The 57150-nt window shown below is 45.8% G+C and carries 56 protein-coding genes (1 of these 56 only partly in view); 25 read left to right on the top strand and 31 right to left on the bottom strand.

Translation table 11 applies throughout. The annotated features are described in order from the left end of the window. A protein-coding gene (locus tag QUA77_RS11650) for a methyl-accepting chemotaxis protein (protein ID WP_333450230.1) crosses the window boundary here: on the bottom strand, positions 1-1097 show its 5' portion. Its footprint begins 358 nt before the window's first position; only the first 1097 of its 1455 coding nucleotides appear in the window; its start codon is at positions 1095-1097; its stop codon lies beyond the left edge, outside the window. A gap of 436 nt (positions 1098-1533) precedes the next feature. On the opposite strand from QUA77_RS11650, the gene QUA77_RS11645 reads away from it, so the two are divergent. After that, positions 1534-2556, top strand: coding sequence for a cysteine peptidase family C39 domain-containing protein (locus QUA77_RS11645; RefSeq protein WP_333038746.1), 1023 nt, complete (start codon positions 1534-1536; stop codon positions 2554-2556). Positions 2557-2791: 235 nt separating this feature from the next. Here QUA77_RS11645 and QUA77_RS11640 read toward each other — a convergent pair whose 3' ends face one another. Both QUA77_RS11640 and QUA77_RS11635 read right to left on the bottom strand, forming a co-directional pair. Further along, on the bottom strand, positions 2792-3280 hold the full coding sequence (locus QUA77_RS11640; protein WP_333038743.1) for a hypothetical protein: 489 nt from the start codon (positions 3278-3280) through the stop codon (positions 2792-2794). A gap of 170 nt (positions 3281-3450) precedes the next feature. Then, positions 3451-4479 carry an isochorismatase gene (locus tag QUA77_RS11635; RefSeq protein ID WP_333450229.1) on the bottom strand — a complete coding sequence of 343 codons (1029 nt, stop codon included), beginning with the start codon at positions 4477-4479 and terminating at the stop codon, positions 3451-3453. 77 nt (positions 4480-4556) lie between these two features. Between QUA77_RS11635 and QUA77_RS11630 the strand changes: the two genes are divergently transcribed. Both QUA77_RS11630 and QUA77_RS11625 read left to right on the top strand, forming a co-directional pair. Continuing rightward, positions 4557-5288 carry a TVP38/TMEM64 family protein gene (locus tag QUA77_RS11630; protein ID WP_333450228.1) on the top strand — a complete coding sequence of 244 codons (732 nt, stop codon included), beginning with the start codon at positions 4557-4559 and terminating at the stop codon, positions 5286-5288. Between the two features lie 16 nt (positions 5289-5304). After that, entirely contained in the window at positions 5305-6840 is a 1536-nt protein-coding gene (locus QUA77_RS11625; protein WP_333450227.1) for a mercuric reductase, read from the top strand. A gap of 228 nt (positions 6841-7068) precedes the next feature. Here the strand turns inward: QUA77_RS11625 and QUA77_RS11620 are convergent, their stop codons facing one another. Beyond that, a complete protein-coding gene (locus QUA77_RS11620) occupies positions 7069-7917 on the bottom strand; it encodes a phosphatase domain-containing protein (RefSeq protein ID WP_333450226.1) in 849 nt (282 codons plus the stop codon). 209 nt (positions 7918-8126) lie between these two features. Continuing rightward, entirely contained in the window at positions 8127-9212 is a 1086-nt protein-coding gene (locus tag QUA77_RS11615) for a T4 RnlA family RNA ligase (RefSeq protein WP_333450225.1), read from the bottom strand. Positions 9213-9402: 190 nt separating this feature from the next. Here QUA77_RS11615 and QUA77_RS11610 point away from each other — a divergent pair, with 190 nt between their 5' ends. Next, entirely contained in the window at positions 9403-9963 is a 561-nt protein-coding gene (locus tag QUA77_RS11610; RefSeq protein WP_333450224.1) for a hypothetical protein, read from the top strand. A 145-nt stretch (positions 9964-10108) separates the two neighbouring features. After that, the gene (locus QUA77_RS11605; protein WP_333450223.1) at positions 10109-11113 is read left to right on the top strand and encodes a hypothetical protein; all 1005 of its coding nucleotides are present in this window, start codon (positions 10109-10111) and stop codon (positions 11111-11113) included. 189 nt (positions 11114-11302) lie between these two features. On the opposite strand, the gene QUA77_RS11600 is transcribed toward QUA77_RS11605, so the two are convergent. Continuing rightward, the gene (locus QUA77_RS11600) at positions 11303-11446 is read right to left on the bottom strand and encodes a hypothetical protein (RefSeq protein ID WP_333450222.1); all 144 of its coding nucleotides are present in this window, start codon (positions 11444-11446) and stop codon (positions 11303-11305) included. A gap of 240 nt (positions 11447-11686) precedes the next feature. Here QUA77_RS11600 and hemC point away from each other — a divergent pair, with 240 nt between their 5' ends. From hemC to glgA, 4 genes are all read left to right on the top strand, one after another. Further along, positions 11687-12658 (top strand): hydroxymethylbilane synthase, encoded by a 972-nt coding sequence (gene hemC / locus QUA77_RS11595; RefSeq protein WP_333450221.1) that lies wholly within the window; start codon positions 11687-11689, stop codon positions 12656-12658. A 357-nt stretch (positions 12659-13015) separates the two neighbouring features. Next, positions 13016-13843: a trypsin-like peptidase domain-containing protein gene (locus tag QUA77_RS11590; protein ID WP_333038725.1), complete on the top strand. Its 828-nt coding sequence runs from the start codon at positions 13016-13018 to the stop codon at positions 13841-13843. Positions 13844-14051: 208 nt separating this feature from the next. Beyond that, positions 14052-14222: a hypothetical protein gene (locus QUA77_RS11585; protein WP_333038722.1), complete on the top strand. Its 171-nt coding sequence runs from the start codon at positions 14052-14054 to the stop codon at positions 14220-14222. 41 nt (positions 14223-14263) lie between these two features. Next, positions 14264-15691, top strand: coding sequence for a glycogen synthase GlgA (glgA, locus tag QUA77_RS11580; RefSeq protein ID WP_333038719.1), 1428 nt, complete (start codon positions 14264-14266; stop codon positions 15689-15691). Positions 15692-15961: 270 nt separating this feature from the next. On the opposite strand, the gene QUA77_RS11575 is transcribed toward glgA, so the two are convergent. From QUA77_RS11575 to QUA77_RS11565, 3 genes are all read right to left on the bottom strand, one after another. Then, the gene (locus tag QUA77_RS11575) at positions 15962-16390 is read right to left on the bottom strand and encodes a DUF1824 family protein (RefSeq protein WP_333038718.1); all 429 of its coding nucleotides are present in this window, start codon (positions 16388-16390) and stop codon (positions 15962-15964) included. A 218-nt stretch (positions 16391-16608) separates the two neighbouring features. Next, complete coding sequence (gene rnc, locus QUA77_RS11570; protein WP_333038715.1) at positions 16609-17322, bottom strand: ribonuclease III; 714 nt, start codon at positions 17320-17322, stop codon at positions 16609-16611. A 334-nt stretch (positions 17323-17656) separates the two neighbouring features. After that, positions 17657-18418, bottom strand: a complete 762-nt coding sequence (locus QUA77_RS11565; RefSeq protein ID WP_333038713.1) for an NYN domain-containing protein — start codon at positions 18416-18418, stop codon at positions 17657-17659. Between the two features lie 754 nt (positions 18419-19172). Here QUA77_RS11565 and QUA77_RS11560 point away from each other — a divergent pair. After that, the gene (locus QUA77_RS11560) at positions 19173-19316 is read left to right on the top strand and encodes a chlorophyll a/b-binding protein (RefSeq protein WP_015176459.1); all 144 of its coding nucleotides are present in this window, start codon (positions 19173-19175) and stop codon (positions 19314-19316) included. Positions 19317-19506: 190 nt separating this feature from the next. On the opposite strand, the gene QUA77_RS11555 is transcribed toward QUA77_RS11560, so the two are convergent. From QUA77_RS11555 to QUA77_RS11520, 8 genes are all read right to left on the bottom strand, one after another. Next, positions 19507-19719 (bottom strand): hypothetical protein, encoded by a 213-nt coding sequence (locus QUA77_RS11555; protein ID WP_333038710.1) that lies wholly within the window; start codon positions 19717-19719, stop codon positions 19507-19509. Between the two features lie 106 nt (positions 19720-19825). Beyond that, on the bottom strand, positions 19826-20044 hold the full coding sequence (locus QUA77_RS11550) for a hypothetical protein (protein WP_190655558.1): 219 nt from the start codon (positions 20042-20044) through the stop codon (positions 19826-19828). 462 nt (positions 20045-20506) lie between these two features. Further along, a complete protein-coding gene (locus QUA77_RS11545) occupies positions 20507-20899 on the bottom strand; it encodes a response regulator (protein ID WP_190655560.1) in 393 nt (130 codons plus the stop codon). Between the two features lie 182 nt (positions 20900-21081). Further along, positions 21082-21231, bottom strand: a complete 150-nt coding sequence (locus tag QUA77_RS11540) for a hypothetical protein (RefSeq protein ID WP_333038705.1) — start codon at positions 21229-21231, stop codon at positions 21082-21084. A gap of 26 nt (positions 21232-21257) precedes the next feature. Beyond that, positions 21258-23825 (bottom strand): PAS domain S-box protein, encoded by a 2568-nt coding sequence (locus QUA77_RS11535; protein ID WP_333038703.1) that lies wholly within the window; start codon positions 23823-23825, stop codon positions 21258-21260. 354 nt (positions 23826-24179) lie between these two features. Continuing rightward, positions 24180-26426, bottom strand: coding sequence for a glycoside hydrolase (locus QUA77_RS11530; RefSeq protein WP_333450220.1), 2247 nt, complete (start codon positions 26424-26426; stop codon positions 24180-24182). Positions 26427-26584: 158 nt separating this feature from the next. Next, complete coding sequence (locus QUA77_RS11525; protein WP_006632519.1) at positions 26585-26821, bottom strand: NifU family protein; 237 nt, start codon at positions 26819-26821, stop codon at positions 26585-26587. Between the two features lie 279 nt (positions 26822-27100). Next, positions 27101-27751, bottom strand: coding sequence for a DUF3386 domain-containing protein (locus QUA77_RS11520; protein WP_333450219.1), 651 nt, complete (start codon positions 27749-27751; stop codon positions 27101-27103). 320 nt (positions 27752-28071) lie between these two features. Between QUA77_RS11520 and QUA77_RS11515 the strand changes: the two genes are divergently transcribed. Then, on the top strand, positions 28072-29610 hold the full coding sequence (locus tag QUA77_RS11515; protein WP_333450218.1) for a PAS domain S-box protein: 1539 nt from the start codon (positions 28072-28074) through the stop codon (positions 29608-29610). A 306-nt stretch (positions 29611-29916) separates the two neighbouring features. Here QUA77_RS11515 and QUA77_RS11510 read toward each other — a convergent pair whose 3' ends face one another. From QUA77_RS11510 to QUA77_RS11500, 3 genes are all read right to left on the bottom strand, one after another. Further along, positions 29917-30726, bottom strand: a complete 810-nt coding sequence (locus QUA77_RS11510; RefSeq protein WP_333038695.1) for a GAF domain-containing protein — start codon at positions 30724-30726, stop codon at positions 29917-29919. A gap of 746 nt (positions 30727-31472) precedes the next feature. After that, a complete protein-coding gene (locus QUA77_RS11505; protein ID WP_333038692.1) occupies positions 31473-33371 on the bottom strand; it encodes an ATP-binding protein in 1899 nt (632 codons plus the stop codon). Positions 33372-33940: 569 nt separating this feature from the next. Then, a complete protein-coding gene (locus QUA77_RS11500; protein WP_015176471.1) occupies positions 33941-34168 on the bottom strand; it encodes a type II toxin-antitoxin system CcdA family antitoxin in 228 nt (75 codons plus the stop codon). 327 nt (positions 34169-34495) lie between these two features. Here QUA77_RS11500 and lepA point away from each other — a divergent pair, with 327 nt between their 5' ends. Further along, entirely contained in the window at positions 34496-36310 is a 1815-nt protein-coding gene (gene lepA, locus QUA77_RS11495; protein WP_006632512.1) for a translation elongation factor 4, read from the top strand. Positions 36311-36526: 216 nt separating this feature from the next. On the opposite strand, the gene QUA77_RS11490 is transcribed toward lepA, so the two are convergent. Together QUA77_RS11490 and QUA77_RS11485 are read right to left on the bottom strand one after the other, a co-directional pair. After that, positions 36527-36973: a DUF5958 family protein gene (locus QUA77_RS11490; protein ID WP_333450217.1), complete on the bottom strand. Its 447-nt coding sequence runs from the start codon at positions 36971-36973 to the stop codon at positions 36527-36529. After that, positions 36957-37295 (bottom strand): hypothetical protein, encoded by a 339-nt coding sequence (locus QUA77_RS11485; RefSeq protein WP_333450216.1) that lies wholly within the window; start codon positions 37293-37295, stop codon positions 36957-36959. Before QUA77_RS11485 ends, QUA77_RS11490 begins: the two co-directional genes overlap by 17 nt. Positions 37296-37562: 267 nt before the next feature. Between QUA77_RS11485 and QUA77_RS11480 the strand changes: the two genes are divergently transcribed. After that, the gene (locus QUA77_RS11480; RefSeq protein WP_333450215.1) at positions 37563-37688 is read left to right on the top strand and encodes a hypothetical protein; all 126 of its coding nucleotides are present in this window, start codon (positions 37563-37565) and stop codon (positions 37686-37688) included. 113 nt (positions 37689-37801) lie between these two features. On the opposite strand, the gene QUA77_RS11475 is transcribed toward QUA77_RS11480, so the two are convergent. Together QUA77_RS11475 and QUA77_RS11470 are read right to left on the bottom strand one after the other, a co-directional pair. Beyond that, positions 37802-37999, bottom strand: a complete 198-nt coding sequence (locus QUA77_RS11475) for a DNA-binding protein (protein ID WP_333450214.1) — start codon at positions 37997-37999, stop codon at positions 37802-37804. Between the two features lie 132 nt (positions 38000-38131). Next, positions 38132-38425, bottom strand: coding sequence for a hypothetical protein (locus tag QUA77_RS11470; protein ID WP_333450213.1), 294 nt, complete (start codon positions 38423-38425; stop codon positions 38132-38134). Positions 38426-38584: 159 nt separating this feature from the next. Here QUA77_RS11470 and QUA77_RS11465 point away from each other — a divergent pair, with 159 nt between their 5' ends. The 4 genes from QUA77_RS11465 (at position 38585) to QUA77_RS11450 (ending at position 45466) form a co-directional block, all read left to right on the top strand. Next, positions 38585-39571, top strand: a complete 987-nt coding sequence (locus QUA77_RS11465) for an AAA family ATPase (RefSeq protein ID WP_333450212.1) — start codon at positions 38585-38587, stop codon at positions 39569-39571. Between the two features lie 129 nt (positions 39572-39700). Then, a complete protein-coding gene (locus QUA77_RS11460; protein WP_333450211.1) occupies positions 39701-42433 on the top strand; it encodes a helix-turn-helix domain-containing protein in 2733 nt (910 codons plus the stop codon). Positions 42434-43011: 578 nt separating this feature from the next. Further along, on the top strand, positions 43012-43950 hold the full coding sequence (locus QUA77_RS11455; RefSeq protein ID WP_333038674.1) for a UDP-glucuronic acid decarboxylase family protein: 939 nt from the start codon (positions 43012-43014) through the stop codon (positions 43948-43950). Positions 43951-44077: 127 nt separating this feature from the next. Next, positions 44078-45466, top strand: coding sequence for a UDP-glucose/GDP-mannose dehydrogenase family protein (locus QUA77_RS11450; RefSeq protein WP_333038671.1), 1389 nt, complete (start codon positions 44078-44080; stop codon positions 45464-45466). A 105-nt stretch (positions 45467-45571) separates the two neighbouring features. Here QUA77_RS11450 and QUA77_RS11445 read toward each other — a convergent pair whose 3' ends face one another. Next, entirely contained in the window at positions 45572-46042 is a 471-nt protein-coding gene (locus QUA77_RS11445; RefSeq protein WP_333038668.1) for a hypothetical protein, read from the bottom strand. Between the two features lie 166 nt (positions 46043-46208). Here QUA77_RS11445 and QUA77_RS11440 point away from each other — a divergent pair, with 166 nt between their 5' ends. Together QUA77_RS11440 and ppk1 are read left to right on the top strand one after the other, a co-directional pair. Continuing rightward, the gene (locus QUA77_RS11440) at positions 46209-46427 is read left to right on the top strand and encodes a helix-turn-helix domain-containing protein (protein WP_006632503.1); all 219 of its coding nucleotides are present in this window, start codon (positions 46209-46211) and stop codon (positions 46425-46427) included. Positions 46428-46552: 125 nt separating this feature from the next. Beyond that, the gene (gene ppk1, locus QUA77_RS11435; protein WP_333038665.1) at positions 46553-48736 is read left to right on the top strand and encodes a polyphosphate kinase 1; all 2184 of its coding nucleotides are present in this window, start codon (positions 46553-46555) and stop codon (positions 48734-48736) included. A 124-nt stretch (positions 48737-48860) separates the two neighbouring features. Here the strand turns inward: ppk1 and QUA77_RS11430 are convergent, their stop codons facing one another. Together QUA77_RS11430 and QUA77_RS11425 are read right to left on the bottom strand one after the other, a co-directional pair. Continuing rightward, a complete protein-coding gene (locus tag QUA77_RS11430) occupies positions 48861-49031 on the bottom strand; it encodes a hypothetical protein (RefSeq protein WP_333031883.1) in 171 nt (56 codons plus the stop codon). Positions 49032-49233: 202 nt separating this feature from the next. Further along, positions 49234-49494 (bottom strand): hypothetical protein, encoded by a 261-nt coding sequence (locus QUA77_RS11425; protein ID WP_006632500.1) that lies wholly within the window; start codon positions 49492-49494, stop codon positions 49234-49236. 9 nt (positions 49495-49503) lie between these two features. Between QUA77_RS11425 and QUA77_RS11420 the strand changes: the two genes are divergently transcribed. The 5 genes from QUA77_RS11420 to QUA77_RS11400 all read left to right on the top strand — a co-directional run bounded on the left by QUA77_RS11420 (position 49504) and on the right by QUA77_RS11400 (position 51593). Further along, positions 49504-49650, top strand: a complete 147-nt coding sequence (locus QUA77_RS11420) for a hypothetical protein (RefSeq protein ID WP_190657804.1) — start codon at positions 49504-49506, stop codon at positions 49648-49650. 164 nt (positions 49651-49814) lie between these two features. Next, positions 49815-50366, top strand: a complete 552-nt coding sequence (locus tag QUA77_RS11415; RefSeq protein WP_333450210.1) for a DUF2854 domain-containing protein — start codon at positions 49815-49817, stop codon at positions 50364-50366. 415 nt (positions 50367-50781) lie between these two features. Beyond that, positions 50782-51000, top strand: a complete 219-nt coding sequence (locus QUA77_RS11410) for a hypothetical protein (RefSeq protein ID WP_333450209.1) — start codon at positions 50782-50784, stop codon at positions 50998-51000. Further along, positions 50997-51341 (top strand): hypothetical protein, encoded by a 345-nt coding sequence (locus QUA77_RS11405; protein WP_333450208.1) that lies wholly within the window; start codon positions 50997-50999, stop codon positions 51339-51341. Before QUA77_RS11410 ends, QUA77_RS11405 begins: the two co-directional genes overlap by 4 nt. A 33-nt stretch (positions 51342-51374) precedes the next feature. After that, positions 51375-51593, top strand: coding sequence for a hypothetical protein (locus QUA77_RS11400; protein ID WP_333450207.1), 219 nt, complete (start codon positions 51375-51377; stop codon positions 51591-51593). A 5-nt stretch (positions 51594-51598) separates the two neighbouring features. Here QUA77_RS11400 and QUA77_RS11395 read toward each other — a convergent pair whose 3' ends face one another. From QUA77_RS11395 to exaC, 3 genes are all read right to left on the bottom strand, one after another. Further along, on the bottom strand, positions 51599-52435 hold the full coding sequence (locus tag QUA77_RS11395; RefSeq protein ID WP_333450206.1) for an SDR family oxidoreductase: 837 nt from the start codon (positions 52433-52435) through the stop codon (positions 51599-51601). Positions 52436-52592: 157 nt separating this feature from the next. After that, positions 52593-53027, bottom strand: a complete 435-nt coding sequence (locus QUA77_RS11390; RefSeq protein WP_333450205.1) for a DUF779 domain-containing protein — start codon at positions 53025-53027, stop codon at positions 52593-52595. Between the two features lie 92 nt (positions 53028-53119). Beyond that, positions 53120-54640, bottom strand: coding sequence for an acetaldehyde dehydrogenase ExaC (gene exaC / locus QUA77_RS11385; protein WP_333450204.1), 1521 nt, complete (start codon positions 54638-54640; stop codon positions 53120-53122). An 874-nt stretch (positions 54641-55514) separates the two neighbouring features. On the opposite strand from exaC, the gene QUA77_RS11380 reads away from it, so the two are divergent. Continuing rightward, entirely contained in the window at positions 55515-56717 is a 1203-nt protein-coding gene (locus QUA77_RS11380) for a phytochelatin synthase family protein (protein WP_333450203.1), read from the top strand. A gap of 226 nt (positions 56718-56943) precedes the next feature. Here QUA77_RS11380 and QUA77_RS11375 read toward each other — a convergent pair. Next, positions 56944-57150: WD40 repeat domain-containing protein (locus QUA77_RS11375; protein WP_333450202.1), on the bottom strand; the 207-nt coding region annotated here is incomplete at its 5' end.

The following is a 57150-nucleotide window of genomic DNA, read 5'->3' as shown; positions in this document are numbered from 1 at the left end:
TCTGCTAGTTTGCGGATTTCTGTGGCTATGACAGTAAAACCTTTGGCGCTTTCACCCGCCCGGACTGCTTCTACTGAGGCATTCAGTGCCAGCATATTTGTTTGATTTGCTAAATCTGTGACATCAGTAGAGATATTGCCAATCTGATGGGTTTGTTGGCTCAATTGCAGAATTTGTGCCGCGATCGCCCCGACATTTTCTTTCAATATTATCATCGATTCCAGTGTTTGCTCCACTGCTAGGGTTCCCTTTTCAGTGATCTTTAAAGCTTGCCGTGCAGATTCCGCACCCGCTTGGGCTTGCTGGGCTGATTGTTGGGAAGCCGCGCCCAACTCATCCATTGTGATTGTAGTTTGATTTACAGAGCTCGATTGCTGTGCGGCTGTGCGTTCCTGTTGTTCAACTGTGGCCGCAATCTCTGTGGAAGAACTAACAATCATATTGACTGACTGATTCATTGTCTTTGCAATGCCTGAAGCAATCCACAGAGCGATCGCAATTGCCGTAAGTGCAGCTAAAGCAGTGCTTAAAATCACCACTGTACTCAGGAACTGCAAAGCTTGAATCTGTTTATTTTCTTGAGCTAATAAATTACTTTCCTCGGTTCTTTGAAACTCCTTAGCTATAGCATCAACCTGACGAAGCTTTGGTACAATTTGGCTCTTCCATAAGTTAAGTCCATCCTCTTGCTTACCTTGCTCAACCAAAGAAAAGGCTTGGTTATAGCCCTTGTCTATCTGATCTTGTAAGACATTCATTTCCTCTAGCCGCTGACGCTGCTGTGGGTTTTGAACCCGCTTGAGTAAATCCTGATAGAATTGGTCAAAGCTGTTTACCGCTTCATTGTATTCAGTTAAGAAATCGCTATTTTTTGCCAAAAAATACCCGCGAGCAGCTTTTTGCATACCTGCAAATCCTAGCTGTTGCTCTTTCAAATCTATAACAACAGCATGAGAATTATTTAGCAGCTTTGCTTTTTCTTCTACTTCTTTAGCATTAAAAAAAACCAAAGTAGCAGCTCCAACTGAAAGCAAAATCGGTATGGAATATCCCCACAGGATACGCTCTCTTAATTTGGTGGCTTTGAAGTTAATCATCTTAATTTGTTCCTGTGTTTTAAAAATAAATTAATTAATCCCCTTCAAAACAATGGGAACTGCCGATCCGAGTCGCCCCGGGTTTCTCAGCTTTAAGTTGGCAAACATGGCAATATCTCCTGTTGGGTTAGGTCGCTGAATTATTTGATTCTCAACCATTGACTCAGACTCATCAAGAAAAACTTGAAAAAACTTAATATCGAGCAAGCTATGCAAATCAAAGTCTTTAGGATTGATGGTTATTTCGCCTGCTTCGATTTTGGATAAATCCTGTTTATTCGATTGTAGCGGGAAATTCAGGAACCAAACCCAAACATCGTCAAATTCTCTCCCCCACTCTTCCTCTCTCCCACTCTTCCTCTCTCCTACTATTGATTGGGGTTCAAGTCGATCGCATAAATGTTACAACCTAGTTAAGCAACAAAATTTTGAGTTCATGGAAATAGTAGTGACGCTGGTGCTGGGTTCGGTGCTGTTTGTTTGGGGAATGCGGTTCGGGCGGGTGTTAGTTCGATCGGGAGTGACGGCTAACGATTTGTTTAAGGGCAGAAATTCGATCGCCCTGCTGTTTTTGGGTTTTTATATTGCCTTGCTGCTACTGGCTCTAAATCTGCCTCAAATGCCAGCTTTGCCGATCGAGTGGCGCTTTCACGGGATGCGAGTTACTTGGACTTTGCTACGAGTAATGCTGATGGGAGTCTGCGGTATTGGGTTTAGTATAAGTTGGTTGACAGCGCGACCCCAAGTAATCGCAGTAATTTTAATTTGCTTGTTGGGATTGGGAGGATTTACAGGCGCTGAAAACTATTTTATGGCGCCAATTTACGCTGATTTAATAGATAATTTGCAGCCAAACGGTGTATTTCGGCAAACATCTAACAGCAGTTGCGCGCCGGCGGCCCTAGCAACAGTGTTAAGGCGTTGGGGAATCGATGCGACGGAATCGAGTGTAGCGCGTTTTGCCGGGACGAGTCGCTTGGGAACTTCGATGCCGCAGTTAATTATAGCAGCAAGAGCTTTAGGCGTAAATGCGATCGAACTGGCGCCGACTTGGGAGCAAATTCAGCAAATTAATCGCCCCGGAGTGCTAGCAGTTTGGCTGTTTGACGGCCCTCGGAAGCTACCGCACGCGGTGGCTTTGCTGGGAATGAATGACAGTATTGCTGCAATTGGAGACCCGGCGCGGGGCAGGATTTTCTATTTAGATAGGGCAACTTTTGCCCAGATTTGGCGGGAGGAATACGTGCCGATTTTTCGTTCTGCGGATATCTGGTTAAGTGACAAACAAGCTATGGACTATTTGAGTAAATTAGGATATAATAGCGGCGATTTAAAAGCAAATATCGAGCGCTTTCAAACCGATAAAAAATTAAAAGTCAGCGGTAAGTTAGACCGGATGACTGAATTAATGTTGAGCGGCAGTTTTTTGCAAGAAGTCCCCAGACTGGATGGGAAATAGTTATGGAAAATCGTCAACCGCAGAGGAACTCTTGACCGACAGGGAAGAGGAATCATGCGGTTTTTTCAAACAATCTTTGAGTCATTCGTTGATAGCGCTCGCAAAAATTTGATCGCCCCAGCAGATGATCGACGCTCGCACCTTGGTAGCGTGGCTGCATGAAATTACCGTAAGCGTAGGCAGTTGCATCTAATTCCTCCTATATTTTTACCGTCGATCGCACCTTGGCTACGCCTCACCGTTTTTGACAATTGGGAACAGTTGAATCGCCCATTTTAGGCTCAGACAGCTTGACTTCCCATCCAGGTAAATTCCACCAATTAACTCGCTGATTCGGCTGAATCCAAAAGTTTAGTTGCGTGATCTTGCCATCCTCAAATCTGAGTGTGGGAAAGGTAGGATAACTGGTATCATCGGTTTCGCGATAAGTGCGTCCAAGGTAATTTAGGCAGGTCGTTAATCCGTCAGTAATTCCCAATTCTTCTACTCCCGTTCCCTTCAATTTGGCATCATCGTAGCTGAAAGAACCGTTGAATGAATTCCCCGCTAAACCGCCTTTGGTAACAGTGATGGTGAAATCGTAGGTTACGGGAACTGCGTAGGCTTGGGTTGCAGTGACAACTGTGCTCAGAATAGTCGTGGCGATGCCCACCGAGAGTTTTGAAATTGCTTGCATACTCGCCTCCCGAAACAAAACAACACTATAAATTTCGCTTTCAGTCATCGGGAAACTCCTTAACTACGCTTCTCTCGCAAGTGATTTATCGGATATGATATCATAAGTAATCAGTTAAATGCGATCGCAGCAGAGTGCCAAACAAACAAAAATTATCGCCTAGGATTGATAATGTATACTTTTTTGGCACTGAAAAACCCAACAGAAAACAAGCGTCTTTAATCGCCCAGAATTAACTGAGTAGATTGAACAATATTCATTCCCGCCGCCGCAAATTTTTGATAAGCTGCATCTGCTTGTTCCGTAAAATCAACAACACCCGGCACCACCACAGGCGAAGTGCAATCTTCCAGCAAATAAACCTTCTTTGCCAAATTCAGATCTCTCGCCAAAATTTCCGTTAACAAATCATCAATTGTCCAAGCAACGCAGTGACTTTTGGCTTGTCCGGCAATAATTACTGCATCAAAATCGAGTAATTTATCAATAAACTTAGCATTCTTTTCCGCAATTGGATTGCCGTCGAATCCATCTAAAACTTCGGGCCGCAAAACCGAATAGTTTTCTGTCAGTGGATTCCCGCCTTTGATTTCAAAAAGTGCTTGGCTGTTGCGGGCTATAGTATGAAAAAATACTGCTTCTTCGACCGCCGAAACCAGCGCGTGTCCGATGCCACCCAGCATCGAGTGATATGGCCAAATTGTCAGGGGATATTTCCCATCGGCGCTGAGTTTTTTGACGTAGTGGCAAACCTGTTTTTCCAGTGCTGAAAAATTCCCTCCGCTGATGCTGTGGGCGATGGCGGGATTGACTTTCCAAATGCCTTTTTGGACATCTTCGAGTGTAATAGAAGTGGCGGCTGGTAGGGGGTGTTCGCCTGCTTCGTCGATCCAAAAGATTGGATGAAAAATTTGCATGGCGGTGTGGGTGTCCATTGTCGGCGCAATGGTTGTAATTGCATTTAAATTGCGGTAAATAAATTCGCACAGCCGCAGGTTGTCATCAACTGCGCCGCTACCGGAACGCCCGCCAACAAATAGTTCAAATTCGGGCAAACAAAAGGTATTTTGGGCATCAATTATCAGCAAACAAATGCGGTTTTTGTCGCTGGATGCTGGCTGAATGCTGTGCTGAGTTGCCCAATTTTTCGCTTGGGCGGCTCGTTCTCGGTAGGGGACTCGCCAGACTTCCCCTAATTTTTTGGGGTCAAAATGTTCGGGAATTGGAAGTTGGGCTTTTGGTGTCATGACAATCGCTTTTAGGCTAGTTTACAGTAATAATTTAAGTTTGGAGTATAATGCTGATAAATCTTTGCGGGTGAATCATGGCAAAAGAACGAATCCAAGATTATGCTAGGGTAAAATTTAAACGCATAGTGTTGTTTTTTTCGGTCGCAATTTTGCTTGCTCTCTTGATTGTAGCAACTAGATCTGCCTACGTTCAAGATGTTTTGAGAACTCTGTTAATGGAGATTGAGGATTTAGGGTGGTGGGGGCCAGTGGCTTTTGTAGCTACTTACAACTTAGCTACTGTGCTGTTTGTACCGGGTTCGGTACTGACGCTGGGAGGGGGGGCGATTTTTGGTTTGTGGTGGGGTTCTGTTTACGTTTTTGCGGCGTCCAGTTTAGGTGCTGTATTTGCTTTTGCGATCGGGCGCTATTTATGCCGCGATCGCGTGGTAAAATATATGGAATCTCACCCCAAGTTTAAAGCTCTCGATCGCGCCGTTTCTCAACAAGGATTAAAAATAGTTTTTTTGACTCGTCTTTGTCCTTTATTTCCTTTCAATTTATTGAATTACGCTCTGGGAATTACTCAAGTTTCTTTGAAAGATTACGTGCTGGGTTCCTTGGGCATGATACCGGGTACAATCATGTACGTTTACTCCGGTTCTTTGGTGGGAGAGGTTGCTGCGATAGGCGCGATATGTCAGTCCACAAGTCCCCACACAGAAGCAGCAAAATGGGCGATCAATATCCTCGGTTTTATTGCTACTGTCACTGTTACTGTCTTTGTCACTCGGATAGCCAGCAAAGCTTTGGAAGAAAGTATTTAATTAGGAGGATTTGCGAATGCCGGAGTCAAAAGTCGATCCCGTAATAGTCCCCCCAATGGACGAACACAACCAGAAATTAGTCTCCTATTTGCATCCCTCCGATTGGGTAAATCCCCAGCCAGCTAGTTCTTATAATTTAGTAGTAATTGGCGCGGGACCCGCTGGATTAATTGTTGCTGCAGGTGCAGCAGGTTTGGGCGCGAAAGTTGCTTTGATTGAAAAACATTTGATGGGCGGCGATTGTTTGAATGTCGGTTGTGTGCCTTCAAAATCTTTAATTCGATCGTCTCGCACTGTCGGCGATATCTGGGAAGCAAGTAAATTTGGAGTTAATGTTTCTGACAGTGTAGAAGTGGATTTTGCCGCTGTGATGGAACGGCTGCGCCGCATCAGGGCGGGCATCAGCGATGTTGATTCTGTTGAACGCTACCAGTACAAATTAGGAGTTGATGTTTTTTTAGGTTCTGGTCGTTTTACTAGCAACAATACAGTAGAAGTTGCAGGTCAAACTCTCCGCTTTAAAAAAGCAGTAATTGCCACAGGTGCAAGGGCGCGACAACCACAAATTCCCGGCTTACAAGAAGCTGGATATCTGACCAATGAAACTGTCTTTAACCTCACGGAAAAACCGCAGCGTTTGGCCGTAATTGGCGCAGGGCCGATCGGCTGCGAATTGGCTCAAGCATTCCGCAGGCTGGGTTCGGAAGTCGTATTGCTGCACAAAAATGCTCAGATTTTAGACAAAGAAGATGCGGATGCTGCTAAAATCGTGCAGCAGGCTTTTCTACGCGAAGAAATTCAACTAATACTAGAATCCCAAATAGAGCGCGTTGAGAAAACAAATGCAGGCAAAGTAATTTATTATAAATGTCAAGATAATGAAGCATCGGTAACAGTAGATGAAATTATTGTGAGTACAGGGCGATCGCCCAACGTCGAAGGATTGAATCTGGAGGCGATCGGAGTTGAATACGATACACAGAAAGGCGTATTTGTCAACGACAATTTGCAAACTACTAATCCCCGCATTTATGCCGCCGGCGATATTTGCATGAAACATAAATTTACTCACGCTGCTGATTTTGCCGCGAGAATGGTAATTCAAAACACTCTATTTTTCGGACGCAAAAAGCTCAGCGCTTTGACGATACCTTGGTGTACTTACACAAACCCGGAAATTGCGCGCGTCGGAATTGGGGAACACGAGGCTAAGGAAAAAGGCATTGATATCGATACATTTTTAATTCCTTTCAGTCAAGTCGATCGGGCAATTATTGACGGCGAAGAGGAAGGATTTGTGAAAATTCACGTCAAAAAAGGCAGCGATAAAATATTAGGTGCAACTATTGTAGCGCGCCACGCTGGGGATATGATTAGCGAAATTACTTTAGCAATGGTTAACAATATTGGTTTAGGAAAAATTGCTAGCACAATTCACCCGTATCCGACACAAGCTGATGCAATTCGGAAAGCGGGAGATGCTTACAATCGCACTCGTTTGACTCCGTTTGTGAAAAATTTGTTTAACCGCTGGCTGGCTTGGACGCGATAAGTAAATAATCTCAAATCTGGTAGCATCGGAATTCTTCGTATCTCTCTTCTCGACCTCTGCGTGAATCAGCGTGAATCCCTTGTCATCTGCGGCCCGAGAAATTATCTTTTTTTCACCGCAGATGAGGGCAGATAAACACAGATTAACGCAGATGAATTAGCTCAATTCCGGGTTACTTTGAGTGTAGCATTAGGAGTTGGGATATCGCCCGCGCAAACAAACCCTGCCTTAAAAATCCCCTTCATCTACTTGGAATACCGTCAATCCCAAGCCTCTCCACATATCAACAACTTGCTGGCGATCGTCCAACACAAAATTAACATTATATTTCCCTGCAATATGCTGCCGATAAAATTCTTCCTTCATAATCGCATCCTTCCTCATATCTCCGGTTTTCCGCATATAAAGAGCGGCATAATTAACCTCGTACTGCTGCAACCATTTTTCAGTTTGAGGCTGACAATCATCCGTCCGGCCCGACACTACAATGATATTAACGCTGGACTGCCACTTGCGAACGGTATCTAAGACGGGCTGATTGGGCAAATCGCGATCGCACGTCGAAGCATCAAAAGGATTTCTGCCATTGAGAAGTGCCAGCGTGCCGTCCATATCAACAATAATTGCATCCGGCAAATCCGGGTTATATTCCGGCGGCAAAACGGGAACCCGCACGTACTTATTGTACATCTTCATAATCACATCTTTGCCCACCGAATTAAGCCTTTTCAAGTCTCGTTTAATACATTCCTCTACCGGAACTTGCAAGAAAGAATCATTAACTTCCACAACAGCTTTACCTTTAACCAACTCCTTGATATGCTCGATGTGAGACCCGAAATTAGTATCATCAACAATGACGTGCTTGCCGCTTTCCAAAGCCATCAAAATAATCGTATCTCTCAACTGCACAATAAACTTTTCATTCGCCGGCGACCAATGAGAAGCGTGAGCCATTTCTCTGAGCAAATCTTTATTGCTACGCACCCACTTTGCAGGTTCCGACAGCAGTAATTCCCTAGCAAATTGAGATTTTCCCGAAGCAGGTAAACCAACAAGTACAATAACTCTTTTCATGGTAATTGGTAATTGGTAATTGGTAATTGGGCATAGGGAATTGGGCATTGTTTAAATACTTACCTCTTCATTCCATCCGTTACATCCGTTACATCCGTTACATAATCCGTTCCCGAACTTCCCTCTTCCCTCTTTCTTAAACATTTGCCTCACGCTCGATCATTAATCCGTGTATCCGTGTCAAACTCTCTTAGAGTGCCTTCCTTATTCTACAAACCTAGATGGATGTAATCTACACCCAATAGCTCCTCTATTTTATGGATCGTAACATCACGGAGAGCTTCTTTCACTCCCGCAACTCTTCGGGCCCGCAAAGAAAACAAAATCCCGGAATACGGCAAATGTTTCACAGCTAATGCAAAATCTTTCTGAACTTCGATATGTTCGTGCTGTCGGTAAGCTTCCTCGATTTCTTCAACCAAAGATTGATATTTGTCCTTAACTTTTTGATACAACTCACTCCACTCAGGAAAATAAGCTAAAAACTCTTCTCCTTCATTAGTTAAAACAATTTCTATCAGGCGGCGCGTCGAAAACCCTTCGCGGAGATGGGAAATCGCGACATATTGCGGAGACTTAACTTTAACTCGGTTGAAGTTAGCGTCGCAGATAATATACCCTTCCGAATCCATCGGATCTAAATGTTGAGCCGCTTCGATAACTTCTTTCCAGCTAGTTAAAGGATAGGATGCGACCAATTCCCAGCCGTATTTATTGGCCCAAATACTCGGGTCTGTTTCTAGCAGCGTTTGAGTGTTGCGAACCCCGTGCAGCACGATTTGATTGTTTTGTTGCTGGACAACTATTCTATTGTAAGGCGTCATCAATTCAAATATAAAACACTGGTCGGTTTCTTGTGGCAATTGATATCGCAATTCTTGCCAGACTTTCCAAAAAAGTTCCGCAAAGCTGAACCCAAAACCGTTAACTTCGCCGGCGGCGTCGGGAGTGCCGCTAGATTGCACTCTCCATTCTCCCTTGTAAAAATACAGTACAGTCAGAGAACCGTCTAGTTTTTCATAAACTTTGGCATTTCTCCAATCAATTGCAGCGGCGTGAATTTCTCCGTAATTAAAAAATTTGTCGTAGGGATAAGAAACTATCTGCCAATCTTGAGATGAATCTAAAATAATGCCTCGGCACTGCTGAACTATTTTTTCGCCTAGGGGAGATTCTATCTGCGAGTATTTCAGACAGACTAAATCTGGATATTGGCGGTGGCGGGTAACTTTGATATGATAAGTTTCGGACAAACTTTCCAATCCGTGCTGGCGCAAATACTCTTGCAGTTCCACGATCGACTCCTAAATTGCTCGCCTTCTCTATATTATAGATGACTTCATATTCTGGCAACCTTCTCAAGATAGTCAAAAAACATTTCTCCCGGAAAAGCGAGTGTTAATTTGGTATTTTGAATTAAGGTTGTACATAAGTGAATGCGGTTCGCCGCCCAACTAAACTCTTGGAATATTAAGGCAAAAAATCGTGAAGAAGAAATTATTACTTTTGGCTACTTCTGCTGGTGTATTAACTGCTTTAGTACCTCTATCGGTTGTTTTTGGATCTTCGCACTTGTCGCAGCGACAATCGGGAACAACACAAATTGCTCAAGGAGGCACTGCGGTTCCGGTAAGTCAAATTTTGCAAAAATTAAAAGGCAAAACGCAAGTGCCTATTTTTATTCCCAGCAGGATTCCGCTTTCGCAAAAAATGTACTATCCAACTACAGCACAAGCAAACAGCTATGCTATTTCAATCGATTATAAAGCAGATTGTGGCGGTACGACAGTTTGCTCTTTTGGGTCAATTTTAGGTCAAAAAGGCGGGGAGTTTACTACAAAACTAGAAGGGGTAACTAAGACGTTAAAAAATGTCAAACTTGCCGGCGGAGTGAAAGGAGTTTATCATAACGGTTGCGGGGCTTACTGCACAGCAACTCTTCAGTGGAAAACTCAGGGTTTTATGTATACCGTCGCCATTAAGAACGGACGAGAATCGGATTTAATTTTAATAGGAAATTCTGCTATTAAAGCTGGGAAGCGTTAAGTTTGGCAGTCGGGGAGGCACAACTTCTATATGTAGGGTGCGTAAGCGCGCACCTTACCGTTATTGTATGATATATCTTAACTCGCACTCGCCCCTTACAAGATGCTATATTTTTTTGCGCTTACCTACTTCGGGGGAAATCAGGATGAGGAGAAGATGGCTATTTGCGGCAATTTTTGCTTGTGTGGTGACTGCTTTTACGATCGCACCTTTGACACCAAACTCAGCGTTAGCAAGGACTGAACTCCCGATTACAGAAATCCGCTGGTTTAATTATTCCCCTGAAGATAGCTGGCAACCGATACAATTTATTGTACCCGATCGCAACACTGCAAAATCTGCCGGCAGCCGCAAGTTGCGGTTGTACGATGTTCATATTGCCAAGATGTTTGAGATTTCTCATTTTTTGTGCGATCGCGCTCGTGCTTCTGAGGGTTACAATTGGTCTTATCAAGCCGAAAATGGCAATATTGAGATGGGACGCTTCAAAATTAGCTGCAATCTCGCCCGTTCCATAGCCACAGCTTACGGGTTAGGTAAACCAGAAATTACAATGATTCGCCGCAGCTTCAACCTGAAAACTGGTCGCCCTTCTTTTGCTCTAGAAAAATACTCTATTCCCACTTTTAACATTGCTAAAAATAGAGTTGTGCAGTGGAGGAATTTTGTGCAAAAGTTGACGCCAATCCCCGATAACTCAGGTGCAAACCAAGCTAACAGTCGTTTTCCTGCGAGTAACATCTTTAGACAAATCAAAGGCAAAACGCGAGTGCCTGTTTTTCTCCCGAGTAGGCTTCCTTTATCAGACATTCAGCAACTTGATTTTGATGTGCAAGCGGGGGCCGACGGTTACATTGTGGGAATGTATTTAGGCAAAGGATGCCGCGCGGGAGCTTGTTATTTCGGCACAATCGAAGCTAAAAGAAATGAACCGTTTTCGCCTCCTTCGCAATTGCCGCAGGATACTAACAGAAGCATTGAATTGGCGGGCGGATTCAGGGGGATTTATTTCAATAATTGCGGTGCTTACTGCACTGCTTTTGTTGAGTGGCAAAGGCTGGGGGTGCTGTACCGAGTCACAAGGAAAAACGCACGGCAGCAAGAAGTTGTCCAGATAGCAAATTCTGCTCTTCAAGCAGGGCAACGTTAAATTTTGCGGGAAATGGAAAAGGTACCCGCGAGCGAAGCTATCCCGAACGCGCGTGGCTTCCCGCAGGGTAGGGAATCGCCCTTTGGTCAACGAAGCTGCTACAAATAAATACGATCGCCTTTTTCCCCTCGCAACTACATTTCTCTCCCCAAATATCGCCACTTTTGAGCTAGTTCTTTCTCGCGGCAGCTAAGCTAACTCCTCATGCCAACCAGGTTTATCCGGCTCTACCCTAGGTAAATCGTACATCGCCTGCCGCCTTTGCTTAGGAATGTCGCTCGCCCCCGTGCCAGCGACGCCCACTGCTGGATGGGAAACATCATCAGGAATCACTGCTACGGGCCGTCATACCATTTTTGATTTTTGATTTTGGATTTTTGATTGGCAAGGGCTTATTATGTAAAGGTTTGGAGCTTGCCTACCGTTGCATCCTTTTTTCAAACAGGCGGTCAAAATCTGGTATTTCTATTTTATCGCCCGAATTATCCCAACCAGCAATTAAAGTCCCCACCTGCGGTACGCTAGATCAGGTGAATATATTGGCTGATTTCAAGCTATCCTCCGATCGATCTTATGTCTCCAACCACATCTGCCCCTTCCCGAACCGTTCGCATCGGTTCCCGCAAAAGCCAACTCGCTCTCGTGCAAACCCACTGGGTGCAAGAACAGCTACAGAAACACTTCCCGGAACACACTTTTGAAGTCCACACCATGTCCACCCAAGGGGACATAATTCTTGATGTCGCCCTCGCTAAAATTGGCGATAAAGGACTTTTTACCAAAGAATTAGAAACGGGAATGATTAACAATGAAACGGACTTTGCCGTTCATTCCCTCAAAGATTTGCCTACCAATTTGCCCGAAGGTTTAATTTTAGGATGCGTCACCGAACGGGAAAATCCCGCTGACGCCCTGGTAGTTCACTCCAAGCACAAAGACAAGCAACTCGACACCCTCCCAGAAGGTTCAGTAATCGGCACTTCTTCCCTGCGGCGGCTGGCTCAACTTCGGCATCATTTCCCTCATTTTGAATTTAAAGATATTCGCGGCAATCTCAATACTAGACTCGCTAAATTAGATGAGGGCGGTTACGACGCGATTATTTTAGCAGTTGCTGGCCTCGAAAGATTGGGAATGGGCGATCGCATCCACCAAATTATCCCTGCTGAAATTTCCCTTCATGCCGTCGGACAAGGTGCTTTGGGCATCGAATGCCGCGCCGGAGACACAGAAATCATGGAAGTGATTAAAGCTCTCGAACACTCGGAAACCGCCCAAAGATGTTATGCAGAACGCGCATTTCTGCGGGAATTAGAAGGCGGCTGTCAAGTGCCGATCGGCGTCAATACCAAAATAGAAAACGGTCAATTAACCTTAACCGGAATGGTATCGAGTCTCGACGGCAAGCGGTTCGTCAAAGATAGTGTTTCCGGCGCCGCCGAGACTGCTGAAATGATCGGAATTGACCTCGCTCACCGCTTGCGCCAACAGGGAGCTAGTGAAATTTTGGAGGAAATATTTGTCCAAGTTCAGCGCGGTTCTTAAAACCAATCCGCATCTCTTTGTCAATGCTTTTAGACGTGATATATCGCCTTTTGTAAAATAAAAATAACAGGCGGTTTGCTTTGGCAAAACAGGTAGAGTAGCAGTCTGGTTGTAGATTTTTGATGGGATTTTAGGTAGGACTTGCGCGATAGATTTCAAAAATATCTGACTAATTTAGGACGCTCCGCACGGGTGTTAAGCAACCCGGTTTCTGATGTAAGTCTCGCTGTATAGCCCAAGATTTATGGTAAAAACCGGTTTTTTTTCGTAAGTCTTATAATTCTTAACCTACCCATCCACAATCTACAATCAAACACCCAAAATTAATCAGCAATTTATTTCAGGTAAAAGCCCAATATGAGCGCTAGAGAAATTCAATTAAAGCTGGAATTGAAAAAGGTTCAGCAACTGTATAGCAAAATGCAGGCCGACCAACAAGCTTTGCAGAAGCAATTGAAAGAGTTCAAAACTCAACCAGGAAATTTGTCGGATGTAGTCGAGCAAGTCTTGCCGTCGGTAGTGTCAATTTACGTCATGGATTGGGATACAGAAGAAGAGATTTCTTCTGGAAGCGGGTTCTTTGTATCGCCGGACATAATTGTCACGAACTATCACGTTATAGAAGATATTGCGGATCAAGATTACTTCTATGAAGAAGATGAAATCGAACAGGTTTTAGTCGAAACTCACGACGGAAAATTGAGATTGGCCGAGGTGGTGTTTACTGGTAATGCTGAAGAAGATTTAGCATTACTCTTAATTAGCGATTTTACCTTCGACCCGAACACAGGGGAACAAGTGGACTCTCCCCAAGAATATCCTCCCCTAGAGTTGTCTTTTGATGTGAAAGTAGGAGATAGAGTAATTGCCGTCGGCAATCCTTTGGGGCAGTTTGCTTCAACTGTAACTCAAGGTATTGTGAGTGCAATTCGCGAACCCGAGGAATATGAAGAAGGCGATGACGACGAAGATGATGTTGGTGAGGTGAAGGTGTTGCAAACTGATGCGGCGATTAATCCTGGAAATTCCGGCGGCCCACTGATTAATATGGCCGGTCAAGTGGTTGGGGTGAACACGTGGGGATGGGAAGATGCTGATAATATTAATTTGGCGATCGCCTCTGAAGCTTTGGATGATTTTCTAGCGGGATTTGAGGAGACTTTTGAGGAAAATTCTCAGAATTAGTCGGGAGTTTATGTAATATGTCATTCGGGCGATCGCCCTTTTTATGAGAGGGGATGGAAAAGGCGATCGCTATTTCCTTAATTACATACTGAATTACATTACTGATGCCTTTGCCTTCAGTTTTACTAATGCGTAAAAAATCTCAAACAGCATACCATTTTTTATGTTTACCGTTATTCAGAAAGTGACATATAAATTTGATTAGAACGTGAAAATTGTCGCGGGAGGGGAGTCCCGGCGATCGCTATTTTTTTCACCGCACAGCGACGCAGATGGAAAAAGGGCGATCGCCTTCTTGAGTAAACTGCGATCGCTACAGCAACTGAGATTTATACTTGTTTTTGGCAGGCGCGTTAATATTGTGCCGCTCGCCCTTTAAACTTAATCTAGACTAACAATCTCAAGGAACACAAAAAAATAATGCGTATTTTATTTGTATCCGCCGAAGCATCACCCCTCGCCAAAGTGGGCGGTATGGGCGATGTCGTCGGCGCTTTGCCGAAATTTCTGCGGCGCATGGGCCACGATGTCCGCATCTTCATGCCCTACTACGGTTTCGTCCCCGACAAAATGGACGTTCCCAAAAAACCTGTTTGGGATGGGTCTGCCATGTTCCAAAGCTTCTCGGTGTTTGAAACTGTTTTGCCGGGAACCGATGTACCTTTATACTTATTACAACATCCATCTTTCTTGCCGCGTCGCGTTTACGGCGGTGTAGATGAAGATTGGAGGTTCACTTTCTTTGCCAATGCTGCGGCTGAATTTGCCTGGAATCATTGGAAGCCCCAAATTATCCACTGTCACGACTGGCATACGGGGATGATACCTGTTTGGATGAGCCAAGACCCCGATATCAGCACGGTTTTTACTATTCACAATTTAGCTTATCAAGGGCCATGGCGCTGGCGTTTGGAACAGATGACTTGGTGTCCTTGGTATATGCAAGGTCACAATACAATGGCTGCCGCAGTACAGTTTGCCGATCGAGTAAATACAGTTTCACCGACTTACGCCGAGCAAATCAAAACGCCAGCTTATGGGGAAACTTTGGAAGGTTTGCTGTCTTACCTCGGCGGTAAAGTATCGGGCATTTTGAATGGAATTGATACAGAATCTTACAATCCAGCAACTGACAAGTACCTCCATCAACAATTTAGTGCTGATACTATTGAAAAGCGCCCCGCTAATAAAATTGCGCTGCAAGAAGAAGTCGGTTTGGAAGTAAATAAAAATGCCTTTTTGATCGGCATGGTGACAAGGCTGGTAGAACAGAAGGGATTGGATTTGATAATTCAAATGCTCGATCTGTTCATGGCCTATACCGATGCTCAATTTATTGTACTCGGAACGGGCGATCGCTACTACGAAACCCAACTCTGGCAAATGACAGCCCGCTATCCCGGTAGGATGTCCACCCAACTACTTTACAACGAGGCCCTCTCCCGGCGCGTTTACGCAGGCTGCGACAGCTTCCTGATGCCCAGCCGTTTCGAGCCCTGCGGCATCAGCCAAATGCTCGCCCTCCGCTACGGGTGCGTGCCAATGGTTCGCCGCACCGGCGGTTTAGTCGATACCGTTTCCCACAACAACCCGATCGACAATACCGGTACAGGTTACTGTTTCGATCGCTACGAACCCCTCGACTTGTTCACCTGCATGATCAGAACTTGGGAAGGTTTCCGCTACAAAGATAAGTGGAGAGAACTGCAACAGCGCGGCATGAGAGAAGATTTTAGCTGGGATATTTCGGCCCGGAAATACGTCAACTTGTACAGCGATATTTTGGGACTGCCGCCGGAAGAAACCGCACCGGCACCAGAGGCAGAATTGATCGTTGGTAAGGGTTAATCTTAGTAAGCTGCGTCAGTCGGTGTTTGATTCAACTGAATCGAAGGGCTGGCTGACGCACCCTACAGCTTAGTAAGGTGCATCAGTCAATCGATTTTAGATTTTAGATTGAAGCATTGACATCACGGATGAGTCCGGTGGCTTGTATCCTGGATGCTTTCAGTCGGTTTTTGATTCAATTTAATCGATCGACTGACTACTGACTACTGATTACTGACTACTAACTAATGACTACTGACTACTGACTACTGACTACTGACTACTGAAAAATTAATCAACAAATAAATCGAGAGGTAAATGACCGTAAGTTCCACTAACTCCATCTTCTGAGGAAGATTGACAAGAAATCAAAACGCCCCGGTAAGTTCCGGGATAGCCGTCAACATAATACGAACCCTTCAAAGTATTGAACTTAATATAAACCGAACCAGCAAAGGTCGAGACAGCATTGGGATCTAAAACAACTTGATATCCCAAAGCTTTCAAATAAGCTTCTAAAGCTAAAAAACCCTCATCCGTCGAAGAAGCGCACACTCCCAACATTTGATAATCCGACAAACTTGCTACCAGCAAAATCGCTTGACGGAGTGCCTGTTTTTCCAGCGGCGATGCTACAGATTGCATATCCAGACAAGTGAAATCTTTGAGGATTTGCTGTGCTTCTTCAACAGTTAGGGTAGTCGGGTTGTGAGTAGACATGAATTGCTCTGATATTTCCCAAAATTACGATCGACAATCGGGCACTCGTCAACGAATTTCTGCCATTGCAACCCTCAATCGACGGCGGTAACACTTGCACAAGTCCTGATTATAGCCGATTGTGTGCTCTGGCAATCAATTCGGGCGATCGTCTTCAATGGCTTAGCCAACGCCCGAATCCACAAAAAAGCTAGTAGTTTTTAGCGATGTTTTCAAGTTTAGATCAGTCCGCGTTTTTTCAGCTTTGCTAGCGCATCTTCGGCCGCATTTTTCTCAGCATCTTTTTTGCTTTTGCCTTTACCTTCTCCATAGAGTTTCTCTGCGACATAAACTTTAGCGAGAAATTCCGGCTTGTGGGGTGTGCCTCCTGCTTGAACTGTCACGTATTTAGGGGGAGTCGTGTCACCGTTGGCTTGTACCCATTCTTGAAAGCGATTTTTCGAGTCTACAGTCGATCGAGTTTCCACAACATTTTCGGGAACAGAATCAAACATTTGTTGCACAAACTGGCGAACTTTGTTCATGTCTTGCGTGTCGAGATAGTAAGCGCCAATAAATGCTTCAAAAGTGCTGCTGAGCAAATTTGGATTAGTAATCCCACCTTCTCGATAAGCTCCTTTTCCGAGCCGCATTTTTAAGTCTAAACCTATTTCAGTAGCAAATCTGGCTAATTGTTTTTCATCTACTAATGCAGAACGTCGGCGAGTCAGTTGGTCTTCTCCCATTTCTGGATGACGCTGATAGAGATATTCGCCGCTGAGAAAAGTCAGCAAAGCATCGCCGAGAAATTCTAAGCGTTCGTTGTCTTCTTCGTGGAATGTGGGGTTTTCGTTGACGTAGGAACGGTGGGTGAGCGCTTGGCGCAGCAGTTTTTCATGGTGGAATTCGGGAAGGGTTATTTCTATCTCTTGTGTTGGATTAGTTAATGGCATGGGAGTTTTGTAAGGGTTATTGTTTGTGGAGTTTGGTGTTATTATGTGGACATGAAAGAGCCGCAGATAGCGGTTGGTTTGGAGAATCTAGTTTATCAAATAAACTAGATTTTTGCTATCTGCAGCGAGGTGAATTTTAACAGATATTGGGCGGTTATACTATTAGTCCGTTACCCCGTCAGCCCGCCAGTCCGCCAGGGGTTAAAACCCCTGGCTCATAGCTAAAGTCCTCTAAAGAGGACTGATAATTGTGTTTTTTTAACTGTATGTCAGTCGGTTTTAACCGACTTTAGCTATTAGACAGGGAATTCATTCCCTGGCGGATTGTGCAACTTTATGCAGATAATCTGTCTGCTTCTATTACAAACAATTGCTGATCCTGCAATCTGATTTTTCCATCTTTCACGGCAGCCTTAACCAACTCGCTAAAGCGTGAAAATGTTTTTCCCTGATGTTGGCAGACAAAAGTTACTCCCTGATACTTGGGAAAAAGCTGCAACATTAGGTTGTTAATAAAACCTAATCCTGTACCCTTCCCTTTGCTTAATGCTGTTTTGATAGCTTCGATCAAATACTCAACAGCCTCATTGTAAGTGAGATGACACTGAACATTTTCTATTTGCTGCTGAGTTTTGGCTACTATCAAGCTAGGCAATTCATCAAGAAAGTGAAAATCACTACCTACAAGTTCTTTCAGCTTTTGTTTAACATTACCTCGCTGAGCAAAGACTATAACTTTTTTGCCACGATCTTTTAAATTGCGAACCGAGTTTACAAAGTCCCCATCTCCTGATACAAGGATAGCTGTATCGGGAGGCAGATTTCTGTAAAGATCATTAACAAAGTCAGCCATCAATTGGTTATCTGCACTATTTTTTAGAGGACAGGGAACATCAATACATTTAAAACCAAGGCTTTGCAGCTTGTTTTTTGCAGAGACTTGATCGGGACAGAGTGAATTGTAGTAGATTTTTGCGTCAATCAAGCTCCCCTCAACTTTGGCAAATTCTAGCAATTGACTACCTAGATGTTTAATTGAGTTTGCGTTCTGAAGATCGATGTAAATAGAAACTAAAGCCTGCAACTGCTCCTTCATTTGATTATGTCCTACAAAGAGGTTGACTGGACAGCCTCGACATATCACGCATCTAGCATTAATGGAACGTTGCCTGTGGATTTGGTCAAAAATGAACATCTCGGCAAAGGACAATCTGTTACCACAAAACACTGTAATTTTGTAGGGATTTGATTAGCGTCTTAGCTACAGGGTTTACATAACTGGAACGAGTTTAGTAGCAGCCCGTTGAAGGGAAATGAAACTCAATAATGTTTCGATTTTTTCAAGCTTGTATCAAGTTGCTAAAACGACATTAGACTCACATTCCGCGCAGGGAAATGGAACTCAATAATGTTTCGATTTTCTCAAACTTGTATCAACTTGTTAAAACGACATTAGACTTACTTTCCGCTCAACGGGGTGCTAGAAACTTGCCCCAGTTGTATAAACCGTGTAGCTAAGACGACTCAATCAACATTCCTTGATTTTGAATGCGATATTTAGTTTTAGCTGTGCTTTTAGGCTAGCGTTCTAATTATTGGATGTCAAGTATTAACTCAAAATAATTTTCTTACATCCTTAGACATCTCACCAAGGTTTTCGCCAACCTGACACCGATCGACCGTTCCCACATAAAAACCCTTCTCTCCCTCCCCCCGCGAACCCCTCTCCCTGCGGGCCGATCCCGCTTATCTCCGGCATTTGAACACTAAATGTAAAAATATGTTGCAAACTTTGTACTGCTGTGTTAAGTTTAGTTACATAAGGTTGAAATTAAACGAGGTTTCTGGTCATGGAAAACAAAGACGCAAAAGTTGGCTTCACTGAGTTTGCTGAAACCTGGAACGGCCGTTTGGCAATGTTGGGCTTCGTTATCGGTCTAGCTACCGAATTCCTCACCGGTCAAGGCATTCTCTCTCAAATCGGTTTGATGTAATCAGCTTAACTGCACAATAGCTGAAATTCAGGCGATTAACCCCATAATAAGTGCAAAAGCCCCCCCGCTAATAAGTCCCCTTCACTTCACACGGAGGGGGCTTTTGCATTTTTTATCCAAAAATCCCACAGATAGCACAAACAAAAATCTTTTCCGTCTCAATATTTATCGCGAGACTAACTCCAGCAAACTAAGCAATTTCTACAGAATCCAAAATCCTCAATTTAGGAGTCAAAGTCGCCATCTTCACCAAACCGTCGCGTTTGTGACTCCGCGTGCTGTTACCTAAAATCATCTCCGCCAGATCGGGCATTTCCTGCCAGCAGTGCGAGCAGAACCAATAAACGCGATTGTGGCGAGCGTGGCGGAGCAATTTAGAGGAGCAACAAGGGCAACTATTCATGATATTTTAAACCTTTTTTGAAGATATGGAGCGATAACCCAATCATTAGAGAGATTCACGAAGGCCTGCACATCTCAATTCCAGGCACAAAAATAAAAAATCTCTTTCACTCACAGCTTTGAGCGTCGCGCAAGTAGCACTTTTGGAGGCCCAACAGTAACACCACAATCAAAAGCTGAACGCTCCAAGGAGCCCAAGAGAAACCCCAAATAAAACAACCCAGCCCGGCCCAAGCCACAAGAACAAAAATATCTTGAGAGGTTTGCCAATAAACCCAGACTGCTGCCAGAGAAACTATTAGTAGCAAAATGTAAGCTGAGGGCATAGTCGTCTTCTCCCAATGTGTCTGCCAACAGTCAGGAGCGATCCCTGACGTTCTGCTTAAACATAAAACTAAAACCTGAAGAACTTATGAAGACGAGTGAGTTGTTACAAAAAGTAAAATAATCCTGCCAGCTTATATTTTCCCGATAAATCAGTAGGAATACTGAGCTCATGGTTGAGGCCGAATCAGGTTAAATGAACGCACTACCAATAGGGATTTAGGCATCCCTAATTGGTATCAATTTCACCCCAAGACCGACAGGGTTGAAACTGATACCGGACTGAGGTTTTGAGTCTTAAGCTGACACGACGAAAGGTTCGGGGCCTAAATCGCTACATATATCCTGTCCAATCGCCCCGATTCTATCTAAGGAACCATACCAAAGAAACCAAGTTTTTTTAACTCTCTTTGCCTGCAAAACTACTGCTTGAAAAGCTGCACAATTCAAGGCGCGCGATCGATCTATTCTTGCTCCCAGCCCAAAGCCTCAGCGACCTGAGCCGCCAAAAACATCGGTTCAAAAGGCTTAGCAATCACGCTCACCACCCCCAAATCAGCGAACATCCGCCTGTCCCCAGCCAGAGCCTTAGCTGTCAATAAAATTACCGGAATGTGCTGCGTAGCCTTATTAGCTTGTAACTGTAGAAAAGTAGTAGGCCCGTCTTGGTCGGGCATCATCACGTCCAATAGAATAGCATCAGGCTGTTCGGCAAGAGCCTTAGCAACCCCCTCGCGGCCCGAACTCGCTGTCAGGACTTCCCAGCCCCCCACCAGTTCAAGACTGACTTGAGCTACTTCCCGAATATCTTCCGCATCGTCAATAACCAAGATGCGCTTGGCAGTCAAAATTAACATTTTTTTAGAAATGAGAACTGATCACAGATTAGAGGCGAAATGTGAATATTTTGTAAAGCAAATTATTTTAGCCGATCAGACTTTACAGTAAATTTTCAAAACTGTATAGCAGATGTTGAAGAAAGAAGGAACAAGGAAGACCGAAGTTGCCATCGAGCGGCAGGATTTCAACTAAGAACATCCTAACCGTCTGGCGCGGTTGCTGTAAAATATCCCACCCAAAAAAGCCGCTTTTCCACCTCAAATCGCGCTTTTTGCCTGCTGTCCCCAAACTCCAGAAAAGGCTGAGATTGTTTGTCGATGACTCGATCAAACAATCTGCACAAAATCATTAACTTTGGGTACACCTGGGTAGAACTTAACTTTCAGTTGCCAGCCCCTCCCTCAGAAGTGGCAGACTTAAGAAAAAAGTGCTGCCCTCCCCCACCACGCTCTCCACCCACATCCGTCCCCCGTGCTGCTGCACGATACTGCGACAAATAGCCAGCCCCAAACCAGTACCTCCTTTCTGGCGAGAATCAGAAGCATCAACCTGTTGAAAGCGTTCAAAGACCATCTCCAGCTTGTCTGGCGGAATACCCCGCCCTTGGTCTTTCACAGCAATCACGATGTACCACGAGCTCGCAACTGGCAAGTGCGGAGGCGCGACGGCAGGCTCAGGAGACAACAAAGACGGAGACGACACCGACTTGTGGGCTGCTTTTTCTGCCAAATCCGGATTGTGGGTCAACTCCCCGCTCAGCCAAACCGTAGCGCCGGAGGGAGAAAATTTTATAGCATTACTGAGTAAATTTGTCAAGGCTTGAATTAGCCGATCGGGAACAGCTTGCAATTGCGCCCCTACAGGCTTCACCGACAGAGTAACTCCCGCCTGCTGAGCCATTCCCTGCATCTCGTCAGCCGCCTGCAACATCAGCTCCGCCACATTGCAAGTTTGTTTGATAGCAGTGCTGTAACTCGACTCCATCCGCTCTAAATCTAGGATGTCGTTGACCAAGCGCACCAAACGGTCAGTGTTAGTGACAGCAATCTCCAGCATCCGCTTAGCTTTCTGGGGGTAAGCGTCAAGCAGACCGCTATTGAGAAGGCCCAGGGCTCCGTGAATTGAGGTCATGGGTGTCCGCAGTTCGTGGCTGACAACAGAGATGAATTCATCTTTCATGCGCTCGACGGCAAGCCGCTCCGTGATATCTTTAAAAGTCACCACAGCTCCAATAATTTCGCCTTCTTCTCGCATCGGAGCGACAACGTACTCAACCGGAAAACTGCTGCCGTCTCGCCGCCAAAAAATCTCATCGGTGACGCGCCGCGCCTCTCCGTCTTCCAAGGTGGCTAAAATTTGAGAACTTACCCGGTTCGGCAGCAGTTTGCCCGCCTGCGGTGCGGCGCAGTGTGGGACAAGTTCCGACCCTGAATTGATGTCTGTTGCAGGTGACAGTTGCTTGATCGCCCTTGAGCATTCTTCCTGTGCACGGTGTAAGCTTTCATAGAGTGGTCGATCGATCAATTGCTTCGATTCGCACCCAGCCATTCTCACCGCCGCAGGATTGACAAAAGTTACTTTTCCCTCTTTGTTCAATCCGCAAATTCCTTCTCCTGCCGAGAACAAAATCATTTCTGTTTGGTGGCGGAGTTGTTCAAAGGCTTTTTCGACTCGCTTGCTGTCGCTGATGTCGCGAGAGATTGTCGAAACGCCCGTTACCGCTCCAGTCGCGTCTTTAATCGGAGAAATCGTCAGGGACACATCTATCTGTTGACCGTCTTTCCGCAAGTGTACGGTTTCGTAATGGTCGATGCTGGCTCCGGCCCTAATATTTTCCAATATTTGAGGCATTTCCTTGGGGCGTTCGGGTATGGCTAAAATCTCGATCGACTGGCCCTTGATTTCCGCAGCACAGTAGCCGTAAATCTTCTCGGCTCCTGAGTTCCAGCTCTGAATTGTCCCGGCGAGGGTTTTGCCGACGATGCCGTCGTCGGAAGACTCGACAATCGACGCCAAGCGCACGAGTTCGTCTCTAGTTTGCTTGTGTTCGGTAATGTCGCGACCCAAAATCACTATAGTTTTGCGTCTGCCGTCGGGGTGAAATACGGGTACTTTAATCACGTCGTAGATTTTCACAGTACCGTTTGAGCGGAGAATCACTTCTTCTCCCCTAGAAAGCTCACCTTTTTCCCACGCTTCTCTATCGGTCACCTCGCACGCCTGTAGTGCCTCGCGGTAAAAACTGCTGAGTTCTCCTAGTTGAGAATCTTTCAGGCCGCGGTAGTCGATTTTTTCTAGGTCGAACACTTCCAAAATCGCTTGATTTGCCTCCAGCCACCTGCCCTCGCCATCTTTGAAGCAGACAATATCTGGCATGGCATTGATCAGCGAGTTGAGATAGGAGTTTTCTCGCAGTGCCGTTTCTACCTCCGCCCGCTTGGCGATTTCCCGTTGCAGGTTTTCGTTTGCCTTTTGCAACGAGTCCTTTAACAAACTTTCTGTAAAAGTCTGTTCTTTAATTACTTCCTGAAGTCTGTGGAGTTCTAACGACTGCCACCGGCGGGCCAACAAATTCTCTACCCGCAAATGCAGTTGGGTGAGTTCGACGGGACTTACTATCAAATCGTCTATTCTGGGTTCGAGTTGTTTTGCCTGCTGCGAAAATGGCTGCTCAGCAAGAGCAGGCGTTTGGGATTGACTAACAAGCAAGAACGGTAAAAAAATCGGCTCGGCGGCAGTTTTTAATGATTCTACCAACGGCCCGATGCGATCAAAATTTGCCTCGTCGAGAATGCACAAGTCGAAAGCGATTTGGGGAATGGGAAAGTCGGAGTTGGGATTTAAAGCGCGATCGAGTACAATCACCTCATGCTCGGTGTTGAGGTGGGCGATCGGCAAATTAAGTTGTTGGTGGCGATCGACCAAGAGTAAAATGCGGCTCATTAGTTTGTTAATTTTCCCATGACTAATGATATGATGTCCGGTAAATTAACCATTATATTATGTTGTGTAGTCAAGAATTAACTCCTCTTTTTTATGAGGAATGAAGCCCTCCCTACCAACAAATTTTATAGCCTTAGATCGACCGGACGTGATCGAAATTATCAAGGCATTAGGTAGCCAGAGTAGAATCCCCAATTTAATAAAATTTGATAATTCTTTAATTGTTTGTTGGTTCAAAAAATGACTAATGACTAATGACTAATTCAGGGGGCGGGTTTATATTTATTTGGGTTGTCAGTTCTATGAAACCCGCCCCTACCGACTAATGACTAATGACTGATGACTAATGGCTTTTTACGGCATTCCGATCTGAATAAAAGCATCTTCCGGCATACAGCTAGAATAAGTCGCCCCTTCCGATAAAACCGCAATCAGCCTCACCTGCCAGTCGGGCATAATCTGCAAATCTGCCCAGGGCACTGCTACCTCCAAACATTTATCCACTCCCACTTGGGCGCGGCTAATGCGGGGCTGCCACTCATCGCCCTCTTCTGCTTCCTGAAACCAAATCGATTTTGTCAGCAAATTAATCTCTAACTGATGGTGGTATCTATAGTTTAGCGGTGCTTCGTCAGGCAAACCCGACAGCGGAATCAAACTGTTGTGCATGGTGCGATCGGGATAAAACCAGAACAAATTTAACTGCTGCGGGCAATCAATTCCCGGCCGCACCCCTACCTTGAAGTCGGCACGAATGTAAAAATTCAAGTGGTCAACCCCGTACCAAAGCCGCTGAATTGCCGAACTCCGGTGCATCGTACCTCTTGCTCCCCCAACTTCAATCCGGCCGGCTTTGTCCCAATCCTGTTCGTTGCCGATACCGTCAATCACCGGGTGAATAAAGCTCAGCGGCAGGTGGTCGCCTTGAACCTCGTGCACCTCTACTTGTCGTCGAACTTCCGGGGGGACGGGCTCGCCGAGAGCTTCGTAAATTCCCGCTACGTGTTCCCGAAATAGCTGGTCGAACATGGCATCTTGGTTCGATGTGTGGCCTTCGCCAAACCACCAGAACCAGTCGGAACCTTCGGCAGCGTAAAGCGCTTCCCAAGCTTCGGGGTTGCTTTCTTCTGTGGCCTCTGGATGGTTTGCCAGCATTTGTCTGGCGGGCCCTAATATGTCCCAAGCGCGATTTTTCGCGGGATCGCCGATCCAAGTTGTGAGGGAACCGTCCACCCAGGAACCGGTGTGCAGTTGGGCTGCGGGAATTGTTTCGGTTGCTGGGAATTTGTCGAGAAATTCCGAGACTGTGACTAATTTGATATCTGGATTGTCGCTGAGAGTTTGATAGAGGGATTCTAAGAACGGTTTGCCGTCTTGGGGATAGAATTCCCAGCAATTTTCGCCGTCTAGGGCGATCGTCACTAACCAGGGATTTTCTAAAGCTGTTTGACCGTCGGGTTGTCGGTGTTTGAGAGTTCTGCCGATCGCTTCTAAGTGTCCCACTAAATCTGATGCTGCTTTTTCCGGCTCCATCGAACCGTAGGTAAACCCGATCAAGTCGGACAATCTGTGGTCTCTAAATACTATAGCTAAATCACCGTCAGGAGTTTCTAAACGGTAAGGGCGATATAAGAATTCTGGTTCGTAGACATTCCCTGTCGCGTCGCGGTTGAAAAAGTGTTTAATTGTCCACCCCAATACTGCTTCGTCCGAGACTATCCATTTAAAGCCTTGTTTGGCAATGTAGGGCAAAATTTCCGGGCTGACTGCTTGTTCCGACGGCCACAAACCGCGCGGTTGGCAATCAAACCGATCTTCATACATTTCCCAGGCTTTTCTCAGGTGTCGGGGAATATCTTCTTCCCACTGAAACCTGTGTTGTGGCAGCGTCATGTTTGGAATAGCTATGCGGCCGCCATTAGTGTCGGCAAGCAGCGGTAAAATCGGGTGCGTGTAGGGGGTTGTGGAGACTTCCAACTGTCCCTCAGCTTGCATTTTACGGTGCTGGGGAATGATGCGAGCGAGGATTTCTTTTTGTTTTGAGTAGATGTTTTTTCTGTCTGCCAAACTAAAATTTTGTCCTTGTTTCAGCCACCCTGCAATCTCGGGGTCGTCCCAAAACAGCGGGTCAATCCAAGCTAAATTGTGCCAGGCCAGCAAGTCGCTAAAATCCTCCAATTTCCAGTTGGCCAAACACCACTGAATGCCTTTTTCCTGCCGCTGAGTGTAGAGTTGAGCGTAGCGGGGGTGTGGCTGAATCAGAGTGTGGTAATTGGCGTCAAAGAAGTGTTCTAAAATGAACTCTTGTTCTGGGCTGGTTAAAATTTCTGCTGGCTTTAATGTCACCGTCAAGTAAGGGTCTAATGCTTTGTCTGCGATGCAGTCTTCTATCTGCAAAATCAAGGACGGAACCAGGTTTACGGTTTGATGAAGTTTGGGATATTTTGCCAGCATTAGCACTAAATCCAAGTAGTCTTTGACTCCGTGCAAGCGCACCCAAGGCAGTCGGTATTGAGCCTCTGTGGAGTTAGCTGATATTCTGGATTTGTACAGCGGTTGATGTTGGTGCCAAATGAAGGCTACATAAAGGGGGTGAGACATTGAATTTAGTAATTGGTAATTGGTAATTGGTAATTGGTAATTAAATTTGGTAATTGGTAATTAGCAATTAAATTGGGTAATTGGCAACAGTCAACAGTCAACAGTCAACCCTCAACCGTCAACCGTCAACTGCCAACTACCAATTGTCAACTGACTAATTACATTACCTGTTCGACTTCGGCAATTTCTGGGATAGCCTCGCGCAGGCGACGTTCAATGCCCATTCTCAGAGTCATTGTGGAACTCGGGCAAGAGCCACAAGCTCCTTGTAGTCTCAGGTGTACCACTGGGCCGTCAATTTCTACGAGTTCGACGTTGCCACCGTCGGATATCAGGTAGGGGCGCATTTCATCGAGAACTGTTTCGACGTTATCTCTGGTTAGTGCTAGTGTCATATTTCGCCTCTGTGATGATTTCTTGCAGTTGATGAAAGTTCGATTTGACTTAAGGACAGCATTCTCAACCCGCGCGGGATTTAAGAAACCGGGTTTTTTGATAAAAGACTTAGGCACTCAGGTGAGTCCGCGGCAGTAAACCCGGTTTCTGTCACGCTGATGCTCGATCCCAATTAGCTCTCTCGTTCGATCGTAGCGTTACTTGCCGCCAAATCAAGTTGATTCTGATACGTTAACCAAAAAAACCCTTTTATTTAAGAAATTGGGTTTTTGATCGCGTTACACTACTGCTGGTTCTAGCAGTTTGACGTTGGAGTAGTTGAACTCGGTTGTTGTCAGTTGACCTTTTTCTTTTGCTCGAACTACTTGCTTTGTCATGACATAATAGTCGCCTATCTTCTCAAAGGTATCTTCAAATTCGAGTTCTTTGATGATTTCGTCTGTTTGGGGGTTGCGGAAAACGGCATCGTAGTGAGTCGCCAAAGAACCTTCGGGTGTCTCTAAGCTTTTGTGTGTGTCAATTACGAAAGCCATGCGGCCCATCACCCGGCTGACTTGACAAATTGAGAGACCTCGGATTTTATAATTCGAGCCCATTGAGTCGCCTTGCACCAAGATGTCCACAGCGTCGGTGCTGTCCTTCTCGCCCAGGGTAAAGCTATTTTTGCCGTGAGATTTTTCAAATGTCGAGCGTTTGCGGTGGGTGACAATATCGCGCATTTGGGTGTAGACGCTTTGCTGCACTTCCTCATCTTCAATGCCGCTGACTTCCACGCTCAGGTCGGGTTTGATGGAAACATGACCCGTATATACTTCGTCGCCCTGTTTGAGTTCAATATCGGCACTGTAACCGGGAAAATTGGCATCCCAGGTATAGCGGTGTTCGTAAGCAGCGCGAAACAAATCGCGAGCGTTGGCTTGCTCTGTCATAAATCCCTCTTTCTCTTGACACCCATCTAGTTTAGCTTAACCGCGAGAAGCCCCACATTCGCTGGGTAGGGGAGTTACCCGCACTCCTGGCGAGCACTTGTTGGGGGTGCTGCTGGGCTGGCAATTAGGGCGCAACAAGAATTTACTTTCTTTATCGGTTGCTATGATTTGAAAATAAAGTCACAAAATGCCTGGTTATTGAGAGCGCGATGGGTCGATCGCCAGACACCAGTCTTAGTTATGGGTTATGTTGAAAAAACTTGTGTCCGCTTTTTAGGGGTTGCACCCGCAGGCAACTATTAGATTCCCCCCTTAATAAAATGCTAGAAACTGTCTACCAACACTTAGAAACATTGCAGGAACAAGCTAGGGAATTGCCACAGCCGCAACAGGCAATTTTTACAAAAATATTGGAAGATTTATCGAATTCTCTACAGGAAATGGCAGGCAGCCGCTTGTTTGAAAGCGCCACAAATAACGCCGCAAAGCTGGTTGAACTTGAAAAAAATAATCGCCTTTTGGAACGCACTGTAGCCCAGCAAGTAGGGCAAATCAGACAGCTACGGGAGCAGTTGGAAAAACAAATCAGCCAGCATCGCAGGGACACTCAAGCATTAACTAAAAGTGAAGCAAAACTGCAAGCTATGCTGCGTAATTCTCCCGATCTAATTAGCATTGTCGGCTCCGACGGGCGAGTTCGATACCACAGCGGAGCCCTACAGCGGGTTTTGGGTTACAACCCAGAAGAAAGAATTGGCAAATTTCACGGCGAGTTAATCCATCCAGACGATTTGCTGGCTTGGCAGACGTATTTTGGTAAGTTGTTAGAAGCTCCCGGAATTGGTGGGGTAATCGAATATCGGAAACGCCACGCTGACGGTTCTTGGGTCTACATGGAGTCAATAGGTAACAGTTTGCTTTACGATTCTAGCGTGCAGGGAATTATAATTAATTCGCGGGAAATAGGGGAACGAAAACAAGCCGAAATGGCAGTCCGAGAGTCGGAAATCCACTACAGAGTTATGTCGCAAATTACTTCGGATTTTGCCTATTCTTTTAAGGGACTGCCCGACGGCAAGTTCGCCTGCGAGTGGGCGACAGAAGCTTTTGATCGCTGCACCGGTTGCGTTCCTGAAGAATTAGAATCGTTTGGTTGGTGGAACTCCGAACTCGTTCATCCCGACGACAGGGAAATGTTAATTAAACAGTTAGAAGGCTGTAATTTCAGCCGCACTGGAGCCAATGAGTATCGCATTATTAATCAAAAAGGCGAGGTGCGCTGGTTGCAGGACTACTGGCAAGTGGTGTGGGACAAAACTGCTGAACGGGTTGTCCGTTTGTGGGGCGCTTGTCAGGAAATTACCGATCGCAAGCAAGTAGAATTGAAACTGCAACTCGTTAACCAAGTTTTGCAAGCGCAGATAGCATCGGCGCCGCTGGCGATTAACTGTACCAGCAATGACGGCAATACCGTTGTTTGGAACCGCGCCGCCGAACAACTTTTTGGCTGGACTGCGGCTGAGGTTTTAGGGAAACCTTTACCAAATATTCCTGAAGGCCAAAAGCAAGATTTTTACGCGCTGCTAAAGTCTGTGTCTAATGGCAAACCGCAAAACGGTTTGGAAATATCTTTGTTGAAAAAAGACGGTAGTTCGATCAATGTTTGGCTTTGGGCGGCGCGCGTGCGAGATGCGGGCGGCCAGACTGTCGGCAGTATCAACATATTTTCTGATCTTTCAGAACGCAAGCGCATAGAGGAAGAGCGCCAAAAGCTAGCAGCGATGAAAGATATGGAGGAGCCTTTTTGGGCGCGCTATGTCAGCCCTCCAAAAACTCCGAAAAAAAAGGGCGGTGGGTAATTCTATCAAGCACAAGTTAAAAGAATTAAAAGTGCGAAAGTGCAATTTTATGCTTACCATATCCTTTCGGGTCAAATAACCTATTTGATGGGAGTCGTTCGACCGGACATAATATGATAAATACACCGAGTTACTACGTGTAGTATTTGCTATGCTGTACTGTGTAAAACTATAATTCCCTAGAAAAAATTGATGAATTAGCTACCGAATTTATTGAGGGAATCTATCGATAAAGTTTCAGGTTTTTCAGGGTAAAATTTGTTGGCACGGTAAATATTAGACTTGTTGAATACGCCACTAAAAACTTTACTGATGCCCAGATTTTTCCTGACTCCTCAAAGTGGCTAACTCTGCGTGAGTTTGGCAAGCTTCACTTAACTCAATGTAATCTAAGATATTGGAAATTACCTGAGAAAGGTGGATAGCCGAACGGTGAGCTTCTTGGATAAAATCTCTCTCCTCTATGGGATCGTCAGCTTGATCGTCTATGGTTAGTTGTAGATAGCCAATGATGTGATTTAGGGGAGTGCGGAGCTCGTGGGACGCCTTCAACAAAAATTGCTTTTTGAGTTGGGATAGTCCTTGTACTCGCTTGGTGCGCTCTTGGTAGAGGGTGGCGAGGGCGATCGCACTTCCTACTTGCTCGGCGAGTTCTTGTGCGAATTCGATCTGGCATTGAGTCCAAGGTCGATCGGTCTTACCCTTCCCCGACGATCGACCTTTGCACTGATGCAAGCTAATTATGCCGTTAGGTTGCTCTTGGTAAGCGGTAGCCACAACTAGCAGCGACTGCGGCCCAAAAGGGTCATTGGCTGCAAAGGAGTCTACTACCACCGGTTCGAGGGTGGCTAGAGCTTGAAGGAAATGAGGTGCTGCTGTCAGCGAAATTTCCATTCCCAGCATGGGTAAAAATGGTTCTTGGCAGTATTCAGCAGCTACTTTGACTTGCAGGCTAGAACTTTCATAGGGACAAAGGATACAGCGGCTCACGCCTAGTGTTTCTCCCAGAGTGTTAACTGTTTGCTGCCAGATGGTATGGAGATCCAAGGTGCGACGAATATTTCTGCCAATTTGGAGTAAAAGTTTTTGCGATTGAGCTGATATTTGCTGATTCATAGCAACCCTTTTTCTACTAGACTGGCAAAAGTTTACCACTCCGGCAACAGAGCAGGAAGTTACTGAATTTGTCAGCCTGCCGCTGTCCGACTTATGGATTACGTAATTCTACTTAAATATTGCCACAGGCAGTCAAACATTACTAAGTATTTGCGGTGTCTTTACAAGATCTTTATGATTTTCACATAGAAGGGAGAGCGTTGTATTTTCTTAAAAATCCTTGACAGTAGGGGATTGGAAAGCTGAATCAGTGCTAAAAGTAGCCATTAAGTTATTGTAAAGTTGGCGGTTTGTGGGGGTTTACTCGGAGGTGTGAGCTGCCAGCCGACAGATTAAAGATTAGCTGTTATCCGTATCCCCCTGATTTGATTTATGCCAATTCTGGGTGGGGATCGGAAGTGGCGGGGGTGATGAATATGAGTCCAAAACTCCTAAGGAGGGAGCTCGGCGACGGATAAAAGTCAAAATTGATACCTGGGTGGGCGATCGAACTGTGTTTGTAGGATAATTACAAATTATTGATGGCTTTTATTCACGAAACGGAACTCACGGATACACGAATATAGCAATTTTTAAGTGAGTAAGGTACAGTTGGGTAATTGGTAATTGGTAAAAAAGCTGGCGAGTACCTCACAAAAATTGAGAATCGCTCTAGCAGTTTTTTTTCTGCTTCCTGATTCCCTCTTGCTTCTTAATTTGTGCTGATTCCTAATTCCTTCAACGTCCCGATGACCAATTACCGATGATTAATTTTTAAATAGTGGTTCTTGATAAAGCGGCACAGTAAAAGTAACCGTCGAGCCGAGTCCTTCCCCCATACTGTAAAAATTTACTGTACCCCCCATTGCTTCTACCAGTTTTTGAGAAATAGCCAATCCCAAACCGGTGCCGCCGTATTGTCTGGTACGAGCACCGTCTACCTGAAAAAACGACTCAAATAATTTATCTTGCTTGTCGAGAGAAACCCCAATGCCAGTATCAGCAACTCGAATTTTCACCATTCCGGGGAACTGCTGGTTGTGAACAGTCACCTTTTTCTTAATAACCTCGGCACTGATGCGAATTCCCCCTTCCCCGGTAAATTTAATCGCATTGCCCGTGAGGTTCAAGATTACCTGAAGCAGGCGTTGGTAGTTGCCGTACACAATAATCTCGTCCTCCACAGGGGGTTTTTGGATTTGAAATTGCAATCGCTTTTGCTCGACTTGAACCCGTGTAAAATTCTCAACTTGTTGCAACAGTTCACCGAGTTTGACGGGAGCGAGGTCTAACTCCATTTTGCCAGCTTCGATTTTAGCGACATCCAAAATATCGTTAATCACATTGAACAAATGTACTGCTGAGCGGTAAGCTTCTTCGATAAATTGGTGCGCTTCTTCGGGGTCATCTGCCATGCCGTCCATAAGCAGTTTTAGGAAGCCGAGGATGCCGTTGAGGGGGGTGCGGAGTTCGTGAGAAGTATTAGCAAGAAATTGACTTTTAAGTTGGGAAAGAGCTACGGCTTCGGCGCGGGCCTGTTCTAATTCTTGGTAAAGTGTAGCGTGGGCGATCGCACTGCCGACTTGAGCGACTAACTCGCGGGCGAATTCGAGTTCGACTGGACTCCATTTCGGGGAACTGCCGCAGCGGTGCAAACATATCAGTGCATTGGGTTGGTCTTCATAGGAGGTAGCTGCTACGAGCACGGAATGGCGGTGGAAGGGATCGGTGGCGGGGGAGGCGTAATCGACTGCTACTGGTTTTAAGGTGGCTAAAGTTTGAATCCACCCTGGCTGTTCGGCTGCGCGCAGTTCTACTCCCAGCATAGAAGAGTAAGCTTCTTGGCGGTACTCAGCTACTACTTTAAAAGTTTTCGATTGGAGATTTTCGATTTGAGTTGGGGAAAGCGGGGGCGAGGGGTAGCTAGCTATAGACTGTTGTAATTCGGCTGCTGCTGCGGTCGATTTTGGCTGATTTTCGGAGGCAAGGAAGGGGGAGGTTTCGAGATTTTCGCTGTCTTTTTTGTAGGAACAGATGATGCAGCGACTCGCGTTTAAAACTTGACCCAAGCTGTTAACAGTTTGCTGCCAAATGGTAGCTAAATCGAGGGTTTTGTGCAGGTTTTGAGCGATTTGGGAGATGATTTTACGGTCTATTTCCGAGTAGGGAGGGAGCGATCGACCGGGGATACGGCTCGCTGGAAGCGACATTTGTTGGCGGGCGTCCAAGGGGGATGGCAAAGCTCGATAGAGCATGAATTCTGGGGAGTCGGGCCGTCTGTCTGTGGGTTTGTCAGACAGCAGCCTTCCCATAACTAAGACTTTTGTAGCTTTGCCGTTTGAGTCGATCGCCGGAGTGAGTGTCAAATCGAAGAGAAAATATTGTCCGGCGTGGCCAAATGGATAGCTGAACCGTTGCGGTACGAGGGTTTCGAGCGCCCGCCGCAGGATATCGAGATAAGGCGCAGGGGGGATGGGTTGCAGGGTTTCGCTGAAGGGGCGATCGACAATTTGTTCTGCTGTAAGGTTGTATTGCTCGGCTTTTTGCCAGTAAAAAGATAGATATCGACCAGAGGCGTCTTGGGTAAATACTAATTCTGCCCCTAACTCTTGAAAAAAAACTGTAGAGGCGAGGCTCGATCGCCGGAAATCTGTGTTAGAGTCCATCAGAGTAGGGGATGATAGTAGTTCGGATTTTGGAGTATTGAGTTTTTTATAAAGAACTCAATACTCCCCCTTGTTTGGGGCTTCTACTGTTAATTTGTGAGTTATTAATCAATTAAAAAGTTGTTGGCTTTTTAATTAAAACATTAATCGCTCAAAACTCACAATTTGCAAGAATTTTCGGCTTCTACTATTGACTTTTGAGTGATTAATGAACTCATAAAATATTAATTATTTAACTGTGAACTAAACTCAAAACTCAAAACTATTCGTTCTCAGCCGTTTTGGGTAATTTAAAGATAAAAATTAAGATTGAGGAATTAGGAATCTGCACCGATTAACGATCGAGTTTGAAAATTACGCCAAAATCTGAGGCTGCCAACAACTCAAGCCCGGGACTGGCTCACGCATTTTTTCCCTCACCTGGAATAGTTCCGAGGTTGTGATTTAGCCGAGTTCACTCGCCCCCCACCTGTAGCTTTAGCGACGAAATCTGCAGGAGAGGATCTCGCCCGCGCGATCTAAATTTCACAGCCTGCAGATTTGCGCGCGCCGTCTGGGGCGAGAGCACCTCAGTCGTTCCACTCACCGCGGGGCGGGACTGGGGGGTTGCGGCGTAAACTCAGAGCCAGCTCGTCTTCGCGGCGCTCGCCTCTGAGCCACTGCTTGATTGCTGTTTCAATGACTTTGCTGGGGTCATTAGTCAAGTGCTTAATTTGGTCGAGGAGTTCAGAATCTATATGGATAGATAGTTCCACTTTTTCTGACGAACTGTGGGAGGGTATACTTGACTGGCTCATAGTTAAAAAATCCTAGTTTTAATTCTTAAGTTTCAATTCTTTTGATGACAACCGACTGGACTAGATATTTGCAGTCCCTGATTTGCACCCCACCTTTCCTCAACCGCTTAACAGCTTTCTGTACAATGAGACAGAGAAAAGTTTTTTCCTTTTGGGTGTCCGACCGAGCCCGGACACTTGAAGGGTAATAACTGATACTCTTGAGGTTTGTCTCAGTTGTGGTTTCATCTCAATCCCCAGTAAGAGGTTGAAGTAAGCACTCTACTCTTGCTTGTGTAATCATACAACAAAAAGTATCCTTTGCCGATTAGCTCTTCGATAAAAAACATGACTAACGTCCCTGTATCTCGCATTCGTAATTTTTCGATTATTGCTCACATCGACCACGGAAAATCGACCTTGGCAGATCGCCTGTTGCAGGCGACTGGGACTGTGCAGGCACGGGAGATGAAGGAGCAGTTTTTAGACAATATGGATCTCGAACGCGAACGCGGCATTACGATCAAGCTGCAAGCGGCTCGGATGAATTACACTGCCAAGGACGGTCAGGAGTACGTGCTCAATCTGATCGACACTCCCGGACACGTGGACTTTTCTTACGAGGTGTCGCGATCGCTCGCTGCTTGCGAAGGGGCGCTGCTGGTGGTTGACGCATCTCAAGGTGTGGAAGCACAAACCCTGGCAAATGTCTATCTTGCCTTGGGAAACAATTTGGAAATTATTCCTGTTTTAAATAAAATTGACCTGCCGGGGGCAGAACCGGAACGGGTAAAAGGGGAAATTGAAGAAATTATCGGTCTGGACTGTAGCGGGGCGATTGAGGCTTCGGCTAAGGAAGGAATTGGTATAGATGAGATTTTGGAGTCGATCGTCGAATTGGTGCCGCCGCCGCAGGATACTGTGGACAAACCGCTGCGGGCGCTAATTTTTGATAGTTATTACGACCCTTATCGCGGGGTAATTGTGTATTTCCGGGTGATGGACGGAAGTGTCAAAAAGGGCGATCGAGTTTTGTTGATGGTTTCGGGTAAGGAATATGTCATCGATGAATTAGGCATCCTTTCACCGACTCAAGTTCAAGTAGACGAACTGCACGCGGGGGAAGTTGGTTATCTGGGCGCGGCAATTAAAGCAGTAGCTGATGCTCGCGTTGGCGATACGATTACTTTGGTCAAAAAGCCTGCACCGGAGCCTTGGCCGGGTTATACAGAGGCAAAGCCGATGGTTTTTTGCGGCTTGTTCCCGATCGATGCTGACCAATTTCCCGATTTGCGGGAAGCTTTAGAAAAACTCGAACTCAACGATGCGGCGCTTTCTTACGAACCGGAAACTTCGAGTGCGATGGGATTTGGTTTCCGCTGCGGTTTCTTGGGTTTGCTGCACATGGAAATTGTGCAAGAAAGACTGGAGAGAGAATACAATTTAGATTTGATTGTTACGGCTCCTTCTGTGGTTTATCAAATCACAACAATTAAAGGAGAAGTATTAACAATTGACAATCCCAGCCACTTGCCCGATCCTCAGTATCGCGAGAAAATTGAGGAACCTTATGTGCGGGTAGAAATGCTGTCGCCGGAAACTTATGTGGGCGCGCTGATGGAACTGTCTCAAAGTCGGCGGGGCATTTTTATGGATATGAAGTATCTGAGTCAAGGCAGAACTACGCTGGTTTACGAGTTGCCTTTGGCGGAGGTGGTGACTGACTTTTTCGACCAGATGAAATCGCGATCGCGCGGTTATGCGAGCATGGAGTATCACCTTATCGGTTATCGCGAAAATCCGTTGGTGAAAATGGACATTTTAATTAATGGCGATCCGGTTGATGCTTTGGCGATGATCGTACACCGGGATAAGGCTTACAATGTGGGTCGCGGATTGACGGAAAAACTCAAGGAGTTGATTCCTCGCCACCAGTTTAAGGTGCCGATTCAAGCGACAATTGGTGCGAAGGTGATTGCTTCGGAGCACATTCCGGCTTTGCGGAAGGATGTGTTGGCGAAGTGTTACGGCGGCGATATTTCGCGGAAGAAGAAGTTGCTGCAAAAGCAGGCGAAGGGTAAGAAGCGGATGAAGTCTGTGGGTACTGTGGATGTGCCGCAGGAAGCTTTTATGGCTGTGCTGAAGCTCGATCGGGATTCGTAATCTGTGTGGCTTTTTGTCAGGAACAGGCTTTTGGGTCTGTTCCACAAAGAGTCTGTTTTTTGTAGTGGTTTGCAGTCATCTAGAACAGGCAAGATGCCTGTGAAGCGAAGAGTCAATTTGATTGTGGGATGGGCATCTTGCCCGTCCCTGTGGAAGCCCAGAATAAGGCTGCAGCGTGAGTGGCGATCGCCCGCTCGCATCACAGCTTACTACAAGTTAAACAAGAATGCTTTGTTGAAACTCGCGCTGAATTTCATCTACAACTTTGCGATCGCTCAAATCGCGATGCCACCAGTGGCTACAGCCATCTTGACAATATTTGCAGTACCTGCGCGCATCGGCAATTGCCAATAAACTCATTAACAGGAAAAAGGTTTTGATAGATTCTGAGGGCGGCAGTTTCAAAAGCTTTGCCATTTGTTCTTTTAATCGCCCTCTACTCAGCAACACACAAGGGGTGTAAGTTGGGCGAAGTTTTGATTTGGCAATAGCTAGGGAAACATCTTCTTCTCGCGCCCCTGCTTGGAGGGTCATGTATGATAGCCGCTGCAATATTTCCTGCTGGTATTCGGTTGGGAAGCTTAAAAACCAGTTTTTTGCATCTTCGTGGCTAATTAATTCTTGTTGAATTTGATTGATTCTAATTTCATCGGCTAGATTCATTTGCCTCTCCTAAGTCTGGCTCAAATATAACGTGAGGTTCTCCTGAGATGAGGGAGCCAGTAAAAATATCGATTCCCGTTTCTCGACCTGAACTATTAATTTCGCCGCCACTTGTACCGCGAGGGACGGAACTGCGAGCGGAATGCCGCTGGCGAGAGTTACCTAACATTATATAGTCCCAGTCAGAAGTTGGCCTACTTGTCCCGTTTGCTCGACTGCCAAGAACTATGATGGTTTGTTTTGTGCGATCGGCTGCATTCTGAATTCTCCTGGCATCTTCTGGAGATATGGCTGCTTCTTGCCATGTTTTTACACCTCTCATTTAATGAATATTAGCATTGCAGTAGGCGAGTTTTTTCGCACTTCTCGATTTAAAAATTAATCACGATAAATCAAGTTTTAGTTTCAGTCATCTGTTGATTTGAGCTTGCCGGGTGCTTTTGCTTGGTCGATCGCCTCTTGAATCAGAAGGTAGACAAAGTTGGAGATCGATCACTTTTCGAGATCGCACAACTTTTCGAGATCCTTTTTAGCCTGTGTTGGCAAAACCACTGAAATCCTCTCGCTGTCGCTCATGCCCTGCAATCTGTTGGAAGTTTCCCTTATTGTGCCACCTCGCCCGTCCAGCTTGCAATGGGCGATCGTCGGTCGCTATCCCAGCCGATCGCACTTTTGGAGCTTAAGGGCGATCGCACTGTGGCATAATAAAGTTTAGTTTTCAGAGCGAGAATTTATCAAATAGAATTAGGAACAATATGACAGCGCAGCCAGACTGCTCGATAATGCGCCGATAAAGTTCTAAGATTTCTGTTAAAGTTAGATAGCGCATTACGCGAGCTTTTGGTAAAGTTCAGCATTCTTTTTGAGGACGTATTCCATAGCATTTTGGAACGATGTTTCTGGTAGTGCCATCAAGTTTTCAGCGCCGGCAAGCAGTAATGCTTCTAGGGAAACGCCGAGGATATTGGCGGTTTCTTGGAGCTTTTGCAGGCGATCGTCTGGAATTGTGATGGTAATCGTTTGCATTATGTTTGTGGCTGTGACGATACTCTGAGTTTAGCACGTCAACTGTCTGAGTAGGAGTTAGGGTTTTTGAAAGGGCGATCGCACTTTTGGAGCAAAAGGCAGATCGCCTTTTTGCAAATAAACTATCAGAGATTACTCATCACCATCATCATCATCATCTTGAACTACCTTACTGCTTAAAAGTGCGAAAATCGCACCCACACCCATATTCCAAGTGCTATTGCAAGTCTCAAAAATGCGAACTTGTTGGGGAGATGGCCGATCTTCGGTACTAATCCAGAAAGACACGCCTCCAGAAAGTGATGTAAAAAAGATAACAGTGGCGAAGACGTACTGGAAAGGAGAGGGAGATTGAGGAGGAGTGTTTTTACGAGTCATTTTAGTAGATTTGGGTTTAGCAGGTGTCATATTTGGTTTAGCTTTCATAATTGCTACTTTCTTATTGGATATGTTTTAATCTTAAAGGGGAAAAGCTTGAAAGTCAGCCTGTGTATAGGTTTCACTTAGTATGAGTTTGATATGCGTTTAAGATGCGTTTGGTTTGCGATCGCTTGCTACAATACTTAAAAGGTTTGTAATTTGGCTATGCCACAACCAACGCTCAAAGCATCCCAGGCAGGAATCGAAAAAGCAAAAACAGCTCTCAAACGTAAAGGCTGGAGGCCCGAAGACTTAGCAGCTAATGTTAAGAGGGGAGGAACTATAGGCATCAGCCTTCAAACAGTTAACAAGTTTTTGGCTAACAAGAAGGGTGTCAATACCGACTATTTTATTGCAATTTGCACAGCTTTAGAATTGCATTGGCCAGACATTGAAAAGCTCGATGAAGAGCCAATAAATATTAACTATAATAATCCATTTATTCCCAAACATGGCAAGATAGACGAGCCGCGATTTTTCTTTGGCAGAGAAAGGGAAATTCGGCGGGTATTCGAGACGCTGAATAGTGGCAGTAGCGTAGCAATCATTGGCGAAAGAGCGATCGGCAAAAGTTCTGTGCTACAAGCCATTTACCGAGAAGCCCCAAATCAACTCCATCATCCGCGCCAACCCATTTACCTCGATTTAAAAAATGTTTGCGATGAAGATGACTTTTACGGTGCTTTATGCGACAAAGCGGGTATCGAGACAGCGAAGGGATATTTACTAGAACGGACTTTAGAATCGCACCGATTGCTGTTGCTTTTAGATGAAGTCGAGAAAATGACCTGGGATGGATTTACTAACCAAGTACGCGGCCAACTGCGGGGTTTGGCTGAGGGAAATAACGCACCTTTGCGTCTAGTTGTCGCCGCCTGCACCTCTCTCGATACCCTGTTTCCTGACAGTCAAGACAGAAATATGACATCTCCTTTTAAAGGGATTTGTATTGAGGAAAATCTGACGCAATGGGATGAAAGAATCAGCCGCGAATTTATTGTTAGTCGCCTCCAGGCTTCCTGGTTAACACCTATTGCTCAGCCCGTGAATTTTACAGAGAAAGAAATTACGGGGTTAATTGCGGAAAGTGGCGGCTATCCTCAGAAATTGATGCAGTTATGCTATCAAACTTATGCTGGTTATATCAACTAGGACTTACACATGGGGGCCCAGAAACCGGGTTTTTTACGAAAATATTTCGTTAGAGAATCGCAGATTCGGTAAAAAACCCGGTTTCTCACCACCCGTGCGTAAGTCCTGTTTATTCATCCCCACTTATTTATGAGTCAAAACGATCGCCCTGTTCCTCGGTTAGATTTAGCTCCCAAACTAAAGCGTCATCTTTCTTTGTGGAATCCTTTAGATTACCTGCGATTGTTATATTGGGTGTTTTTCTTTCCTCAAGCTGTGCGGTGGTATGACTCTAGTTTTGGGGGTGAATCTAATTTAAAAGACGCCAAAACCTGGCGAGAAAAGTGGGAGTGGTTGCGTCAAAATTCCGTCCAGAGTCAGTTAATTCTACAAGCCTTGATGTTAATCATTGTTATCCCCGTAGGATTAAGTAGATTTTTCGAGGAAATAGGCATTTCTATCTATTGGTTCGGCGTGACGGTGGGCGTGGCGTCGGGCGTGGCGATCGGCGTGACGGTCGACGTGGCGTCGGGCGTGGCGTTGGGCGTGGTGTATGGCGTGGCGTTGGGCGTGGTGCCGCGCGTGGCGTTGGGCGTGGCGTTGCGCGTGGCGGCGCTCGACTTGGGCGAGGCGTTCGACGTGACGGTGGGCGTGGCGTCGGGCGTGGCCTTGGGCGTGGCGTTCGGCGTGGGGTCGGGCGTGGCCTTGGGCGTGGCGTTCGGCGTGGCGTTGGGCGTGGGGTCGGGCGTGGCGTCGCGCGTGGCGTCGCGCGTGGCGTTGGGCGTGGCCTTGGGCGTGGCGTTGGGCGTGGCCTTGGGCGTGGCCTTGGGCGTGGCCTTGGGCGTGGCGTTCGGCGTGGCGTTCGGCGTGGCGTTCGGCGTGGAGATCGCACGTCCTGAAAATTGGCTTTTCGCTTTACCGTTCACCCTACTCCAGCGTCAACAGCAAAATAGACAATTTCCTCACATTACACCACTTCCCCTTCCCTACCTATTTTTTCAAATAGCTAATTGGCTGAGGCGGGATTGGGAAACAGGATTGCACAACATTAACCAACTACTACTATTTACCCTTCAGTTTATCCCTGTTGTTAAAGCTGTAAATCGTGTACTCGCAGAGACACCAAAAGACCAACTCATCTATCGCGTCGCTCAATTATCAGAAGATCCTTATGATTGGAAGTTGGTGCGTTTTGCCTCAGCTTCTCTAAATCAAGTAATGAAGTCAGAAGCAGTAGCAGGTTTTTTCATCACCGCACCTTGGCGACAACAAATTCAAGCTCGTTTTCAAACAGAAATTCGTTTAAATACTCCTGCCCGTGCCTCTGCCGCTGGTTTTTGGTATCTCCACGAGCAAAAACCAGACAAAGCCACAGAAGCTTTCGCTGTAGTGCGAGATCTGCTTTATGGAGACGAGATGTTTACCTTAGCGCAGATTCTCACAGGTTTTCACCAAACAGCAGAACTAGCTGAGATTGCTTCCCTGAAACTGCCTGCTTCCCCCAATCCACCTCTGCTGCGTGAGACTACTTGGAAAGCAATTGCCTCTCTACGGCGGGTAATTGCCGATGTTCAAGTCGTCCAGAATAGCCTATCTCGTTCTGCCCGTTCCCTTGCCCTCAACCGAGCATTAGGTGAGCTTGAAACTCTCCTCGATCGTCCAGATATTATACCACAATCTGAACGAATTTTAACTATTCAAACTGCCCAAAAATGGCAACAAATATTACTGCAAGTGACCGGGAAAATCGGAGATATTTCGATTACTCAACCAGTCAGTATCCCCTATATAATTGGCGATCCAGTCCAAGGCAATCTATTTGTCGGCCGCGAAGACATCATCAGACAGCTAGAGGAGTTGTGGGTAAAAGGCAATCAGCTTCAATCTGTGGCTCTCTACGGTCATCGGCGGATGGGAAAAACTTCGATTTTGTTGAATGCTAGCAACTGCTTAGGCTCAAAAGTACAGGTGGCTTATGTCAATTTGCTGCGCGTAGGAGATTGCTCTCAAGGAGCCGGCGAACTGCTAATATTCATCACCGATGCCATTGCCAAAACAGTCAAGATTGCACCTCCTGCCGATCGCGATTTACTCGATTTACCCTATCTCACTTTTGGACGCTACATCGAACAAGTAATAGCAAATATAGAAAGTGGATTAATCATTGCTTTAGATGAGTTTGAAAAGATTGAAGAATTGATAGACGCTGGGAACATCAATCAAGATTTTATCGGTTTTTTGCGAGGGATGGTGCAAATGAGTTCTAAAGTAGCCTTTGCTTTTGCCGGATTGCACACCTTGGATGAAATGACCCAGGATTATTTCAATCCTTTTTTTGCTAGCATTATCCCCATCCGAGTAGGTTTCCTGAGTCAAGGTGCAACTCGCCAAGTTTTAGCCAATCCCGATGATGATTTTCTCCTCGACTACAAACCAGAAGCCCTCGATCGCATTTACGAACTAACTCACGGCCAACCCTACCTCACGCAATTGGTAGGATTTCTGTTAGTCCGCCTCTACAACGACCAAGTATTTGAAATCGGACGCCCCCGCGATCCAATGTTTACACTAGAAGACGTAGCAACTGTCATCAATGACACAGAATTCTTCACCCGAGGTCGCTACTATTTTACAGGAGTGTGGGGTCAAGCAACGCAAGGCGCATCGGGACAACAGGAGATTTTAAAAGCCTTAGCACCTCACTTAGAAGGAATGAATCTCGACAGGCTGAGTCAAGAAACAGGGATGGATGAGACAAGTTTACAGGAAGCACTAAAAACTCTCGAACGGCACGATGTGGTTCGAGAAATTGATGGTTGCTACTGTATTACTGTCGAACTATTTCGCCGCTGGGTTGAGATGTCATGGAAAGGGAAGGGATAGTTAGTTATCCCTTTGAGTATTCCGCGCTTGAAACCAATCGTACACAAACTCTTGTCCCTGCAGAGGGGGACTAAGAGAAAAGCTATCAAATTAATATTACTATTATGCCAAATATTTACATTATTGGCGGCCCTAACGATTCAAGTAAAACTATAGTGCTCCTGAAATTATTACCTAATTTTTTAGATCGACATAATTTCTCTCATATTGCTTTTCAGATAAATCGACCCTGGTTTTTTCAAATAAGCCAGTGAAGCGCAGCTATCCCCTAGCGCATCGCCCAACCTCAGACCGAAGTCATCAAATAACCAATAACCACTAACAAATAACCTAACTAATGTCAAGAGTGTTTTTTCGGAAATATTAAAGCTTAAATAAAAATTGCTACCGACATTTGCGAATTATAGCACTTTGTTCCAAGTATTTGAAAATGCTAAGTTAATTAAAGATTTTATAAAAGTGACGCATAAGTCTTTACATTGTCGATCGCAATTTTGTTATTCTATTAGAAAGTTTCATTCTAGCGACTGAATTTTTGTACCACAGTCCTACCCCTAAACAGAACGGCAGTTTCCACAATGAGAATTTTAGTCACAGGCGGTGCAGGTTTCCTCGGTTCTCACCTAATTGATCGCTTAATGGCCCAAGGACATGAGGTAGTCTGCCTGGATAATTTTTACACCGGGACTAAACGCAATATCCTCAAATGGCTGGACAACCCGTATTTTGAGCTGATCCGCCACGACATCACGGAACCGATTCGGTTAGAGGTAGATCAGATTTACCATCTGGCTTGTCCCGCTTCCCCAATACACTATCAGTACAACCCTGTCAAGACAATTAAAACAAACGTCATCGGCACGATGAATATGTTGGGATTGGCCAAACGGGTAAAAGCAAGATTCTTTCTCGCTTCCACTTCCGAAGTGTACGGAGATCCTGACGTTCATCCACAAACAGAAGATTATCGTGGCAACGTTAATTGTATCGGGATCAGATCGTGTTATGACGAAGGGAAGCGAGTAGCTGAAACCTTATCTTTTGATTACCATCGTCAAAATGGGGTAGACATTCGAGTTGTGCGAATATTCAATACCTACGGCCCCCGGATGTTGGAAAATGACGGTAGAGTAGTGAGCAATTTTATTGCTCAAGCTTTGCGGAATCAACCGCTGACTGTGTACGGCGACGGCTCCCAAACCAGGAGTTTTTGCTACGTTTCTGATTTGGTGGAAGGATTTATTCGTTTGATGAATAGCGACCAAATCGGACCGATGAATTTGGGAAATCCTGGCGAATACACTATATTGGAACTGGCACAAAAAATTCAAAACACGATTAATCCAGGGGCAGAAATTATTTTTAAACCGCTGCCGGAAGACGATCCAAAACAGCGACAACCGGATATTACTCGTGCTAAAAATTGGTTGGGGTGGGAGCCAACTGTGCCGCTCGATCAAGGTTTAGAGTTGACTATAAAGGATTTTCGCGATCGCATAGAGGGAAACCAAAAGTAGAGACTGGGAGAGAGGGAGACTGGGAGAGTGGGGGAGAGAAAAAATCTTCCTTATTCCCAATTCCCAATTCTCGATTTGCGATTACCAATTCCTATCTGATTTTTTTACTAACTTTGAGGACATTTGTATGCATGTTTGCGTCATCGGTACAGGATATGTTGGCTTAGTCACCGGCACTTGTTTGGCCCACATCGGCCACCACGTGATTTGCGTAGACAACAACGAAGAAAAAGTAAAATTAATGAAGTCTGGACAGTCGCCTATTTTTGAACCTGGACTGTCTGAATTAATGTCCTCTGCATCTGCGTCGGGCAATCTAGAATTTACTTCGGATTTAGCAGCCGGAGTGGCTCACGGGGACATTTTGTTTATTGCCGTGGGGACGCCTCCTTTGCCTACTGGGGAAAGCGATACTCGCTACGTGGAAGCGGTTGCTCGTGGAATTGGAGCTCACCTCGACGGCGATTATAAAGTAATTGTCAATAAATCTACGGTTCCCATCGGTTCCGGGGACTGGGTGCGGAGGATTGTCCTCGACGGTTTGGCGGAACGTCAAAAAGCTCAAACCAATGATGCGGCTACGGGTGAGGAAGTAGCAGCAAAAAAAGGTGTGGTATTTGATGTGGTTAGCAACCCGGAGTTTTTGCGGGAGGGCTGTGCTGTTTTCGATACTTTTAATCCCGATCGCATTGTTCTCGGCAGCAACTCTCGGCGGGCTATGGATATGATGCTACAGTTATACCGGCCGATTGTCGATCGCAAGTTTGCAGAAAATCCGTCTTTGCCGGAGGTTCCTGTGGTGATGACTGATATCAGTTCAGCGGAGATGATTAAGTACGCAGCTAATGCTTTTTTGGCTACGAAGATTAGCTTTATTAATGAAGTTGCTAATATTTGCGATCGGGTTGGTGCAGATGTTAGTCAAGTTGCCCGAGGTATCGGTTTAGATTCACGGATTGGCAACAAGTTTTTGCAAGCTGGCATTGGTTGGGGCGGTTCTTGTTTCCCCAAAGATGTCTCAGCTTTAGTTCACACTGCTGACGATTACGGCTACGAGGCACATTTGCTGAAAGCGGCAGTGGAAGTTAACGAACGCCAGCGGTTCATTGCTATTGAAAAGTTGCAGCACGTTTTGAAGATTCTCAAAGGTAAAACTGTCGGACTTTTGGGTTTGACTTTCAAGCCGGATACTGACGATTTGCGGGATGCTCCAGCGCTGATTTTAATCGAGAATTTGAATCGGTTGGGAGCGAAAGTTAAAGCTTACGATCCCATCGTTTCTCAAACTGGGATGCGTCACGGTTTGTCGGGAGTTTTGGTAGAAACTGACCCGGAAAGGTTGGCAGACGGTTGCGATGCTTTGGTGTTGGTGACGGACTGGGAACAGTTTCGCAATTTAGATTACGATAAAATGGCGAAGTTGATGAATCATCCAGTGATGATTGATGGCCGCAATTTCTTAGACAAGAAGGCTTTAGAAGCGGCTGGTTTCCAATATGTGGGGATTGGAAGGTAAAGAAGAGTTTTGAGTAGAATCTCTATTTCGTAGGGTGCGCCGAAGCGCACCTTACATTTATCTTGCTGGTGGCCAACAATCGCGGGTTTACTCGCGCCGACTGCTTTAAAAATTTTCCATCAAGGTTTTTTCTTGAGCGTAAACATCTCGTAGCTGTTGCAGCGCTGAGGCAGAAATTACCGATTTAACTGTAGCAACTAATTTACCCCATTCAAGCAAGCTGTCCACTGAAACAGCCGTTTTGAAGTTGTACGTATAGAATTTAGTCCAAAAATCTGGTGCTTGTGTCCGTTTCCAGCGTTTGTACCAGGCGACAAAATCTTGAGCACAGGGCGGTTTTACTTCTAAGATTGGGGGGAAATCAGCGTAGCTGACAAATCGACTGAGGCCTTTGGCATGAACATACACCACGTTGTGGCAGCAATCGATCCGGTATATCTGTTCAGGTGAGATGTTGAACAGGAGTGCCACTGTTTCTTCGGTGACAAATCTAGATCGCGGATTGACGATCGACGATTTGTGAATAATTTTTGATGCGCCGATCGCTGACGATCTTAGCTGATTTTCTGATATCATTGTAGTTGCATCTGGTGGTGGTAGCTAAATCTATCTCTGCTAAGTGCGATCGACAGAAATTATCTGTCGGGATTAATTTTAACTGGCGATCGTCTTTAGTTTGCAGACCGGGGGCGATCGCTTTTTGATATATTATACTAAATCCAAAATTTTGTAAATAGTGAATATGAGCAAAGGCTTAGTCAGATTGCGGGTTCGAGAGTTGGCTGCCGAGAAGGGATGGACGCTCAAGGAAGTTGCGGAGCGATCGGGCGTGGGCTACAGTACGATTAGCAATTATGCTCGTTCTCAGGGGATGGCAATGGTTGACTTTGCAGCAGTTCACAAGCTGGCTCGCACTTTTGATGTGATGATTGAAGATTTCGTGGTAATCCTAGAAAAATAGTTGAAAGTTTTACCTAAATTCAATGTTTTAGCGATCGACTAAAAGCAGATGCGAACAAATAGTTTAACCTGCGATACTAATTCACAGATGCGATCAACAGAGCCTCCCAAAGACTCCCTCAAACCATGCCCAAGCCAAAAAAGACCCCCGCCAAAACCTACACTGAAATCAACCTCAGCGATCCTCAATACTACTTCAACCGAGAACAAAGCTGGCTAGAATTCAACAACCGCGTGCTCCACGAAGCCCTCGACCCCCGCACGCCCCTTTTAGAAAGACTCAAATTTCTCGCTATTTTTAGCTCCAACCTAGACGAATATTTTATGGTGCGCGTGGGCGCCCTCAAACAACAAGTACACGCAAAAGTCAGCAAATTAACCTCCGACGGCCGCACCCCCCAACAACAGCTAGATGCCCTGAACAAGCGGCTTTTGCCGATGGTTACTCAGCAGCACTCGTATTTTGAGCAAACCCTGCGGCCGAAACTAGCAGCAAGCGAAATCTACATTCTCGACTACATAGACCTCAATCAAGAACAGCGCAATTACTTGCACCGCTACTTCAAAGAACAAGTATTTCCCGTACTCACTCCCCTAGCAGTTGACCCCAGCCACCCATTCCCCTACCTTTCCAATCTCAGCCTCAATTTAGCAGTAGTAGTCAGGGACCCCGACACCCGGGAAGAATTGTTTGCCCGCGTCAAAGTACCGCAGGTTTTGCCGAGGTTTGTGCCGCTGCCGGGGGATTTGCAGTGGCAGCAGAGGGGCAAATCTCCTGTTTGGACTGGCGTGCCCCTAGAACAGGTGATTGCCCACAATTTAGAAGCTTTGTTTCCGGGGATGGACGTAGAGGAATATCACCCGTTCCGCATTACTCGCAATTCCGATTTGACGGTGGAGGAAGATGAGGCAGAGGATTTGCTGCTGGCAATAGAACAGGAGCTCCGCAAGCGCCGGTTTGGAGGTTCTGCGGTGCGGATGGAAATTCAAGCGATTATGCCGCCTGCGCTGCGAGATATGCTCATGGAGGAGCTGGATCTCGGTGAGCAAGATGTTTACGTCGTAGAGGGGCTGCTAGGCCTCAAGGATTTGATGTCTTTTGTGGGGCTGCCGGTGCCGGAACTGAAAGACCCTCCTTGGACTCCGGTTGTGCCACCGCGATTGCGGAACTCGGAATCGGCAAGGATTTTAGACAAATCGAGGTTGGATGCTGAAGAGGGCGAGGATATTTTCACCACCATCCGGCAGGGGGATTTGATGCTGCACCATCCCTATCACTCGTTTGCTGCGACGGTACAGCGGTTTATTACTGAGGCGGCGCACGATCGCTCCGTGTTAGCGATTAAGATGACTTTATACCGCACTTCGGGTGATTCGCCCATCGTCAGCGCCTTAATTCAAGCAGCGGAAAACGGCAAGCAGGTAGCGGTTTTAGTAGAGCTCAAAGCTAGGTTTGACGAAGAAAATAATATTAATTGGGCTCGCAAGTTAGAACAAGCGGGAGTCCACGTAGTTTACGGTTTGGTGGGACTCAAAACCCACACCAAAATTGTGATGGTAGTGCGTCGCGAGGAAGGGTATATCCGCCGCTATGTCCACATCGGCACCGGCAATTACAATCCCAAAACAGCCGGACTCTATACCGATGTGGGTTTGTTGAGTTGTCGCGAGGATTTGGGTTCGGATTTGACGGATTTGTTTAATTATTTGACTGGTTATTCGCGACAGGTATCTTATCGCAAATTATTGGTAGCGCCGGTCAATATGCGCGATCGATTTTTAGCTTTAATCCGGCGCGAGGCCGAATTCTGCCGCTTGCAGGCCGAAGGCGGTATCGGTAGCTGCGGCCGCATTGTCGCTAAAATGAACGCTTTAGTTGACCCTCAAATCATTGTTGCTTTGTACGAAGCTTCACAAGCGGGAGTTAAAATTGATTTGATTATTCGGGGGATTTGCTGTTTGCGTCCCGGCGTTGAGGGTGTTAGCGAAAATATCAGAGTTATCAGTATTATCGGTCGCTTTTTAGAGCATTCTCGGATGTTTTATTTTTTCAACGGTGGCGACGAAGAGGTGTATATTGGTTCTGCAGATTGGATGCAGCGCAATCTCACAAGACGGGTTGAGGCGATAGTTCAAGTAGAAGATCCGACAATTGCCAAGGAATTGCAAGAAATTTTGGGAGTAATGCTGGCGGACAACCGCCAAGCTTGGGATTTGCAGTCTGGGGGACACTACTCTCAGCGGCGGCCGCCTGCTAATTGCCCGGAAGTGAGTTCTCAACAAATTTTGATGGATATGGTGATGAATTAATCATTAGGAATGGGGCATGGCGCATGGGGAATTGGTTATTAGCTATCTGTTATTGGTTATTAGCTATTAGTTAACAGTCAACAATGCCCCATGCCCCATTCCCCATGCCCTATTCCCAATGACCCTAACTGTTAAAAGTACGCTTGAATTCTTCTAAGAGATCGTCAATTTCTTCGATCGCCTGACTCACATCTATTCTCAGGGCTCCCAAGTCCGATCGATCTAACAGCCGCACGAGGGATTCCCGCTTGACTTCGATCTCTGCTACGCGCTCTTTGATTGTTTGTGCATCCATGGTTTTTTGCCTTTGCTACTATTAACAAAAATATTTGACATTCCCCTCTGCGAACAGACGGAGATTCTTAATTCACCGACCTACCTTTTTGGGCAAATCCTTCACTGTTTTTATAGGGGAAGTGATGAACCTGCTCAGGGTTTTTGAGTCTGTGTTATAGTTTGATTGTACATCAAAACCTCAGCCAAACTCCAGCCAAATTTTAGCGCAAAAAAGGCGGACGTTTGGTATCTGCAGGTTTATTTTTCATCATTCCAGCTAAAAATCGCTTCAGGGCCTTCTCCCGGTTTTTCATAAAAGCAGCCCAAAATCCCGGTTGATATTCATCCATCGTCTTGGCTAGGGCCCAGACATCGATCGCTAAGATATTATAAAGCCTTTCATCTTCGCGTTTGAGCGAGTTAATCTGCTCCAGAACCGCCTTGTTTGCTCCAGCAGTTTGTTTGTCTTCGTCTTTAATCATGTCCGAAAAATGGTTGAAAGGGCAAGAGTGTCGATCGCGATCGCCACTCTGTATACTTTGATGATACTGCCGATCTCGATTGCCTTCTGGAACCAACGCCGCGCAATTAACACGGATATTTACCGATGGCGTGCCCGGGCGAGTCCGGCAGGATAAGCTTCTGAACCTAGAGACAAGACTGTGGATGCACACCGCTCCCGCGCTCATAGATGCTAGCAGTTTTTGCAGGTCTTTTGGCAAAAAAACTAAATTTATTCAAGACTTTTTGACAGATAATAATTAAAGTATATTATTTCTGTCCGACTACTTACCTCACTAATATGTTACGCAAAATTTCTTTAGCAAACCTAGCCTTAGTTGTTGGCGGTATTATAGCAGCAGTCGGTTTCGGAGCCTACTTCACAGACAGACCTACCCTAAACCTAGCCGGTTTTTTTTATGGAATTCCGCTGTTGCTGGGAGGTTTGGCCCTGAAAGCGGCCGAACTCGAACCAGTTGATTTCACCGAACCTACCTCTGCTGAAGTTCTCCTCCTGCGAGAAAGTCAGGCCACAGATACTCAAAACCAAGTCCGCAAAGATGTCACTCGATTTCGCTACGGCCAACCCGCGCACTTAGATGATGCTTTGGAGCGCCTGGGCCTGGCTCCGACAGACGAGGAACGGCCCCTCCTGCAAGGGTTGCGGGAAGTTGATGTTGATGGTGCTTATGGGTTAATTCTAGAGTTTTATTCGCCGCTAATGCCGATCGAAGTCTGGGAAGAAAAGCAAGACAAAATAGCTACTTTTTTTGGACCAGGTTTGCGCGCCCAAGTCAGTAAAAAGACTGGTGACAAAATTGAAGTGGCTCTAATTAAAAATACTCAAGCTTAAAGTAGTCTTAAGTTTTGAGTGCGTGAATTTTGAAGTCATCAATAAAACATTAATCCTGCATCAGCTTAGATACTGATTTTAGCGGCAGCTTGAAACCTGTCGCTATCAACATCAACTAAATCCGCAATTGGGCGATCGCGCAAATTAGATTTTCCTTAATTACAATAATAGTTGAGAACCGATCGGCAATCTTAAATCAGGAGAAGCACAAATGGTTTCATCCGAGAGTAGGATAGGTATTATGGCCGCCAGAGCATCAGGGTTTGTCAGTTGCAGTTAAACAAGCGTCGAAGTCGATGATACCAGTCTCAGTTGCAAATAATCCTGGCTCAGTCTTGAGTAGGATAAATGAGCAGGTTAAATCCGCCAAACTAAATTATTGACAACAATCTATAGGGAAAACAGGGATACGCCTATGTCAGAGAACAAAGTTTCCATCACCGCCAAAGTACCTTTAACTGCTCAACAGCAGTGGGAGACTCTCATGGCTCATCACTGCGGACGTTGGCAAGGGTATTGGTTAGATATGATGTCACAGGGCAGGTTCTCGATATTCTTGATTCTGTACGGAGCTTCATTCCTTCTGACGATCGGCAAACAGTCACCCATTCCACCGACTTCAGGAGTCGGATGACAGAAACAGTAACGCAGAAACAATGGGTTTTGACCTTGGGTAATCCGCTGATTATCCATCCGTTTGCTCCAGAGGCTTATCTGCTTTTTAATCCCCATTCTTCTGACACAATGGTTGGGCCGGATCGAACGGGTTCAAGCTTCTATTTTGAGCATTACATCCTGGCATCAGGAAAAAGAACAAGTGCGGCGGCGATCTACCACAAGGATGCCGCCAATAGCTCTCAGCCTAACCTGTTTTCATTGTTTAGAGAGAGCAAAGAAGAGGCAACGGAACCTTGGTGGTCCCAACAAACTCACTGTAGGATCGATCGAGTCAACGACCTCAAGCTTCCTGCTTAAACCACAGGCGGAACCTATGTTTCATTGGATGAGATGGCTCAACTGCCAGTTCCTCCTCAACCGAGTGAAATACAAGGCGATTTTCTACACATCCAATTTCCCGATGCCATAGAGGTTGTGCTTTCGAGCGATCGATTCAAGACTCCCTATTATGCCTCCATGAGTTGGACCCCAGATACCAATGATACACAGCGAAGCTGTACTTTAATCTACGAACAACCCGAGCAAAAGGCTGATGTATTCGCCATTTAACAGCCTCAAATTTCCACTTCTGGATGAATGAGCTTGTATCCTTCTGCTTTGAGCTTCTGATTCGATATGCGCCGATTATTCGATCGCTTTGTTGTATCTGACCCATCCCATTCCACTTCAGGTAATTCGTAGCGATCGCAGAGTTGTTTAAACAATTCACGAGCAGTAATGGGAACATCATTCACTACGTTATAAACTCCTTCTAATTGACGAGCGAGCGCCAACTCACTTGCTGATACAATGTCGTCCAGATGAATCCAGTTCGTAAAATGATTGCCTGTGCCTGGGCGAGTAGTGCCGGCAAGCCCACTTAACCGTTTCTTGAACTCGCGATCGGGTCCATAAATGGCTGCAAGGCGAAAGATACATACTTTCAAATCAGGGCTGGATGCTGATAGCAAAACTTGCTCTGTCTCATGTAAAATCTCTCCATGTCTGTCAGTTGGTGCCACAGGTGAAAGTTCACTAACCCAGGCTCCATTACTATTGCCATACACCCCAGAACTACTGGTATATATGAGTTGTTTTATGTTTGGAAAATGCTTCAAGGCAAGGACAAGGTTGTTGGCCGTATGCAGGTATGTCTCCTCGTACATATCGGCATCTACTTGTTGGTTTGCTGTAGGAGCGAGACTAAGGAAGATCACATCTTGATTTTGCAAGATCGTCTGTAATGTCTCTTCATCGCAGCGCTTCAGGACGATCGCCTGGTTGGCAACTTTCTGTAACTCCTCAAGGCGGTCTTGCGTTGTCGTCGTTGCAGTAATTACGTGACCCAGGTTCCGCCAATGCTGGGCAACGGCACTTCCAACATAGCCACAACCAATAATTATAGCGTTCATCCGTTTTTTTAACTTCTGATATAGAAGGCTCTAGAGGGCATCCAAGATAACAATATATCAAAGTTACAAAACTTTATGCACTGTTTTATGGGATTTGCATTCTGGGCATTTCCTGCTACTTTTTCTCCCGATCATCCCTCTATTATGCAACGCCGAGTTAATCAGCATTAACAAACAACCGGGAACGAGTAATAAAACGCTCTCCATCCGGCCCTTCCAGGGAAAAATCGCTGCCTCCGGGCCCCGATGCCACGTCTATAATTAACTGCGTGTGCTGCCAATATTTGTATTGCTGCGCTGCAATATAAAAGGGACAACCGCCTATTTCGCCCAGCAATACGTCACCATCACCGATTATCAATTCCCCGTTGGGAAAGCACATGGGAGAACTACCGTCGCAGCAGCCGCCCGATTGGTGAAACATCAATTCTCCGTGTTGAGTTTTGAGATAGTTAATTAATTTTAAAGCGGATTCTGTTGCGGTGACTTTTGCGATCGTTTCCATTTTAGAAGAAGGAATATGGAAAATGGAAGATGGAAGCTCGACATCTGCGTGAATCAGCGTAAATCCTTTGTCATCTGCGGTTAACAAATTCTTTTTTTTTAACCGCAGATAAGGGCAGATAAACACAGATTAACGCAGATGAATTAGATCGATTCCAGTTGTACGGGATTTGATATGACTTAGAAGAAACCTAATGCTTTGGGGCTGTAGCTGATTAACAAATTCTTAGTTTGCTGGTAGTGATCCAACATCATTTTGTGATTTTCGCGACCGATTCCCGATGATTTGTAGCCGCCGAATGCTGCGTGCGCGGGATACAAATGATAGCAGTTTGTCCACACGCGGCCTGCTTGAACGGCGCGGCCCATGCGGTAGGCGGTGTTGATGTCGCGAGTCCAAACTCCTGCACCTAAACCATAGAGGGTATCGTTGGCAATTTCTAATGCTTCGGATTCGTCTTTGAAGGTGGTTACTGCTAATACTGGGCCGAAGATTTCTTCTTGGAAAATTCGCATTTTGTTGTTTCCTTTGAAGACTGTCGGCTGGAAATAATAACCGTCTTGCAAGTCGCCGGATAATATGTTTCTTTCGCCGCCAATGAGACATTCTGCGCCTTCGGCGTGACCGATTTTGACGTATTCGGCGATTTTTTCCATCTGGTTGATGGAGACTTGCGCGCCGAGGGCGGTTGTCGGATCTAAGGGGTTGTCTTGTTTGATTTGGCGGATGCGATCGATCGCCCTTTCCATGAATCGATCGTAGATTGACTCCTGAATTAAGGCGCGGGAGGGACAGGTGCAAACTTCGCCTTGGTTGAAGGCAAACATGACTAATCCTTCGACTGCTTTGTCGAGGAATTCATCCTCTTGGGCGCAGATATCTTCAAAGAAAATATTGGGGGATTTGCCGCCTAATTCTAGGGTGACGGGGATGACATTTTGGGAGGCGTATTGCATGATTAGCCTGCCGGTGGTGGTTTCGCCGGTGAAGGCGACTTTGGCAATCCGGGGACTGGTGGCGAGGGTTTTGCCGATTTCGGCGCCGGGCCCGTTAATGACGTTGATAACGCCGTCTGGTACTAAGTCGGCGATGATTTCGATCAGTACCAAGATTGATGCGGGGGTGGGGCCTGCTGGTTTGAGGACGACGCAGTTGCCGGCGGCGAGGGCTGGGGCGAGTTTCCAGGCGGCCATTAATATCGGGAAGTTCCAGGGGATGATTTGTCCGATGACGCCTAGGGGTTCGTGGAAGTGGTAGGCGACGGTGGTTCCGTCGAGTTCGCCGATCGACCCTTCTTGAGCTCGGATGCAGCTTGCGAAGTAGCGGAAATGGTCGATCGCCAGCGGTATGTCTGCGAGGCGGGTTTCGCGAATTGGTTTGCCGTTGTCCCAGGTTTCGGCGATGGCGAGGCGATCGAGGTTTTCTTCGATGCGATCGGCAATTTTGTGTAAAACCCGCGCCCTGTCTGCTGGGGAAGTCTTACCCCACTTGTCTTTGGCGGCGTGGGCGGCATCCAGCGCCAATTCTACATCCTCCGCGATCGATCGGGGAACTTGACAAATTGATTTTCCTGTAATTGGAGACAGGTTTTCCGAGTATTTCCCTTTCACCGGTGGCACCCACTGGCCGCCGATAAAGTTGTCGTAGCGAGGTTGAAAAATCGACTGACTGCCGGATTGAACAGGTGCTGCTACTACCATTTTATTACCTGATTAAAATTTGTTTTCGCGGACGCTTAAAATCTCTTGCATATCAACTATCGTTTATTTTCGATAACTTCGGTCATTCCCTATACAAAATTTTACATTTTTCCAATTTTTTGCAGTCCCTGTAGGGGCGGGTTCACCAACAATCTCAGGCTAAAACCAACAATCTCAAAAACCCGCCCCCACCCAACGGTAAACACGATAAATTAACTGTGACGCACCTCTCCTTTGTGCGGCTATAAAATTCTACGATAGCTGATAGTGATTTTTGAGGAAATGGCTGGTTCTGCCCGCCAATAAGGGAGCAGAAAGGGGCGCTTTAAGGTATTTGCTAATTCCCATATCGTTATCAGCAACGTCAATATAAATCCCCTGAAAATCGACCACATCATTGCCAACCCAAATCACCGGCTTAAATTTGATTTATTGCAACTATTACAACTCTTGAGCCGACTCTTATAAAACATCGCGTGATTGAGGATATTCAGAAAAATGTGATTTATCTGAGATATTGCACCATTTTCAATAAGCTTTTTATGAACAGGCAAGATGCCTGTTCCACAAAGAGTGAATTTTCTTGTGGAACAGGCATCTTGCCTGTTATTGAGAAGGGTGCAAGATGTGAGATTTATCCGAGCTGCATACCGCTCAATCTGTGGCAAATTTCCGAATATTTTCATCAGCTTGATGCCTAGCCGTCCGTCGCAAATAATCCCGTTTTTTAAATTTGCACCCAGAAAGTCAAATCTTCGCAGCGTTTTATTGCTAAAATTGAAAAAAATAGTAAATAAGTACATTGATCATTATCAATGTGACGATATTGCATAATATTTATTAGCACCATAAGCAATAAGGGTTAAAACACTCCATGTCTGCTCAAGGGTTTTATCGTCGTTCACTCCCAGATTCTGCTATTGCCTTTTCCTCCGTAGAGGGAAAGCAAATATTTCGAGAAGCGTTGGCACTGGGAGGTATGGAAGGGTATTTTGCTCTAGCGGAACAGTTTCATACTCAAGCAGAACCCGCTTTTTGTGGATTGGGTAGTTTAGTCGTTGTTCTTAATGCCTTATCCATCGATCCAGGTCGCATTTGGAAAGGGGTGTGGAGATGGTATGGAGAGGAATTTTTAGACTGTTGTTTACCTCTTTCAGTCATTAAAGAAAACGGTATCACCTTTGATGAGTTTGTTTGTATCGCACGTTGCAACGGTGCTGTTGTAAAACCTAACCGTTACCACCAAAGCAGCTTGGAAAACTTTCGGCAAGCAGTTGAGGAGGTGACTACGGCGTCAGGTGATATTCATTTAGTTGTTTCCTACAGCCGAAAGGTATTAGGACAAACGGGTGATGGTCACTTTTCACCAATTGGTGGCTATCATCCACAGCGGGATCTAGTTCTTCTGCTGGATGTTGCCCGTTTCAAATATCCACCTCACTGGGTTTCTTTGCCTTTGTTATGGCAAGCACTTGAACCTGTCGATGCCGTCACTAATCAATGTCGAGGTTATATTTTATTGCAGAAGAGTGAAAGGTTGCCAGAAACCTTCTTTCATGTTGCTTTTAATTTACATCAGTGGCGTAGTGTTGCTCCTTACTTTGCAGAAATACTCCCAGACATTCTGAGAAAAGAGCAACCTGATTCAATTGCTTCATTTGTCAGTACCATCCTGCACCATTTGCCTGTTGAGTTCACAACTATGGTGCATACCTCGTCAGAGACTGCAGAGACAGTTGAGAAATTACGGGCAGCTATTGACTTAAATTCACTGTTTGATATTGTTCACCAATGCTTGTCAAGCGATGACTCGGATGCAATGTTTGTTGTACGCAAGTGGCCGCAACAGCCATTCGTAGGAGAGATAATAACAGCAATATTACTGTCGTGTCCCGAAACGCTCTATGCAACTCTCAAACCCGAGTTACGACTGTGGTTTAGTGAGGTTCGCCACCTGGAGAAACTACTCCCTCCCTTGGATGTAGAGATATCTAGATTGAGAGAACAAATGTCAGCACTCCAGGAGTTTTACACTTTATATTTCAAGGGACATCAGTGCAATATCCCTCAGAGTTAGCACATACCGCCTTTTGATCTTCCCAAACCTCGATTAACTACAAAAGTGAAAATTCAACAGAAAGATTTAATAATCCGATGCTGGTGCCGGTTGTGGAGGAAGATTCGCCGCGAAATATTAGGGTTGTGACTGATGCGAGTGAGAAATGGACAAGGGAAAAAGTGGAAGTGGTGGTGAAAAAAATGTAGGGCGAATATCTGGCTGGTTGGCTGTGTTTGCCTAAATCCTATTGGATTGACTCTTGGTTGAGGAGGTAATCAGCACACATCTGTTTACCCTCTGCTGTCACTTTTGGATTGGTTCTGAGATAATCGCCGATCCAGTTGCAACCTAATGCCATTAGTTTATCAACATCCCAAATCCATAGTTTAAGGGTTTTATCACTGCTTCCCGAAGCCAAAGTTAAGCCATCGGGACTAAAGGCGACGCTCCA

The sequence above is a fragment of the Microcoleus sp. K5-D4 genome (assembly GCF_036704575.1).
In the GTDB taxonomy this organism is placed as follows: Bacteria; Cyanobacteriota; Cyanobacteriia; order Cyanobacteriales; family Microcoleaceae; genus Microcoleus.
The sequence above is the reverse complement of the archived record's forward strand: the minus strand, read 5'-3'. Positions and strand labels throughout refer to the sequence as shown.

Bases quoted from the DNA above. Each gene is read 5' to 3' on its own strand.
- QUA77_RS11645 (WP_333038746.1), top strand. From the start codon at position 1,534: ATGGAAATAGTAGTGACGCTGGTGCTGGGTTCGGTGCTGTTTGTTTGG.
- QUA77_RS11640 (WP_333038743.1), bottom strand. From the start codon at position 3,280: ATGACTGAAAGCGAAATTTATAGTGTTGTTTTGTTTCGGGAGGCGAGT.
- QUA77_RS11635 (WP_333450229.1), bottom strand. From the start codon at position 4,479: ATGACACCAAAAGCCCAACTTCCAATTCCCGAACATTTTGACCCCAAA.
- QUA77_RS11630 (WP_333450228.1), top strand. From the start codon at position 4,557: ATGGCAAAAGAACGAATCCAAGATTATGCTAGGGTAAAATTTAAACGC.
- QUA77_RS11625 (WP_333450227.1), top strand. From the start codon at position 5,305: ATGCCGGAGTCAAAAGTCGATCCCGTAATAGTCCCCCCAATGGACGAA.
- QUA77_RS11620 (WP_333450226.1), bottom strand. From the start codon at position 7,917: ATGAAAAGAGTTATTGTACTTGTTGGTTTACCTGCTTCGGGAAAATCT.
- QUA77_RS11605 (WP_333450223.1), top strand. From the start codon at position 10,109: ATGAGGAGAAGATGGCTATTTGCGGCAATTTTTGCTTGTGTGGTGACT.
- hemC (WP_333450221.1), top strand. From the start codon at position 11,687: ATGTCTCCAACCACATCTGCCCCTTCCCGAACCGTTCGCATCGGTTCC.
- QUA77_RS11590 (WP_333038725.1), top strand. From the start codon at position 13,016: ATGAGCGCTAGAGAAATTCAATTAAAGCTGGAATTGAAAAAGGTTCAG.
- glgA (WP_333038719.1), top strand. From the start codon at position 14,264: ATGCGTATTTTATTTGTATCCGCCGAAGCATCACCCCTCGCCAAAGTG.
- QUA77_RS11575 (WP_333038718.1), bottom strand. From the start codon at position 16,390: ATGTCTACTCACAACCCGACTACCCTAACTGTTGAAGAAGCACAGCAA.
- rnc (WP_333038715.1), bottom strand. From the start codon at position 17,322: ATGCCATTAACTAATCCAACACAAGAGATAGAAATAACCCTTCCCGAA.
- QUA77_RS11565 (WP_333038713.1), bottom strand. From the start codon at position 18,418: ATGAAGGAGCAGTTGCAGGCTTTAGTTTCTATTTACATCGATCTTCAG.
- QUA77_RS11560 (WP_015176459.1), top strand. From the start codon at position 19,173: ATGGAAAACAAAGACGCAAAAGTTGGCTTCACTGAGTTTGCTGAAACC.
- QUA77_RS11555 (WP_333038710.1), bottom strand. From the start codon at position 19,719: ATGAATAGTTGCCCTTGTTGCTCCTCTAAATTGCTCCGCCACGCTCGC.
- QUA77_RS11550 (WP_190655558.1), bottom strand. From the start codon at position 20,044: ATGCCCTCAGCTTACATTTTGCTACTAATAGTTTCTCTGGCAGCAGTC.
- QUA77_RS11545 (WP_190655560.1), bottom strand. From the start codon at position 20,899: ATGTTAATTTTGACTGCCAAGCGCATCTTGGTTATTGACGATGCGGAA.
- QUA77_RS11540 (WP_333038705.1), bottom strand. From the start codon at position 21,231: ATGATTTTGTGCAGATTGTTTGATCGAGTCATCGACAAACAATCTCAG.
- QUA77_RS11535 (WP_333038703.1), bottom strand. From the start codon at position 23,825: ATGAGCCGCATTTTACTCTTGGTCGATCGCCACCAACAACTTAATTTG.
- QUA77_RS11530 (WP_333450220.1), bottom strand. From the start codon at position 26,426: ATGTCTCACCCCCTTTATGTAGCCTTCATTTGGCACCAACATCAACCG.
- QUA77_RS11525 (WP_006632519.1), bottom strand. From the start codon at position 26,821: ATGACACTAGCACTAACCAGAGATAACGTCGAAACAGTTCTCGATGAA.
- QUA77_RS11520 (WP_333450219.1), bottom strand. From the start codon at position 27,751: ATGACAGAGCAAGCCAACGCTCGCGATTTGTTTCGCGCTGCTTACGAA.
- QUA77_RS11515 (WP_333450218.1), top strand. From the start codon at position 28,072: ATGCTAGAAACTGTCTACCAACACTTAGAAACATTGCAGGAACAAGCT.
- QUA77_RS11510 (WP_333038695.1), bottom strand. From the start codon at position 30,726: ATGAATCAGCAAATATCAGCTCAATCGCAAAAACTTTTACTCCAAATT.
- QUA77_RS11505 (WP_333038692.1), bottom strand. From the start codon at position 33,371: ATGGACTCTAACACAGATTTCCGGCGATCGAGCCTCGCCTCTACAGTT.
- QUA77_RS11500 (WP_015176471.1), bottom strand. From the start codon at position 34,168: ATGAGCCAGTCAAGTATACCCTCCCACAGTTCGTCAGAAAAAGTGGAA.
- lepA (WP_006632512.1), top strand. From the start codon at position 34,496: ATGACTAACGTCCCTGTATCTCGCATTCGTAATTTTTCGATTATTGCT.
- QUA77_RS11490 (WP_333450217.1), bottom strand. From the start codon at position 36,973: ATGAATCTAGCCGATGAAATTAGAATCAATCAAATTCAACAAGAATTA.
- QUA77_RS11485 (WP_333450216.1), bottom strand. From the start codon at position 37,295: ATGAGAGGTGTAAAAACATGGCAAGAAGCAGCCATATCTCCAGAAGAT.
- QUA77_RS11475 (WP_333450214.1), bottom strand. From the start codon at position 37,999: ATGCAAACGATTACCATCACAATTCCAGACGATCGCCTGCAAAAGCTC.
- QUA77_RS11470 (WP_333450213.1), bottom strand. From the start codon at position 38,425: ATGAAAGCTAAACCAAATATGACACCTGCTAAACCCAAATCTACTAAA.
- QUA77_RS11465 (WP_333450212.1), top strand. From the start codon at position 38,585: ATGCCACAACCAACGCTCAAAGCATCCCAGGCAGGAATCGAAAAAGCA.
- QUA77_RS11460 (WP_333450211.1), top strand. From the start codon at position 39,701: ATGAGTCAAAACGATCGCCCTGTTCCTCGGTTAGATTTAGCTCCCAAA.
- QUA77_RS11455 (WP_333038674.1), top strand. From the start codon at position 43,012: ATGAGAATTTTAGTCACAGGCGGTGCAGGTTTCCTCGGTTCTCACCTA.
- QUA77_RS11450 (WP_333038671.1), top strand. From the start codon at position 44,078: ATGCATGTTTGCGTCATCGGTACAGGATATGTTGGCTTAGTCACCGGC.
- QUA77_RS11445 (WP_333038668.1), bottom strand. From the start codon at position 46,042: ATGATATCAGAAAATCAGCTAAGATCGTCAGCGATCGGCGCATCAAAA.
- QUA77_RS11440 (WP_006632503.1), top strand. From the start codon at position 46,209: ATGAGCAAAGGCTTAGTCAGATTGCGGGTTCGAGAGTTGGCTGCCGAG.
- ppk1 (WP_333038665.1), top strand. From the start codon at position 46,553: ATGCCCAAGCCAAAAAAGACCCCCGCCAAAACCTACACTGAAATCAAC.
- QUA77_RS11430 (WP_333031883.1), bottom strand. From the start codon at position 49,031: ATGGATGCACAAACAATCAAAGAGCGCGTAGCAGAGATCGAAGTCAAG.
- QUA77_RS11425 (WP_006632500.1), bottom strand. From the start codon at position 49,494: ATGATTAAAGACGAAGACAAACAAACTGCTGGAGCAAACAAGGCGGTT.
- QUA77_RS11420 (WP_190657804.1), top strand. From the start codon at position 49,504: ATGGTTGAAAGGGCAAGAGTGTCGATCGCGATCGCCACTCTGTATACT.
- QUA77_RS11415 (WP_333450210.1), top strand. From the start codon at position 49,815: ATGTTACGCAAAATTTCTTTAGCAAACCTAGCCTTAGTTGTTGGCGGT.
- QUA77_RS11410 (WP_333450209.1), top strand. From the start codon at position 50,782: ATGTCAGAGAACAAAGTTTCCATCACCGCCAAAGTACCTTTAACTGCT.
- QUA77_RS11405 (WP_333450208.1), top strand. From the start codon at position 50,997: ATGACAGAAACAGTAACGCAGAAACAATGGGTTTTGACCTTGGGTAAT.
- QUA77_RS11400 (WP_333450207.1), top strand. From the start codon at position 51,375: ATGGCTCAACTGCCAGTTCCTCCTCAACCGAGTGAAATACAAGGCGAT.
- QUA77_RS11395 (WP_333450206.1), bottom strand. From the start codon at position 52,435: ATGAACGCTATAATTATTGGTTGTGGCTATGTTGGAAGTGCCGTTGCC.
- exaC (WP_333450204.1), bottom strand. From the start codon at position 54,640: ATGGTAGTAGCAGCACCTGTTCAATCCGGCAGTCAGTCGATTTTTCAA.
- QUA77_RS11380 (WP_333450203.1), top strand. From the start codon at position 55,515: ATGTCTGCTCAAGGGTTTTATCGTCGTTCACTCCCAGATTCTGCTATT.